The organism is Planktothrix tepida PCC 9214 (genome assembly GCF_900009145.1).
GTDB classification, from domain to species: domain Bacteria; phylum Cyanobacteriota; class Cyanobacteriia; order Cyanobacteriales; family Microcoleaceae; genus Planktothrix; species Planktothrix tepida.
Window position 1 is genome coordinate 1 of the sequence record NZ_LN889762.1, and the last position, 53,868, is coordinate 53,868.

76 protein-coding genes (1 of these 76 only partly in view) are annotated in these 53,868 nt (G+C 38.2%); 29 read left to right on the forward strand and 47 right to left on the reverse strand.

Annotated elements, in window-relative coordinates; genetic code table 11:
• Nucleotides 1-127: 127 nt before the first annotated feature.
• On the reverse strand, nt 128-853 hold the full coding sequence (locus tag PL9214_RS00735; RefSeq protein ID WP_072716944.1) for a hypothetical protein: 726 nt from the start codon (nt 851-853) through the stop codon (nt 128-130).
• Nucleotides 854-1,092: 239 nt separating this feature from the next.
• Between PL9214_RS00735 and PL9214_RS00740 the strand changes: the two genes are divergently transcribed.
• Nucleotides 1,093-1,380, forward strand: a complete 288-nt coding sequence (locus PL9214_RS00740; RefSeq protein WP_072716945.1) for a hypothetical protein — start codon at nt 1,093-1,095, stop codon at nt 1,378-1,380.
• A 189-nt stretch (nt 1,381-1,569) separates the two neighbouring features.
• Here PL9214_RS00740 and PL9214_RS00745 read toward each other — a convergent pair whose 3' ends face one another.
• Nucleotides 1,570-2,580 carry a hypothetical protein gene (locus PL9214_RS00745; protein WP_072716946.1) on the reverse strand — a complete coding sequence of 337 codons (1,011 nt, stop codon included), beginning with the start codon at nt 2,578-2,580 and terminating at the stop codon, nt 1,570-1,572.
• Between the two features lie 504 nt (nt 2,581-3,084).
• Nucleotides 3,085-3,453 (reverse strand): hypothetical protein, encoded by a 369-nt coding sequence (locus PL9214_RS00750; RefSeq protein ID WP_072716947.1) that lies wholly within the window; start codon nt 3,451-3,453, stop codon nt 3,085-3,087.
• Nucleotides 3,454-3,709: 256 nt separating this feature from the next.
• Here PL9214_RS00750 and PL9214_RS00755 point away from each other — a divergent pair, with 256 nt between their 5' ends.
• Nucleotides 3,710-4,288 (forward strand): class I SAM-dependent DNA methyltransferase, encoded by a 579-nt coding sequence (locus PL9214_RS00755; RefSeq protein WP_139294919.1) that lies wholly within the window; start codon nt 3,710-3,712, stop codon nt 4,286-4,288.
• A 122-nt stretch (nt 4,289-4,410) separates the two neighbouring features.
• Here the strand turns inward: PL9214_RS00755 and PL9214_RS00760 are convergent, their stop codons facing one another.
• From PL9214_RS00760 to PL9214_RS31925, 3 genes are all read right to left on the reverse strand, one after another.
• Nucleotides 4,411-4,836: a DUF6508 domain-containing protein gene (locus PL9214_RS00760; RefSeq protein WP_139294920.1), complete on the reverse strand. Its 426-nt coding sequence runs from the start codon at nt 4,834-4,836 to the stop codon at nt 4,411-4,413.
• A gap of 155 nt (nt 4,837-4,991) precedes the next feature.
• Entirely contained in the window at nt 4,992-5,294 is a 303-nt protein-coding gene (locus PL9214_RS00765) for a hypothetical protein (RefSeq protein ID WP_072716950.1), read from the reverse strand.
• Between the two features lie 46 nt (nt 5,295-5,340).
• Complete coding sequence (locus tag PL9214_RS31925; RefSeq protein ID WP_222425179.1) at nt 5,341-6,105, reverse strand: spermidine synthase family protein; 765 nt, start codon at nt 6,103-6,105, stop codon at nt 5,341-5,343.
• A gap of 22 nt (nt 6,106-6,127) precedes the next feature.
• On the opposite strand from PL9214_RS31925, the gene PL9214_RS00775 reads away from it, so the two are divergent.
• A complete protein-coding gene (locus PL9214_RS00775) occupies nt 6,128-6,352 on the forward strand; it encodes a ParB N-terminal domain-containing protein (protein WP_072716951.1) in 225 nt (74 codons plus the stop codon).
• 31 nt (nt 6,353-6,383) lie between these two features.
• On the opposite strand, the gene PL9214_RS00780 is transcribed toward PL9214_RS00775, so the two are convergent.
• Nucleotides 6,384-6,629, reverse strand: coding sequence for a hypothetical protein (locus tag PL9214_RS00780; protein ID WP_083579839.1), 246 nt, complete (start codon nt 6,627-6,629; stop codon nt 6,384-6,386).
• Between the two features lie 11 nt (nt 6,630-6,640).
• The gene (locus tag PL9214_RS00785) at nt 6,641-7,792 is read right to left on the reverse strand and encodes a DUF8808 domain-containing protein (protein ID WP_072716953.1); all 1,152 of its coding nucleotides are present in this window, start codon (nt 7,790-7,792) and stop codon (nt 6,641-6,643) included.
• Nucleotides 7,793-7,811: 19 nt separating this feature from the next.
• On the opposite strand from PL9214_RS00785, the gene PL9214_RS00790 reads away from it, so the two are divergent.
• The 11 genes from PL9214_RS00790 (at nt 7,812) to PL9214_RS00840 (ending at nt 14,181) form a co-directional block, all read left to right on the forward strand.
• A complete protein-coding gene (locus tag PL9214_RS00790) occupies nt 7,812-8,795 on the forward strand; it encodes an HNH endonuclease (RefSeq protein WP_083579840.1) in 984 nt (327 codons plus the stop codon).
• A gap of 58 nt (nt 8,796-8,853) precedes the next feature.
• On the forward strand, nt 8,854-9,144 hold the full coding sequence (locus PL9214_RS00795; RefSeq protein WP_072716955.1) for a hypothetical protein: 291 nt from the start codon (nt 8,854-8,856) through the stop codon (nt 9,142-9,144).
• A gap of 281 nt (nt 9,145-9,425) precedes the next feature.
• A complete protein-coding gene (locus PL9214_RS00800; protein ID WP_072716956.1) occupies nt 9,426-9,878 on the forward strand; it encodes a hypothetical protein in 453 nt (150 codons plus the stop codon).
• A gap of 16 nt (nt 9,879-9,894) precedes the next feature.
• Nucleotides 9,895-10,260, forward strand: coding sequence for a hypothetical protein (locus tag PL9214_RS00805; RefSeq protein ID WP_139294922.1), 366 nt, complete (start codon nt 9,895-9,897; stop codon nt 10,258-10,260).
• A gap of 154 nt (nt 10,261-10,414) precedes the next feature.
• Complete coding sequence (locus tag PL9214_RS00810; protein ID WP_072716958.1) at nt 10,415-11,137, forward strand: hypothetical protein; 723 nt, start codon at nt 10,415-10,417, stop codon at nt 11,135-11,137.
• A 67-nt stretch (nt 11,138-11,204) separates the two neighbouring features.
• Nucleotides 11,205-11,405, forward strand: a complete 201-nt coding sequence (locus PL9214_RS00815) for a hypothetical protein (protein WP_072716959.1) — start codon at nt 11,205-11,207, stop codon at nt 11,403-11,405.
• 8 nt (nt 11,406-11,413) lie between these two features.
• Nucleotides 11,414-11,779, forward strand: a complete 366-nt coding sequence (locus PL9214_RS00820; protein WP_072716960.1) for a hypothetical protein — start codon at nt 11,414-11,416, stop codon at nt 11,777-11,779.
• 42 nt (nt 11,780-11,821) lie between these two features.
• A complete protein-coding gene (locus PL9214_RS00825; protein ID WP_072716961.1) occupies nt 11,822-12,349 on the forward strand; it encodes a hypothetical protein in 528 nt (175 codons plus the stop codon).
• A 27-nt stretch (nt 12,350-12,376) separates the two neighbouring features.
• Complete coding sequence (locus PL9214_RS00830) at nt 12,377-12,808, forward strand: helix-turn-helix domain-containing protein (protein WP_072716962.1); 432 nt, start codon at nt 12,377-12,379, stop codon at nt 12,806-12,808.
• Between the two features lie 19 nt (nt 12,809-12,827).
• Nucleotides 12,828-13,301 (forward strand): hypothetical protein, encoded by a 474-nt coding sequence (locus tag PL9214_RS00835; protein ID WP_072716963.1) that lies wholly within the window; start codon nt 12,828-12,830, stop codon nt 13,299-13,301.
• Nucleotides 13,302-13,671: 370 nt separating this feature from the next.
• A complete protein-coding gene (locus PL9214_RS00840) occupies nt 13,672-14,181 on the forward strand; it encodes a hypothetical protein (RefSeq protein ID WP_072716964.1) in 510 nt (169 codons plus the stop codon).
• 116 nt (nt 14,182-14,297) lie between these two features.
• Here PL9214_RS00840 and PL9214_RS32980 read toward each other — a convergent pair whose 3' ends face one another.
• From PL9214_RS32980 to PL9214_RS00855, 3 genes are all read right to left on the reverse strand, one after another.
• Entirely contained in the window at nt 14,298-14,546 is a 249-nt protein-coding gene (locus PL9214_RS32980; protein WP_367400326.1) for a hypothetical protein, read from the reverse strand.
• 173 nt (nt 14,547-14,719) lie between these two features.
• Nucleotides 14,720-16,105 carry a group II intron reverse transcriptase gene (locus PL9214_RS00850; protein WP_437126759.1) on the reverse strand — a complete coding sequence of 462 codons (1,386 nt, stop codon included), beginning with the start codon at nt 16,103-16,105 and terminating at the stop codon, nt 14,720-14,722.
• 655 nt (nt 16,106-16,760) lie between these two features.
• Nucleotides 16,761-18,650 (reverse strand): alpha-amylase family glycosyl hydrolase, encoded by a 1,890-nt coding sequence (locus PL9214_RS00855; RefSeq protein ID WP_222425182.1) that lies wholly within the window; start codon nt 18,648-18,650, stop codon nt 16,761-16,763.
• A 671-nt stretch (nt 18,651-19,321) separates the two neighbouring features.
• On the opposite strand from PL9214_RS00855, the gene psb34 reads away from it, so the two are divergent.
• Together psb34 and PL9214_RS00860 are read left to right on the forward strand one after the other, a co-directional pair.
• Nucleotides 19,322-19,489 carry a photosystem II assembly protein Psb34 gene (psb34, locus tag PL9214_RS30355; RefSeq protein ID WP_139294923.1) on the forward strand — a complete coding sequence of 56 codons (168 nt, stop codon included), beginning with the start codon at nt 19,322-19,324 and terminating at the stop codon, nt 19,487-19,489.
• 304 nt (nt 19,490-19,793) lie between these two features.
• Complete coding sequence (locus PL9214_RS00860; protein ID WP_072716965.1) at nt 19,794-20,750, forward strand: tyrosine-type recombinase/integrase; 957 nt, start codon at nt 19,794-19,796, stop codon at nt 20,748-20,750.
• 49 nt (nt 20,751-20,799) lie between these two features.
• On the opposite strand, the gene PL9214_RS00865 is transcribed toward PL9214_RS00860, so the two are convergent.
• The 8 genes from PL9214_RS00865 to PL9214_RS00900 all read right to left on the reverse strand — a co-directional run bounded on the left by PL9214_RS00865 (nt 20,800) and on the right by PL9214_RS00900 (nt 25,063).
• The gene (locus PL9214_RS00865) at nt 20,800-21,402 is read right to left on the reverse strand and encodes a hypothetical protein (protein ID WP_139294924.1); all 603 of its coding nucleotides are present in this window, start codon (nt 21,400-21,402) and stop codon (nt 20,800-20,802) included.
• 76 nt (nt 21,403-21,478) lie between these two features.
• On the reverse strand, nt 21,479-21,886 hold the full coding sequence (locus tag PL9214_RS00870; protein WP_072716967.1) for a DUF6876 family protein: 408 nt from the start codon (nt 21,884-21,886) through the stop codon (nt 21,479-21,481).
• Nucleotides 21,887-21,941: 55 nt separating this feature from the next.
• Complete coding sequence (locus tag PL9214_RS00875; protein ID WP_072716968.1) at nt 21,942-22,223, reverse strand: hypothetical protein; 282 nt, start codon at nt 22,221-22,223, stop codon at nt 21,942-21,944.
• 95 nt (nt 22,224-22,318) lie between these two features.
• The gene (locus PL9214_RS00880) at nt 22,319-22,600 is read right to left on the reverse strand and encodes a hypothetical protein (protein ID WP_072716969.1); all 282 of its coding nucleotides are present in this window, start codon (nt 22,598-22,600) and stop codon (nt 22,319-22,321) included.
• A 47-nt stretch (nt 22,601-22,647) separates the two neighbouring features.
• Entirely contained in the window at nt 22,648-22,872 is a 225-nt protein-coding gene (locus PL9214_RS00885) for a hypothetical protein (protein WP_072716970.1), read from the reverse strand.
• 68 nt (nt 22,873-22,940) lie between these two features.
• Nucleotides 22,941-23,408 (reverse strand): ASCH domain-containing protein, encoded by a 468-nt coding sequence (locus PL9214_RS00890; RefSeq protein WP_072716971.1) that lies wholly within the window; start codon nt 23,406-23,408, stop codon nt 22,941-22,943.
• A gap of 325 nt (nt 23,409-23,733) precedes the next feature.
• Complete coding sequence (locus PL9214_RS00895; protein WP_072716972.1) at nt 23,734-24,573, reverse strand: hypothetical protein; 840 nt, start codon at nt 24,571-24,573, stop codon at nt 23,734-23,736.
• Between the two features lie 145 nt (nt 24,574-24,718).
• Nucleotides 24,719-25,063, reverse strand: a complete 345-nt coding sequence (locus PL9214_RS00900) for a hypothetical protein (protein WP_072716973.1) — start codon at nt 25,061-25,063, stop codon at nt 24,719-24,721.
• Between the two features lie 120 nt (nt 25,064-25,183).
• Here PL9214_RS00900 and PL9214_RS00905 point away from each other — a divergent pair, with 120 nt between their 5' ends.
• The 3 genes from PL9214_RS00905 to PL9214_RS00915 all read left to right on the forward strand — a co-directional run bounded on the left by PL9214_RS00905 (nt 25,184) and on the right by PL9214_RS00915 (nt 30,364).
• Nucleotides 25,184-26,179 (forward strand): hypothetical protein, encoded by a 996-nt coding sequence (locus PL9214_RS00905; protein ID WP_072716974.1) that lies wholly within the window; start codon nt 25,184-25,186, stop codon nt 26,177-26,179.
• 11 nt (nt 26,180-26,190) lie between these two features.
• On the forward strand, nt 26,191-26,685 hold the full coding sequence (locus PL9214_RS00910) for a hypothetical protein (RefSeq protein ID WP_072716975.1): 495 nt from the start codon (nt 26,191-26,193) through the stop codon (nt 26,683-26,685).
• A 214-nt stretch (nt 26,686-26,899) separates the two neighbouring features.
• Nucleotides 26,900-30,364 carry a plasmid replication protein, CyRepA1 family gene (locus tag PL9214_RS00915; protein WP_072716976.1) on the forward strand — a complete coding sequence of 1,155 codons (3,465 nt, stop codon included), beginning with the start codon at nt 26,900-26,902 and terminating at the stop codon, nt 30,362-30,364.
• On the opposite strand, the gene PL9214_RS32125 is transcribed toward PL9214_RS00915, so the two are convergent.
• From PL9214_RS32125 to PL9214_RS00930, 3 genes are all read right to left on the reverse strand, one after another.
• A complete protein-coding gene (locus PL9214_RS32125; protein WP_072716977.1) occupies nt 30,355-30,732 on the reverse strand; it encodes a hypothetical protein in 378 nt (125 codons plus the stop codon). The two genes, PL9214_RS00915 and PL9214_RS32125, sit on opposite strands and share 10 nt — an antisense overlap.
• The gene (locus PL9214_RS00925; RefSeq protein WP_072716978.1) at nt 30,729-31,379 is read right to left on the reverse strand and encodes an AAA family ATPase; all 651 of its coding nucleotides are present in this window, start codon (nt 31,377-31,379) and stop codon (nt 30,729-30,731) included. Before PL9214_RS00925 ends, PL9214_RS32125 begins: the two co-directional genes overlap by 4 nt.
• Nucleotides 31,380-31,755: 376 nt before the next feature.
• Nucleotides 31,756-32,277: a nuclease A inhibitor family protein gene (locus tag PL9214_RS00930; protein ID WP_072716979.1), complete on the reverse strand. Its 522-nt coding sequence runs from the start codon at nt 32,275-32,277 to the stop codon at nt 31,756-31,758.
• 86 nt (nt 32,278-32,363) lie between these two features.
• Between PL9214_RS00930 and PL9214_RS00935 the strand changes: the two genes are divergently transcribed.
• The gene (locus PL9214_RS00935) at nt 32,364-33,242 is read left to right on the forward strand and encodes a PAS domain-containing protein (protein WP_072717016.1); all 879 of its coding nucleotides are present in this window, start codon (nt 32,364-32,366) and stop codon (nt 33,240-33,242) included.
• A gap of 8 nt (nt 33,243-33,250) precedes the next feature.
• Here PL9214_RS00935 and PL9214_RS00940 read toward each other — a convergent pair whose 3' ends face one another.
• From PL9214_RS00940 to PL9214_RS01045, 23 genes are all read right to left on the reverse strand, one after another.
• Complete coding sequence (locus PL9214_RS00940) at nt 33,251-33,739, reverse strand: thermonuclease family protein (protein WP_072716980.1); 489 nt, start codon at nt 33,737-33,739, stop codon at nt 33,251-33,253.
• 71 nt (nt 33,740-33,810) lie between these two features.
• Nucleotides 33,811-34,383, reverse strand: a complete 573-nt coding sequence (locus tag PL9214_RS00945; RefSeq protein WP_072716981.1) for a hypothetical protein — start codon at nt 34,381-34,383, stop codon at nt 33,811-33,813.
• 258 nt (nt 34,384-34,641) lie between these two features.
• Nucleotides 34,642-35,007, reverse strand: a complete 366-nt coding sequence (locus PL9214_RS00950) for a hypothetical protein (protein ID WP_072716982.1) — start codon at nt 35,005-35,007, stop codon at nt 34,642-34,644.
• 75 nt (nt 35,008-35,082) lie between these two features.
• The gene (locus PL9214_RS00955) at nt 35,083-35,826 is read right to left on the reverse strand and encodes a hypothetical protein (protein ID WP_072716983.1); all 744 of its coding nucleotides are present in this window, start codon (nt 35,824-35,826) and stop codon (nt 35,083-35,085) included.
• Between the two features lie 176 nt (nt 35,827-36,002).
• Nucleotides 36,003-36,593: a restriction endonuclease subunit S domain-containing protein gene (locus PL9214_RS00960; RefSeq protein ID WP_072716984.1), complete on the reverse strand. Its 591-nt coding sequence runs from the start codon at nt 36,591-36,593 to the stop codon at nt 36,003-36,005.
• 109 nt (nt 36,594-36,702) lie between these two features.
• Nucleotides 36,703-36,987 carry a hypothetical protein gene (locus PL9214_RS00965; RefSeq protein WP_072716985.1) on the reverse strand — a complete coding sequence of 95 codons (285 nt, stop codon included), beginning with the start codon at nt 36,985-36,987 and terminating at the stop codon, nt 36,703-36,705.
• A 30-nt stretch (nt 36,988-37,017) separates the two neighbouring features.
• Nucleotides 37,018-37,368 (reverse strand): DUF6943 family protein, encoded by a 351-nt coding sequence (locus PL9214_RS00970; RefSeq protein WP_072716986.1) that lies wholly within the window; start codon nt 37,366-37,368, stop codon nt 37,018-37,020.
• A gap of 45 nt (nt 37,369-37,413) precedes the next feature.
• Complete coding sequence (locus PL9214_RS00975) at nt 37,414-37,923, reverse strand: SLOG family protein (RefSeq protein WP_072716987.1); 510 nt, start codon at nt 37,921-37,923, stop codon at nt 37,414-37,416.
• A gap of 88 nt (nt 37,924-38,011) precedes the next feature.
• Entirely contained in the window at nt 38,012-38,554 is a 543-nt protein-coding gene (locus PL9214_RS00980; RefSeq protein ID WP_072716988.1) for a 2OG-Fe(II) oxygenase family protein, read from the reverse strand.
• Between the two features lie 96 nt (nt 38,555-38,650).
• Nucleotides 38,651-39,187, reverse strand: coding sequence for a type IV pilin protein (locus tag PL9214_RS00985; protein WP_072716989.1), 537 nt, complete (start codon nt 39,185-39,187; stop codon nt 38,651-38,653).
• 120 nt (nt 39,188-39,307) lie between these two features.
• The gene (locus PL9214_RS31050; protein WP_186440274.1) at nt 39,308-39,475 is read right to left on the reverse strand and encodes a hypothetical protein; all 168 of its coding nucleotides are present in this window, start codon (nt 39,473-39,475) and stop codon (nt 39,308-39,310) included.
• An 84-nt stretch (nt 39,476-39,559) separates the two neighbouring features.
• A complete protein-coding gene (locus PL9214_RS00990) occupies nt 39,560-39,952 on the reverse strand; it encodes a hypothetical protein (protein WP_072716990.1) in 393 nt (130 codons plus the stop codon).
• A 120-nt stretch (nt 39,953-40,072) separates the two neighbouring features.
• Nucleotides 40,073-40,477 (reverse strand): hypothetical protein, encoded by a 405-nt coding sequence (locus PL9214_RS00995; RefSeq protein WP_222425183.1) that lies wholly within the window; start codon nt 40,475-40,477, stop codon nt 40,073-40,075.
• A gap of 117 nt (nt 40,478-40,594) precedes the next feature.
• Nucleotides 40,595-40,939, reverse strand: a complete 345-nt coding sequence (locus tag PL9214_RS01000; RefSeq protein ID WP_072716992.1) for a hypothetical protein — start codon at nt 40,937-40,939, stop codon at nt 40,595-40,597.
• 73 nt (nt 40,940-41,012) lie between these two features.
• Nucleotides 41,013-41,420 (reverse strand): DUF4326 domain-containing protein, encoded by a 408-nt coding sequence (locus tag PL9214_RS01005; protein WP_072716993.1) that lies wholly within the window; start codon nt 41,418-41,420, stop codon nt 41,013-41,015.
• A 76-nt stretch (nt 41,421-41,496) separates the two neighbouring features.
• Nucleotides 41,497-41,745, reverse strand: a complete 249-nt coding sequence (locus PL9214_RS01010) for a KGG domain-containing protein (protein ID WP_072716994.1) — start codon at nt 41,743-41,745, stop codon at nt 41,497-41,499.
• A gap of 208 nt (nt 41,746-41,953) precedes the next feature.
• A complete protein-coding gene (locus PL9214_RS01015) occupies nt 41,954-42,199 on the reverse strand; it encodes a hypothetical protein (RefSeq protein WP_072716995.1) in 246 nt (81 codons plus the stop codon).
• Between the two features lie 97 nt (nt 42,200-42,296).
• Complete coding sequence (locus tag PL9214_RS01020) at nt 42,297-42,656, reverse strand: hypothetical protein (RefSeq protein ID WP_072716996.1); 360 nt, start codon at nt 42,654-42,656, stop codon at nt 42,297-42,299.
• A 171-nt stretch (nt 42,657-42,827) separates the two neighbouring features.
• Nucleotides 42,828-43,157: a hypothetical protein gene (locus PL9214_RS01025; RefSeq protein ID WP_072716997.1), complete on the reverse strand. Its 330-nt coding sequence runs from the start codon at nt 43,155-43,157 to the stop codon at nt 42,828-42,830.
• An 89-nt stretch (nt 43,158-43,246) separates the two neighbouring features.
• Nucleotides 43,247-43,519 carry a hypothetical protein gene (locus PL9214_RS01030; protein ID WP_072716998.1) on the reverse strand — a complete coding sequence of 91 codons (273 nt, stop codon included), beginning with the start codon at nt 43,517-43,519 and terminating at the stop codon, nt 43,247-43,249.
• Nucleotides 43,520-43,611: 92 nt separating this feature from the next.
• Nucleotides 43,612-43,971 (reverse strand): hypothetical protein, encoded by a 360-nt coding sequence (locus PL9214_RS01035; RefSeq protein WP_072716999.1) that lies wholly within the window; start codon nt 43,969-43,971, stop codon nt 43,612-43,614.
• Nucleotides 43,972-44,060: 89 nt separating this feature from the next.
• Entirely contained in the window at nt 44,061-44,339 is a 279-nt protein-coding gene (locus PL9214_RS01040) for a hypothetical protein (RefSeq protein WP_072717017.1), read from the reverse strand.
• A 49-nt stretch (nt 44,340-44,388) separates the two neighbouring features.
• Complete coding sequence (locus PL9214_RS01045; RefSeq protein WP_186440275.1) at nt 44,389-45,087, reverse strand: hypothetical protein; 699 nt, start codon at nt 45,085-45,087, stop codon at nt 44,389-44,391.
• Nucleotides 45,088-45,286: 199 nt separating this feature from the next.
• Here PL9214_RS01045 and PL9214_RS01050 point away from each other — a divergent pair, with 199 nt between their 5' ends.
• From PL9214_RS01050 to PL9214_RS31060, 5 genes are all read left to right on the forward strand, one after another.
• A complete protein-coding gene (locus tag PL9214_RS01050) occupies nt 45,287-46,165 on the forward strand; it encodes a hypothetical protein (RefSeq protein ID WP_072717001.1) in 879 nt (292 codons plus the stop codon).
• Nucleotides 46,166-46,237: 72 nt separating this feature from the next.
• Nucleotides 46,238-47,581, forward strand: coding sequence for a hypothetical protein (locus PL9214_RS01055; protein ID WP_072717002.1), 1,344 nt, complete (start codon nt 46,238-46,240; stop codon nt 47,579-47,581).
• Between the two features lie 3 nt (nt 47,582-47,584).
• A complete protein-coding gene (locus PL9214_RS32130; RefSeq protein ID WP_072717003.1) occupies nt 47,585-50,212 on the forward strand; it encodes a hypothetical protein in 2,628 nt (875 codons plus the stop codon).
• 59 nt (nt 50,213-50,271) lie between these two features.
• Nucleotides 50,272-50,844: an HU family DNA-binding protein gene (locus PL9214_RS01065; protein ID WP_072717004.1), complete on the forward strand. Its 573-nt coding sequence runs from the start codon at nt 50,272-50,274 to the stop codon at nt 50,842-50,844.
• 43 nt (nt 50,845-50,887) lie between these two features.
• Nucleotides 50,888-51,055: a hypothetical protein gene (locus PL9214_RS31060; protein ID WP_186440276.1), complete on the forward strand. Its 168-nt coding sequence runs from the start codon at nt 50,888-50,890 to the stop codon at nt 51,053-51,055.
• A gap of 42 nt (nt 51,056-51,097) precedes the next feature.
• Here the strand turns inward: PL9214_RS31060 and PL9214_RS01075 are convergent, their stop codons facing one another.
• Together PL9214_RS01075 and PL9214_RS01080 are read right to left on the reverse strand one after the other, a co-directional pair.
• Nucleotides 51,098-51,460 (reverse strand): helix-turn-helix domain-containing protein, encoded by a 363-nt coding sequence (locus PL9214_RS01075; RefSeq protein ID WP_072717006.1) that lies wholly within the window; start codon nt 51,458-51,460, stop codon nt 51,098-51,100.
• A 66-nt stretch (nt 51,461-51,526) separates the two neighbouring features.
• Nucleotides 51,527-51,796 carry a hypothetical protein gene (locus PL9214_RS01080; RefSeq protein WP_139294926.1) on the reverse strand — a complete coding sequence of 90 codons (270 nt, stop codon included), beginning with the start codon at nt 51,794-51,796 and terminating at the stop codon, nt 51,527-51,529.
• An 11-nt stretch (nt 51,797-51,807) separates the two neighbouring features.
• Between PL9214_RS01080 and PL9214_RS01085 the strand changes: the two genes are divergently transcribed.
• The 4 genes from PL9214_RS01085 to PL9214_RS01100 form a co-directional block, all read left to right on the forward strand.
• Nucleotides 51,808-52,302 carry a hypothetical protein gene (locus tag PL9214_RS01085; protein ID WP_072717007.1) on the forward strand — a complete coding sequence of 165 codons (495 nt, stop codon included), beginning with the start codon at nt 51,808-51,810 and terminating at the stop codon, nt 52,300-52,302.
• Between the two features lie 54 nt (nt 52,303-52,356).
• A complete protein-coding gene (locus tag PL9214_RS01090; RefSeq protein ID WP_072717008.1) occupies nt 52,357-53,340 on the forward strand; it encodes an AcrVA2 family anti-CRISPR protein in 984 nt (327 codons plus the stop codon).
• A gap of 178 nt (nt 53,341-53,518) precedes the next feature.
• Nucleotides 53,519-53,800, forward strand: coding sequence for a CRISPR-associated protein Csx18 (gene csx18, locus PL9214_RS01095; RefSeq protein WP_072717009.1), 282 nt, complete (start codon nt 53,519-53,521; stop codon nt 53,798-53,800).
• A 3-nt stretch (nt 53,801-53,803) separates the two neighbouring features.
• Nucleotides 53,804-53,868 carry the 5' end (the start) of a CRISPR-associated endonuclease Cas1, Slr7092 subtype gene (locus PL9214_RS01100; RefSeq protein WP_072717010.1) on the forward strand. The gene runs 928 nt beyond the window's last position, so only the first 65 of its 993 coding nucleotides appear in the window; the start codon lies at nt 53,804-53,806; its stop codon lies beyond the right edge, outside the window.

The window sequence follows — 53,868 nt, forward strand, 5'->3', positions numbered from 1 at the left end:
AAAGCAGGCAAGCGGTTTTGACAACTTACGCCCTTTGCGGGTGAAAGAAAATAGGTATCGCTGAAATGCTTGAGAGATAAAGGTTTCAACCTTAGCGTACAATTTTCCCGTTTTGGCACGGTGATGCCTAATTAATAGAAGTTCTAATTTTTTTTAGAGCTAAACTTCCACCCAAAGCACCGAACATTAACAAGCTCAAAACCGAAGAAGATTCTGGAACAGAAGCTGTTTTACCAGGATTCACAAAGGTACGAAAATTTAGATCATTATCGTCATAAGAATCCCATTGAGTTAGCTCATTACTGAAAACTAGCTGTCCTCCAAGATATTCGTTACCCACTCTGCCGCTCCAAATACCTATTCCCTGTTGAGCGCCTGAAGGGGGAGCGCCAAAATAATTAACAATAATAGCGTATTGTTTGCCAATAACTTGAGGAATAGTTTGCGAAAAACTTATAAAATTGTTTAAAGAAGCACTACTTGAATTTAATATAGTTTCACCTAGAATATTACGGGTTGGTAATCCGGCTGATACTTCATGAATAGCTACACGCAATGGAAAATACTCGGTTATCTTACGCCCATTAAGATCATTAAAGCTATTTACATCAATATTAACTCCAGTCAGTGTACCTGTTAAGCCAGCCGTATATGTTTGACCAACGAAAATAAATCCTTCATTGATAAATGCACCTAAGTTAGTCGATCCAACAAATTCCTGATCGAGTACGGTTGTATCTAATAGAATGTTGTTCTCCGGTTGAGAAAGAGCAACTTTAACGGTTAAAAGAGAAACTGTTGAACTCAACAAAATTACTTCTAGTATTCGTTTTGAAAAGTTTAAAAAATTCATTGGTTTATTGTAGTTTAGAGATTTTATTCTGCCATCATTTATTGTTAATAAGTTATCACAAAATTAAATGAGGATAAGATAGCTATGGAACCTTCATCAACTCTTTACAAGCTGAATCTCTAATCTTCATACAAGTAGGGTTTATGTAAAGCTGCATCCACAAAAAGCTACATTTTGAAATAATAATAATAAAGAAACTAAGTTCTAGGGGACAATAGAAGAAGTATCTGAACTACACTATGCCCAGAATTAACGATTGTATTTCTTGTCGATACTACGCCTGGGACTCCTATCTCGTTTGTGCGCTGCATCCGGCTGGCCCCGATGGTAAAACTTGCAATGATTATCAATTCGATGCTGAACAGACGGGTAGGAAATTTATTGACTTTCTAGGACTGGGTGAACCTGCTGAAATTGATGGTGTGATTAACAATCCTTGGAGTGAAGAACCCACAGATAATTGGAGTCCGCCAGGGACAAAGTATATTAATGGGGAATTGGTATTGATTCGAGAATCTGAAGGTTAATTCAATTATTCACCCAATTCTTCTTCCAAAAATTTATGCGACAGTAGCTAAAATCTAATATGGCGAAAAATGAGTCATTTTACAAAACTTTACAAGGCTGCACCTGATGACACGAACCTTCAGCACCGGGGGATTTGAGTTTTTTGGGATGCGGTAAATTTGGAAACGGTTCTCACATCGGAACGGTTTTTAGGTGCTTGCTGAGTTATGCTGTTGCCATTTCCGACGAAGGGCTGGAGAAGCACCTAGAGCCCCAACAGCTACAAGACCTAAAACGAAGGATGGTTCGGGGATGTGGCACGGCTGGCAAACAGAGCATACATCAGCTTGAGCAGAGCTTAAGTTTCTTTGGTTTCCTGATTGTTGAGGGCTACAGTGTGTGACATCATATACTGGAGCTTGCATAAAAGTAACCACTTCAGGCCCCCCCGGAAGAGTTAAATCCTCTATTACTGTTGCTACTCCCAAAGTTCTGATTCTACCAAACTCATCTATCTGGTCATTTTTTACCCATCCATTGACAGAAAAAAGGGAGCCATTAGTCATTTTAAAACCAGGAGCATACGACATCGTAAATTTAGGGTTGTCAACATCCCCACTAAAATTCATAGTAAAGGGAGCAGTAGCAGGATTATCCCAACCAAAATTAATCCCTCCACCCGAACCTAAAATCTCAACCGAGAAGCCGAAGCTGTTAGTTTTATTCTCATCATCAATGATGTCAAATTTACCACTCCAGGGATGTATTTCATCTAGTACAAACCGAGCATTATCCTGTCTTGAAAACCGGAAGTCATAGGACGAATTGTATGGGTCGAACAGTTTACTAAGATCGTTTATTATTCCTGGCAAAAGAGATGCTTCACTACCTACATCTCCTGAATCTAAAATAAAGAAGCGCTCTGAAAAGTTGAATGCTGTAGGGGTAAGTGCATGATGATGCTGCCAGTTAGGTTCAGGAAGAGGATACGGATGCTGACGATCTACAGCGTGCTCAGACTGAATTCGCAACTCGGTTTCAATTTTATACTTACCCGTACTTACACCAGAAAAACCTGGAAGCATCTCTACTACATTCTTACCATGTTGCTGATCTGGGCCTGTTCTACCTGTGGTAAATGTTGCTGCTGATGTAACTGAAGTGGTAGTTAAAAAAAGTACCACTGTTATGGGTATAGCTTGATTTAGAGTTTTAGACATGACTTAACCTGTTTGCATGAAAGTCTTATAACTGAATACTCAAATTTAAATGTTATTCATCTTTTTTAATTAGATGAATTGTTAGTCTGGTCGCTTTCTTGTAAGTGATGATAACAGAAGCTCATCTAAATTATTCTCTTTTGCAGAACAGTTAGTCCTATAGAAGAAATATTCAATGAACTTAATGTTATCTGAGCCTAATGCCCACTGAAGAAGAATTTAGCTAAACTTTTAAAAACAATACTTTTTTTATGCACCTCTCTCTGCGCCTATATTATTGATTTATTTTTCTGAAAACAAGGGTGTTATGTAAAGTTCATTCATTTATTTATAAAGATTTAGTAAAGCTTATGAAAATTAGGACTAAATAGGTATAAATAAACAGAATGAGTATAAATTATCAAGAATTTGATTGTTTACATAAATTAATTTACAGCAATTAATTGTAATAATTGGCTCAATAACTAAAGAATTAATTCCTATAAAATCATTCACTCAATTCTTCTAACAGTTTTCATCAGGAACAAGCTGGTAAAGCCTGAGACTCGGATGCTGCGCTTCTAACTGCCATCTGACTCCTGCTTGAGTTGGTGATGGTGTCACTCCCAGTCTGTAAAGAAACATCGGTTCTTCCCTAAGAACAGCAGTTAAGGTCAAGTCTTGAATATTCTGATTGCCAACATCAAAGATCAAATGACCCCTGCCATGATAGCCTGCTTCTAAGAATCCTTCCGTGAGCCACTTAACGATATTATAGATTTCCTCCTCACTGAGTCCGCAGGAGTTTTGATAATAGGTTTCGATTTCGAGTTTGTTGGATTTGGGCTTCAATGTCGCTATCAGTCCCGATACCAGATTCTTTAATCCTTGCATCACATAACTGGAATAATGTTATTCATCTATTTTAACCTTGTAACCTGGCGTAAATCCAATGAGTCAAGTAGATTTTTAAATTCGATTTCCTGAAGAAAATGTTGATTTCAGTCGAGATCAAGAATACTTTTTTGTGATTCAAAATGGTGTAGAAACCAAATACATTTTACAAAACTATGTCCAGTTATATAGCCTTCCAAAATTGCACCAAGAAATTTCATTAAGGCTAAAAGTTCAATCCCCTCAGACAATTACGATGCAGTTAATCGCTCAGTTAATTAAATCAAAAACAGATATTGAATCTTTGGTGGTTTTAGATATTGCAGCCGGAAGTGGATTAGTTGGTAAACATCTTGCGAGTTTTGGTGTTAAATCAATTGTGGGAGTTGATATTATTCCAGAAGCTGCCCAAGCTGCTGAAAGGGAGTTTCCGGGTGTCTATGAAAAATATTATGTGGAAGATTTAACTAATATTTCTCCTACAGCAAAGCAAGAATTATCTAACCGAGGATTTAACTGTTTAGTTTGTTGTTCATCTCTAAGCTGTCATTTGCCCATACAAGTCTTTATCAATTCTTTCAATCTAATTTCTCAAGATGGATGGGTTGCTTTCAATGTTAGTACATATATCCTAGACAATCCCAATAATATAGATGCTTTTGAATCTAAAAAAGCTGTTAATTTCAGCCAACTCTATTATAAAATGGTTGAAGCAGGAATTTTAGAGATTAGCCATAAACATTATTATTTGCATCGGTATATGACGAATGGAAAAGCTGTTCATTATGTTAGTGTAGTAGCCAGAAAACGAGGCAATATACCCGAAAATTGGTAGGATTCGAGTTGATGGGATTTGGGTTTGAGAGAAACCATCATACCTAACAGAAGATTTTTCAGTCCTTGCATAGCATAACAACAATAACGCTATCCTTGGGAATAGCAAAACTTGATATTCTGCTATTGAGATGAGATCCCGTTATCATTTTTTACTGAAGCGTCATTAAGCTCGTCGTTACCTTTAGATGTCATTTCATCTAGCAGTGATGCTGCTCTTTGCAATATCGCTGTGAGTAAACCCGAATCAACTGCTCCTTCCAACGAACCCTCCCAAAAACGATCCTGTCGAATTAAGGTGGTTAGCAAGCAAGTTAAGTCATACTCTGATGCTTTCGCTAATGCAGTCGGCTCATCCCGTAATTTTTTAGCTTCATCAGTTTGCATCCACTGTCCCCAATTGATATTGCCGCTTACCCAGTTATTTGCATAGGCAGTATCTACGAACTGATTGAGACTAGACAAGCCTTTTCCCTCTTTAAATGCTGGTAAAAAAGTGGCGATCGCTGTTAATTTTTTCACTAATGACAATTCAGATTGACTATTCATAAATGGTATTAGAAAGAATTACCGATTGCTATAGCGTGCTTGCGGAAGTCCTGCTAAAAAACACTTGAATCTCTTACTTTTTTGGGAGTAAGCCCGGAGTTTATGGAACGCTCCCAAACCATTCCATGCGCCGAATAGCAAAACTTGATATTCTGCTATTGAGATGAGTTGTTATTGGGATCAGTGTTCCAGAACAGGTTTTCAATCAGTTGCAGATGTTCAGGAGTTGGGCGATACCCACAAGCTTGCTCCCAAGCATCAAGAAACGTTTGCCATTGCTCCGGTGTTTCTGGCTTTCGTTGAGCTAAAGTAATAAACAGAGTTTTGATTCGAGCTTCTGTTGGATCAAGTCCTTTCTTAACTAACTCTAATTCAAAGTTAGGATTAGCACTGTTTGTTAGAATATCAATGTATTCTGTATCTAAAAGATTAAGTTGTTCAAGCGGTGGATTATCCATGTTAAAATTAAATTAAAAGTTAACAATTTCTTGAATTTGTAGCTATTTAATTATATTCCATTGCTTGTGAAGTCGCTTGTAGACAATAACCAGGATAATTTGGATTTTGAGATTCAATTAAGGGAATTTCAATAGTTTTAATATACTCCTGATATTGTTTCAAAGTTGGGGGTGGTTCATAGCCTTCTTCAGACAGAAAACTAATAAAATCTAACTCTTGACCCCAAAGAGCAACTTGTTGAGATTGGACATGATTCTGTATTCGTTGACCATCAGAACGTAAATTCATATCCCCTAGTTTAGACCAGATATCCACGCTCAAAAAGTCCACAGGTTCATCCGGTTTCCAGTTCAGGGCATCGGCAATCACAATCTTTACCTTGTCCCATCCTGTCCAAGATTTCGGATTAGCAATCTGATAAAGCAGTTCCACTATTTCAGGGTCACGCTCCACAACCGTTACTTGCCTTACACTGTCTTTCTGGATAACGTTGTAGAGTAATAGCCCCATCCCTAAACCCATAATCACTGTATGACCACACGCTGCGATCGCATGATGGGCTTGGCTTTCTAATTCCATTGGTGTCAAACTCATCCAAACGGTTTCCCCTTTCCGAAGAACGTAGTTAGGACTGGCTGATTGCAAGAAAGTAAAATAACCTCGCATTAATATTCCGTCTTGACGTTCTAACACCCACTGACCATGCCGCCTTTCTTGATATTCAGGTATTTTTAGTAAAGGATAGGGAGAAATTTGAAGTTGTTGTAATTCTTCGGCTATTGCTATCAGTTCTCGTAACTTTTCTTCCATAGATTTAATTATAGAGGTATTAATGAAAATCGCAGTTCAAAGAATTGTTTATTTTTTCACAGGCACAAATTGGGAAGACCCTGATAAAACTGAAAAATACATCAATGCGCTCCAATCGGGTGACAAATTTCCGCCGATTTTAGTTGATGATAATGGAGATGGGACTTTTACTTGTTATGATGGTCATCATCGGCTCAAAGCTCACAAGGTTTTGAACATCCCTTATATTGATTGTCGATTTGAATAAACTTAGATTAATTACAAAAAAGCTGGATAATTTATTGAATAATATTACCATATTTATCTCGTTTAATTTCAACAATTTTAACATCAAAAGGTTCCCATTCCTGAACAGTAAATCCAAGTTCTGTTTCTTCAGGAAATCGAATCGCCATCTTTTCCCAAGCTTCTTCAATACCATGAGCTTTGATATAATATCCTTGCCGAGCAGAAATATCATTTTGTCCCAAGCAATTATGTTGATAAAGAGCGTTCCGCGTACACCGATAATCTTTGAGTTCCATAATTTTAAACGTTAAAAACGAGCTAAATTTCGAGAGGATGCAACAATTTCAATCAAGTTAACGACAGCCTTAGCCAGTGTTTTGGGAACCATAGCATCAGAAGTGGGAAAGCGAATTCTGATATCTTCTTGCAATGCGGTAGATAGCAAAGCAGAACTGCTATAGTGCTGATAAGCTAACTCGAAGTAAGGTTGAGCCGTTTGAAGGCGCATCAGAGAAGGCAGGCGATCGCGTTTCTTGTGAGAATTAAATTTAGGATCAGCAGGCAAAAGATTCCAGAGTTCATTAATGGGAATGACCGATACCGGAACCAAATGATCCAAATGATATTCTATGCCTGGAACAATGCGTTTTTCTGTCCAAGGGCAAATAAATTCTTTTCCTTCCATTAACAATAAATCTACTTGATTGCGTTCCCAAGTTAGGGGGCGGCGGTTATCAGGTCTATCGGTGAGGAGGGTATAAATCAACCCTCGCTCTGCCCGTTGCGGACTTTCTTGTTGGACTTTTTCACTAAACAAGCACCATTCGTGAATGCACAGCGCCTCGACCCATAATGACATTTCTTGAAAAGCTTGCCAAAGATTTGCTTCAACAATTAAACATTTATCTTCTAGTTGAGTTCCTGGTACAGCAATCACCGGATGATCAAGTAACTTAAGTTTGCAAGGTTTAGCAAAAACTTCCCAGTGTCCCAGTCCAGCATATTTAATCGGCATTTCTAAAGCTTTTTCAATAGATGCCACCGTCTCAGCATAAGCTTGGTGTAGGGATTGAGGATATTTGGTATATTTTCTAGGAACCCGCAACTCTCCAATTAGGAAAAATCCATCACTAGGACGAGATACACCTCCTAACACCTGCTCCCATTCCTGACGCAATGCCGTAAGCTGAGGGCGGAATGTCATGTCATTGCGGATTTCTCCCTTGAATAAACTGCGCTGTCCTTGAAAAATTGGTTGCTCGGATTGGACAAACGGCCAGTAATAAGCTATCCAAAACTGAGCCAGGAGTTTTAAGGGAATGGCAACGTCACGCTGATAGAGTTGTAAATCAGGAAAATTTAGCACAACATCATTAATCGCGCGTAACAACGCAATTTTGTAGCTGGTGATTTTGGCATCATGCTTGAGAATAGAACTAATAACATTTCTAGCTAACACTTGATAAATTATTCAACCTATGATTAAGGATATTAACTATTATTGTCTCAAGTTTTCGCCTCGCTCTCAGTTTAATAAAATTGGTTTAAATGTCAGCTTATCTGCGGGGTTTGCTCCTAATAAACCTGTGTTACTGTTATCGATTATTGAATTAATTGGGCGTGGGCAAATTCAATATAATCAAATTGAAGTTTCTCCTGAACTGATTGCAACGTTTCTTAAACTATGGCAAACCCTAGATATTCATCGTCGTGCAGATATGGGTTTACCATTCTTTCACCTGCGAAGTGATGGTTTCTGGCATTTCAAAGCTAAACCAGGATTTGAATTTATAGAATCTTCTCAGTCTAAAATTAAAGTCAGGAATATTACGTCACTCCGTCAAGCTGTTGATTATGCCTACCTAGATTCTGAACTGTTTACGCTGCTATTAAATCCTACTTCAAGAATTGAATTAACGGCGGTTCTGCTGAATTCTTGGTTTCCGAGTCAAACTGAGCAGTTAGAACAATCCCTAGAGTTTAATGCCTTTGAAGAATTGCAAAATCGGTTATTGCGGGAGGGAGGTCAAGTTTATCAGCCTGATGAAGTTGAGAGAGAAGATCAGGAAACTGCTATCGTGCGAGATGGAGCCTTTCGCCGCATTGTGACTTCAGTTTATGGCTATCGTTGTGCCTTCTGTGGTTTGCAGATTCTCAATCACCAGGAAAATATCGTTGATGGCTCTCATATCAAACCGTTCTCTAAATTCTATGATGACCGCATCAATAACGGCATTTCCCTCTGTAAAAACCACCATTGGGCGTTTGATCGCTTTTGGTTTACCATTAATGATGACTACACCATTGAAGTTGCCCAAACTCTTCATGAAGATGCTCCCCACACAACACCCATGAAGGAATTCCAAGGTCAACAAATCTGGCTACCCAATCGCGAAGAGTACCACCCTCGACCGGATGCTCTGTACTGGCATCGTCAAACATTTTGGGAACGAGTCAGTTAACGGTTGTATTTACTTCGTAAACGAAGTATGATAGAAGTAGAGATTATATAATTCTCGAATGCTGAAACAGCAAATTATAGAGTTCGCTGAAAAGTGGGGCTATATCTTGGTCTACCCCGAATACTCCCCTAAAGCTCAAACTAACCTCTGGACTGTTAAAGTCCCGACCACTCAATTCAAAAGTAAACCTAGCTTTACGAGAACTCGCAAAATTCTGGAGGATGAAAACTTAGAGCAATTGTTAGAGCAAATAAAGCAGTATTTTTCAAGTCATAAAAAACCGATTAAAGTTCTACTGCGAGAAACTAAGTTAAGCTTGGAAAATCAAGAACTGTTTACTATTAGTTAAAGTGTAATATGGAAATAAAACCCACTATTTTAAAGAAAAAATCTGGAGAAAATGTGGAATTTTATCTTGTTGGAAAAGAGTTTTTTTACTTGAATCAGTTAGTTTAATTGGTGCTTTTAGAGAGGCATTATTGATTGAGCCTGACTTAGATAAAACTAGCTGGATCGACGAAAAAAACAAAACTGTTCCAGTTTTATTCAAAATATAAGTTAAAATACAGAAATCCGATGGCTTACGTTAACTTTTGTTTTTTCTAATTATTCAATTTAGGGGTTAATACAATGAATCCAGAACACCAAAAAGTTCAAAATATCACATCTTTACTTCGAGTTGCCCGTGATTTACTTAACACTATTGAACCAGGTTCTTTAACGAAATTTGAATCTAACAACTTTATCGAACCTGCACTAACGGATTTGATTAAAACGTTTTCTTATATCAGAAACGGAGTAGATCTAGCTGAGGTGTCCTTAGATCCTGGAGAGCTAGAAAAAGTAAAGATTACTAGACGGTATTTTGAAGCTTTTCTACAAGAGGAAGATTTTAAGGGGGTGAAAGACAGTGTTTATGTTCGAGAAAAAGCAACATATATTGCTCTTGAAATTGGTAAAGCTAAGGCGGATCAAACGTTCATGAATATAGTTGATGACGAACTTGAAACATGGTATTTATATGATGAACTGTTAAGCGATTGGCTAGATTATGAAGCAAACAAATATCCAGTTCGGTACTAATTATAAGGAGAAGAACATGAATAAGGATGAATTACTTTACGGCTCTGGTTTAACCGAATTAACAGAAGAGTTTTTATCAAGTGTTGGTTATCCTCGTCATCATAAAAGCTGGAGTGAGTGGGAAGTATTAGCTAGAGAATATGGATTGACAGATGAATTAATTATTGAATTAGAGAAATTCCTTGAACAGAATCAACAGCTTACGGTTCCGATAAGATTTAATGGTCAACAATGGTGGCTAACCAAGCAAGAAATAAAGCACGTTAATCTTATAAAGAAATACTTCCCTAAAACCTGGGAATCTCACGTTGCTGAAATCATGAATAAATTAAGTTTAGGGGACATAGATAAAGATCATAAGTTAAACAGTAGGATGAAATAAGCAAGCAGATTCTCGAACAAGAGCAATCTAAGAACATTAATTCAACTCAAGTCGCAAAAACCGATTAAGGTTTTGCTGCGAGCAACCCAGTTAAGTTTAGAAAGTCATGAAATGTTTACTCTTTAGTAAAAATTAAAAATAAGAGAATTTTACTATGCCAGATAAAATTTTAAGCGAAATTATTGAAAATGTTTTGGCTCTCCTCAGAATTGCTCGTAATGAGTTAACCTCATCAAATTGGAAAGAATCTGACTTTGCAAACGCTCAAGACAGAAAAAATATCCAAAAAATCAAAACAGCAAGTAATATATTCCTTCAGGAACTCCGTTACATAGAAGAGTCTATTTATGCGCGGTACTACAAGAAAGTTTGTAACGCCAGATCCAAAGGAAATATTGATTTTAATTTGATAGAAGAGATGTCCTGGTTAGACTTGTATAAAGCAGTCTATGAAGAGAATAAAATACTTCAGAGAGAAAACGACCAACTCAAAAAAGAATTAAGGCAGTTAAAAGGGGAAGAACCGATTAGTCATCCTGTAGATGAGTTGTTAAAGGCTAAGACTCCAAACATAAGAATGCCATCAGCTAGACGGTATGAGCAATTGTGCCTCATCTATGATGAACTAGCCAGATATGGCGTTAAAATTCTGTCTGCCGAGCAATCTATAATAACGTACTTTCCTTTAGAAAAGAACGGAGATCATTCAGCCGCATTGTACCTTTATGACCAAGAACGGAAGATGGGGTACAAATCGGGTTGGGTGATTGAGCCATTAGATCCAGAGCAAAAGGAATTAACAGGAGAATGGGAAGGTTATACACTTGCACGGATAACGGGCATGATTAAATGGTCTCGCGAATTTAGTATTTTGTAATTACTCAATAACTCTCAAGTTATGCCAAATACAGAACGAATAAAAACCATTTATATTAGGAACTTCAATGACTTACATTATTGCCAAATCAGACAAACTAAAAACAGTATCCGGTGGTTGGGCTGTTGCCAGTAATCCTCACATTGCGATTTTTCCTGATTATGAAACTGCTAGAGAATATCACGATGGCGGAATGGAAACTATTTTTGAAGCTAAAGTTTTTAGTTTAGATAGTAAACCTGCCAATACATTTACCAGTGAATTCTAGTCAAAACCATGCTCAAACTTCAATCTCAGAGCCTTCATGTTCAACTCACCCACTGTTTAAATACTATTAGTCATCTGTCCAAACCCCTTGTACAGCAGCGCCCTGTTCCCGCCGAATTAGCCGCCGAGATTGGGAAACTGCAACTGCTACTCCAAAGCACACATGACCAAGCAACTCAGCTACCTACATCTCCAAAAAAATCAACTCTGATTAAATCTTTGTTGGAGCTTCCCATTGAACAAGCGATCGCACAAATTAATTCAATGGCAGCTTACTCCTCCTGTATGGAGACAGCTTTGTTTCATGATTTGATGGATATTCGCAATCTTCTAATTTCGGCTAAGAGAATGATTATAGAGTTTATCTCAATTTAGTACCCTTTGAAAATCATTATTAAAGAGTGAGGAATAAACGCAATGAGTACCAATGAAACAATGAGTTTCCCTGAAATAGCAAGCACTTATGAAATCCTTCGATGGTGTAACCAAGTTCTACAAGGACAGTTTCGTAAATATGGGTCAGTTATAAATCAGGTGGCAGTCTTTTGCGTTCGTGACGCCAATTCATTAGAAGAAGCTAAGGAGCGTTTTAAAGAAATTAATTTAGCCGTTGCTCGTATTTTATCAACTGGAGTACAAAAACATAGAATAGAGGATCTCGATGGAGATACGCCTGAAATCTTAGAGTATGCTGAAGAGTTAAATAACCACATAAATATTAGAGAAATCTGGATGAAATTAAAGATTTTGGCAGTGGAAAAATCAATTATTGCAATTAATCAAGAAACTGGAGAGGAAAAGACTGGAAAAATTATTAAAATTGATTCTACAATCAAGGTTGATTTTGGAAATGAAATTCAGTCATTTGCAATAAATAGTTGGAAAGAATATGGAAGTAAATCTGGACAAAAATCTGACTATTTTAGAATTAAAGAAGTATTTTAATCTAGTGAAAAATATGATTAGTCAATTATGGAGATTAAACACGAACTGTCTTTAACTGAAGAAGAACTTAAAATTGTCAAGCTTGGTTTACTGGGAAAGTTAAACAAAAATTCTCCCTATTGGAACAAAGCTCAAAGACTTGCTGATTCTATCCCGATTGAAGTTAAAACTCAAGAAGCTCCCAAAGCAGGTATTACAGAAACAATACTTTTAGCCATTGAGGCGCTAGAAACTGCAACATCTCAAGAAATCGTTGAACATCTGGGGTTAGATTATCCAAACTCTGTTTCTGCCTTGTGTTCTAAACTTTATCGTAACGGTAAGCTCGAACGATTCAAAACAGAAATTGACCCCTATGATCGCCAAACTCAAGGAGTTAGACCGATACACCGTTATAAATTAGCTAAGAAAACAATTTACGAACTGAAGGAAAAAAAACAATCTGGCAAACTCAGTTAATTTGGCATATTAAGGAATCATGTACTACGGTTATCGCTGTTACGATGAATTTGGCAATCCCTTGGGGTGGCTGTATACCCTGAAGGAAGATCATCAAATTGTATGGACGGAAAACCAAGAATGTCTCCATTGGTGTAAACGCTGGAAAACTGAACAAGGCGCAAAAAAACATCATCAATATTATAATCAGCTTTGGCAATCTCTATTTTTAGGAGGATATCTACAAGTGGAACCCATACCTGTACCGGATGAACAACCTTTAACTTCCCCACGCCAAAGTCAAGAAAAATGGGATGCTAATAATTCTGATATCATTAAAGAATCTAAAGCAAAATATGATAGTAATAATCCTATCTGGTCTGTACGCTTTAAAGCAGAACATCAAGATATTTTAGATTGGCTCAATGAAGAACGTTATGATGATGAAACTAATCAAGATTTGCTGATTCGGAAACTTAGAAAGCTGATGAAGATGGAAAATCAAGGTTATTAGTAAGTTGTAATATTTCATTATATTTTACGGGTAATAACATGGATAAAATCAAAATAATTTACGTTTGTCAATTTGGTGGTTGGTGGAGTTTCCCCCCTCAGAACTGGATATCGAACTGCAAATATGGTAAACTTAATAAATGATTGCAGAAGGCAGAGGTGTAAATCCTCAGTAAACGGTTGGCATCGCCGGAAGTACCACACATAGTTTAATAAGTTAACAGAACGTCTGCAATCACACCCGGCGTAGAAATAGCGAATATGAAGGGTAAGCTATTACAATAAAACCTTTACATCCCACTCTATTTAATATTCTGTGTTTACCAATTTAAGTTAAGGATACAATAGTTTTTAAATTAGGAAATCAAGCAATGACAGATTCAGCACTGTTAACGCTCAGAACAATGTTGCAAGAACGAGCCGATTTAATGAAAACGATTCATAGTAAAAATGAACACTGGAAATATAAAGGATTTGAAGAACTGGTGTTAAACTGTGGGAGAGAAATGGAAGCCATACCGTTACCTAAAAAGATAAAACTGGGTATCCCGAAGCAATGTTATTTTAATTGTATTGAACTGATTCAAAAACATCAAGATTTAACCTATGTAGAAGGCTATGCTTTAGATGCTGATATTTCTTTCCCTGTTGCCCATTCTTGGTTAATGAATCCTCAAGGAAAAGCGATTGACCCCACTTGGAAGTCTGCCGGACTTTGCTACATTGGTGTTCCCTTCTCAACTCAGTGGGTATTGGATTTTCTGGAAGCTCGGAAACAACGGGGCAGGGATGATTATTTGAGTTTATTTGAAAGCAATTATCTTGAGGAATTTTCGTTTTTGAAGGAGGGAGTTCCGCAGTTTGATAAGTCTGGGGTATAATTTTAAGTCAATCTTTATACAGAAATTCACCTTATACATTCATAGCCAATATTATCTAAACTGTCTTTATATTCAGACCCCTCCTCCCACCAAATCGTTAGTGTTCGGCAAAAGTTTTAGGTTGATAGCTGCTGAATGTTCATTCGTCGGATTAATCCATCTTCAAGCGTGTAAAGATGCTGAACAATCTGATCTACAATCAAATTTCCTTGCAAATCATGCACCACTTGATGAACATCGACTACGATGCACCCGTTGTCATCTAATTGAAATCTTTGTGGCTCAACATGAGGAGCAATGGAATTCCACTGCCGAGTCCAGTAATCTCGTACAGCTTTATGCCCGTAAACATACCCGCCATCCATACCATTTGCCCACTCTACATCGGGATGCAAGACTGCAAGAACGGCATCAATATCTGGATGCCTAAGCCAGGAAGTCACCCCCCTGACTCGGCTACAAAACCGTGCATGAAACGTTAATTTCACACGGCTCCTCAATGATTTGGTGCTTGTCACGCACACCTCTAAATTCAGAGTTAAAAGGGATTACAGTTGAGATAATCCTCATCTATCTCTTGAACTGAAACAGCAATTTTATCAGAGGAAGCTGTTTTAGCATCATGGCAATGTCCATGAAGTAATTGAAGGTTGTCGTAACTATCCTTACCACCTTTTGAACGGGGGATTTTATGGTCGATTTCCATCAAATCTTCATGATTGAAAAACAGCCCACAATGAGTACACTTTCCTTTCTGCATCTTCAAGAGTGTTGCCATTCTTTTTGAAGCTTCAGGATGTTTACCCATTCTCGAACTCCAGTATACCCAGTCACCATCAAACGGGCTACGGCTTCCTTGCACCTGTATGTGTCTCACAATGCGAGTTTCACGGTGCTTGAGTAAGCGAATTTTCTGGTTATGGGGTTTAAATACCCAATTATCAGACCCTACGGTTTGCCAATACTTTTGACAACTCCATCGGGAAGATTTATTAGGGTGACGATGTTCTGCCCATGCTTTTAGCTGACTGAATAATGTTGTATCAGCCTGGTTAAATATGCGTTTGCTGACGACACCTGAGTAGTAGTTTGTCCATCCACGGATGACGGGATTCAAATGAGCGATTAAATCAGATTGTGGTACTGACTTATGCCCATCAATCAATTTACCTATCTTCTGCGTGTGTGTCTTCAGCTTTGCTTTACTTGGGGTAATTAGAGTTTTGTAACCCAGTAATTTTCCGCTTGAGCTTTTACCACTGTGATATTTTCCAACAGGAAATTGTCGAACAGTGAAACCCAGAAAATCAAAACCCACCTTACCTTCATACATATTAAGTGTATGAGATATTCGGGTTTTACTTGGTTTCAATTCCAGTCCCAATTCGCTTAACCATTCACTAATAATCTGCTGACATCTTTGGATAACGGCAAGGTCTTTATGCAGAATGACGAAATCATCTGCAAATCGAATTAAACTTATTGCTGTATAGTTCGCCGCTAGAGAGCCGGGTAGACTTAAAGCAACTTGTTTAATTCTATTCTCCATACCGTGAAGGGCTATATTCGCTAATAACGGCGAAATCGTACCCCCTTGTGGAACACCCATTGATGTTGTTGTGTTGTCAGATTTCTCCCTCACAGCATATTCCGAGAAATCAATCACTCCCGCTTTTAACCATGCACAAATTTGTCGGCGGATGGTGGGGAATGTATTTAATTTTGACAGCAGAACATTATGATCAATTTTGTCAAAACATTTTGCAATATCGGCATCCAACACATATTTAGGTTTCAGCTTAATAGTGTTGAATATTGCCTTAATCGCATCATGGGCGCTTCTTCCTGGTCGGAAACCGAAGGAGTTTGGCTCGAAGCGAGCTTCCCATTCAGGTTCCAGAGCTAGTTTTACTAGCGATTGCAAGGCGCGGTCGTATAGAGTGGGTATAGAAAGGGGTCGTTTTCTTAACCGCAGCCACAAAAACTCGACAACCTCTCAAACTAGCTCAAGTTTAGTAACGAAACTCGGTAATTCAATCTAAGTCAACATACCCTATTGAGTAACGAGTATATTAACTCGTGTACTGGGGTTGAAAGGATGCTGATAGGCTATGCCCGAATTTCAACAGACGACCAAAATCTCAACCTGCAAAAGGGCGTAAATAGAAGGTTCGTGTCATCAGGTGCAGCCTGTGGCTATAACACTTGATATATATGGATTCTAGCCTCTTAATAACTTTCCTCTCTTAGCTTCCTTTTTGCCCCTGATTCATAATTTTTTTAAATATATCTTTTTTAAAACGTTTGGAGAGTATTCCGAGAAAATATCTTTGCCGAAAAGGGATGTTGGATAGTGAGAGATAGCATGGGTCAAGTCCTCATTTAGAAATTAACGTTTTTATAGGGTGTCTAGTGTTCACTGTACAGTTAACTAGACACCCGTTAGATTAGCGATTAGCTATAATACGCGCACAAAGGACACGATATAAAATTTTATTACAAATAATCGCTGCAACATTTACGCAGAAGGTTTTTTAGTGGCTAGTTTGTGGTTCATTACACGCTCGCTATTTATAAGCCTATTGCGATAAAATGAGGGCACTGTAGCGACCAATGCCTACATTTCCTCGGTAAGGCATATGGTCGGGGTCTCCTGCATCCGTTGGATAAGCTTCGGTGTGATAGCCTGGATGGTTTTCAAAATCAGGACTGTAACCGTTCCAGTCACTGTTAAAGCGTACCCACCACATTCCGTCTTGAGGAAAGCCAATGCTGTAGCTATCGTAAGCTTGATTGCTCAGATTAACAACCACAATGACATCATCTCCAGAACCACCATTTTCCCATCGGTGAAAAGCGATAACTTTGTTTTGGTCGTTAACATGATGAACGTGGACGTGCTGTCCGCGCAAACCTCGCGTATTGTTGTACCAGTTGCGTCTCAGATGAATCAGGTCTTTATACAAGTTATAAATACCTGGATATTTAGAAAGATTATTCCAATCCAGTGGCACATTATCTTTCCAAGCACCTTGTTCCAGGAATTCTTGACCTTGGAAAATCATTGGAATGCCGGGTGAAGTTAAGGTTAAAACAGCACCTAAAATAGAGCGTTTTCTGGCATAGAAGCTATCGGGTTGATTTTCATCAATGCTATTGGGTAAACGCTTTTTGTGATTAATCTCAGCAACTTCATCATGGTTTTCGCTATAGATGACTCGCTTTAAGGCATCTGTCTCGAAGCGATGCAGAATTGCATTTTGTACATTAACGATGTTACGAGAACTGTCCACCGGATTGACGAGAGCATCGTGAATAGGCCAGTAGAATGAACTCCCCCACTGAGAGTTAAACCCTGCGCCTCCTGCGCCCGTATCTTTAGTGATCCAGTCGTTGTTCTGCAAATCTTCAGCAATGGTGATTTTCCAGGGCTGCTTGTTATTTTTATCGTAGTTTATCCACTGCATTAACCCCCATCCTTCGGCAATATCGTTGCTGGGGTCGTTATTATTTCCTTTGGCGTTTCTAATGTTTACAGTGGAATCAAATCGCAAGCCATCCAGTTGATACTCTTCTAGCCACATTAAGGCATTATCTCGAATAAAGTGGCGTACCTCATCTCGACCAAAATCAGGGCGGGGGCCAAAAGACGTATTAGCACGCCAATCATTATAGAAGTAGATACCACCATAGTCTCCTTCATGCCAGCCATCAAAGAGCCAAAGACTTGGAAATTCTTGATCGTAAATACCCGAATCAAAATGGTTGTAGACCACATCTAAGATGATAGCAATGCCTCTATCGTGAGCCGCCATCACAAATTTTTTGAAGTCTTCGGGGGAACCATAGCTACTTTCAATATCAAAAGGTAGATTGGGGTTATATCCCAGAGATGTTTGAGTTGGAAAGTCAACAATTGGTAGGATTTCTATGGCATTGATTCCCAGATCTTTGAGGTAATCTAGTTTTTCAATGATGCTAGTAAAAGTCCCTAGCTGCTGAGTAGAATTTACAGAACTTCCATTAAAAGAACTGACGTGCAGTTCATAAATCACCAATTCATTCCAGGCTGGCATGGTGAAATGATGGTCACCCCAATCAAAGGGAGCTTTGATTTCCACTTTGCCTACATCAGGATCGTTTCTGTTATCGCGAGGATCGATGACGTGCTTGCCGTAGGGGTCTGCACGATGGAAAATTCCATTATTATGCAGTACATAGCGGTAGTAATCACCAGGTTTAGCGCCGGGAACATCTGCCGACCAATATCCATTACCTTCAGATGCTAGAGGTGTTGCTTCCTGAGACCAATTGTTAAAATCTCCTTCTACATAAACCAGCGATGCAAATTTTGCCCAAACTCTGAAGGTAGTTCCTCCATCATAAACAATAGCTCCCATTCCATTTCGGGTAGATGGTCGGTGAGAAGATGAAGTAATAACGTCTGGTTGAGTAATTGCAGTAACCATGATTGACTATGCTGAACAGTTCGCTTTCTCGAAAATAACTTGTAAAAGTTTCTCTGTCAAATAACTCTTGGTTATCTCTTTTAAATTTTATTGGTATGAAGTGCAAAGTAGCCATTAAACCCCCTACTGTATAAGGCTTTGGCGGTTTATCTTGCACAAAATTACACGAATCTCGGCTCAATGCCGTGGAGCTATGCCAATACAGCATAGAAAACGGAAACTTCTAAAGGTTACAAATAATTTAACTGATGATGCTAAAAATATGTTGCCATTTTGGCAGGTTTCGGCGTTTGAGTAGCAATCGTACACAAACTTACGCGCTTGGCTAAAACCCAATTACAGCATAGGTTTTAGAAGTTAACTTTTCTTAACAAATCTCTCAATCCGTTTTGTACCAATTCAACTAAGGTTTAACTGGTACAGTGAGTGAAAGCCAAATCCTTAACGGCACTTTCTGCACCGTTGCTACTCAAACGCCGGGAACGGGAAGATTTAGTAATTGATTTAATTGAACGTTTGGGTAGGGTTATTTAAGGAAAAACGATCCCTATGGGACTTTACTGAAAATTTCCCGGTGATTAACATCACTTTAAGTGTTGAGTCAAGTCACTGTTACAATCTTTAACATTACGTTACATTTATTTACATAAGCCCAGCAAAGGAAAACCACCATGTACACCACCAACGAAAACGGAATCCTCAATAATTACGCTACCGAACCCAAACTTTATTTTGCTGAGTACCCCTCACCCGAACAGCAAAGTCGCTATGCACTTCAAGGTGCGGCTGCTGTCCTCCTGGTCACTTCCTTGCTCATGATTGCTTTTGCTGCCTCTTAAACAACCATCAGTTATTGTCAACCTTAAAATCACAACTGCCTCATCAGGGGCGGTTTTTCCGTTTCTAAGGCAAATATCGAGGCTTCTCCTTATTTATATTGATCAACTGCTTTGTTCATTTTTTCAGGGTTTGGGAATTTATCAATTGACCTAACTCGTTACATTTGTTCACAATTCCCCTGGGACTTTCTCTACAGCCGAGTCTTTCCTTGACCCAATAGCGTAACGAATAGCATAACGAATAGCATAACGAATAGCAAAACAGGATAGCATAACGAATAGCAGGAATAGCAAATAAATCAATATGTCTGGACTCGTTGTTCACGGAAATAAGACTTTCCATCTGCTTTCAGAAGATATTGACATTTTGACAGAATTACTGGCCAATAAACGCAGTATCGAAACCCGTCAAGCTTACGCTAAGGATTTACGAGATTTCTTTAATGTCATTGCCCGTAGTGACCCGACACCGGAGTTAGTGGGAGAATTTTTGGCTTTAGAACAGTTTGATGCCTTGGCCCTGGTTCTCAGATACCGTCAACACCTAATTAACAAGGGACTGAAAGAATCCACCGTTAACCGTCGCCTTGCTGCCATTAAATCCTTAGTTAACTATGCCCGCACCATTGGCCGTTGTAACTTTACTCTGGCTGATATCAAAAACGAGAAAGTTCGCCGCTACACCGACACTTCTGGTATTCCCACCGACCAAATGAAAACGCTTCTGGAACTTTGCGATCGCACGACCCTCAAGGGCAAACGCGATTATGCTATTTTCCGCTTGTTGTGGTCAAATGCCCTGCGACGGGGTGAAATTTCCCGTACCAATATTAGTGATTTGGATGTTGAGAATTCTTGTCTCTGGATTCGGGGCAAGGGACAAACTGATAAGGAAAAGATTGAGTTAGGTTTGGCTACCCTAGAAGCAATTCAAGATTGGCTAACGGCTAGGGGACGGGTGAGGAAAAACTCTCCTTTATTCTGTACCCTCGATTACTGCACCAAAGGACACCGCCTGGGGGGATGTGGAATTTATCATCTAGTGCGGGAGTTCTCCAAAAAAGCCGGGATTTCTAAACCGATGTCACCCCACCGTGTCCGCCATAGTTCCATCACTGCTGCCCTCGATGCTACCCATGGGGATGTCCGCCGTGTCCAGAAACTAAGCCGCCACCAGGATGTGAATATCTTGATGGCCTATGACGATAACCGCAAGAATGCTCAGGGAGAAATTACGAATTTATTAGATGATTTGGTGTAAGGGGCGAGGGGCGAGGGGCGAGTTTGAGCTTAACCTTGTGTAAATAATTTCAGGAGGTTGTGAATAGTTTTTTGAAGAATATTTGGTAACTGACGATGAGAATGAATAAGAAAAATCCTACCATTAATAATATAGAAATTATCAAAATCATCCAATTATAGGGGCTTGATAAAGATTCAAATATAGTGATCATTAATGAAATAATAGCTACTAAGGAAAATAAAACCTGATAAATAATAGTTTGAAACCTGAGTTCTTTATCTTGATCAAAAGCTATAGAAGAATTTAAAATCTTCTTGAAAGATTGGCTTTGGTCTGGGTTACAATATTGATTGATTTTATATTCTGATTTAACAATACTGTGCTGAGACTTTATCTGCCGTTCAGTATCTAACCAGTAGGAATAGCCAATAATGATGCAAAGAAAAGGAATAATATACAATGAAAGGATAGTCAAAGCTTCATTAGATTTACCTCGCATACTTGCCAGAAAAGTTAGCAATAACCCAATTGAAGAAAATCCAAAAGTTAGAACAGTATGACGTGACTGTATTGCATTCAACCTTTCAGCATGAGCCGCTTTATATTCTTCCAAGAGGATCGGGATTAAGTCCATAGAGTTAAGCATTCCCTGAATTGATAATATAAACATTATCTTAAAATTACAGCTTAAATCGTAACGATTACGGAAACACCACCATTTTCAGATGATGTCTCCATAACTCAACTTAATATTCAGAAGGCAGCATTAACACACCACCACTAACATAAAGTTTGACTTCAATCAGGGGAAATTTCGTGTACTCAATCTGTTGAATGACAGCAGGTTTTAGACCTTCTTTTGGTGTATCCGGCCAGCACGTTAGCACCGCTTGATAGTTATCTTCAGGCAGAAGAAATGGATAATCTCGTTCTCCTTCTCCAGCAACAGATAGCACCCAAACTTGGAACTCAGCTAGGTATTCATCCCGCTTCAGTTGATGTTGATAAGAAGCAATGGCATCAATTAACCAATACGCTTCAGCTTGTTCTGCTAAATACTGAATACCATCGGTGTAAAGCAATCCGGTAAAGTGGCGATACCAAGTTTCAGTTCCTGTGAATTGAGAGAGATCTGATAAAGTGATAGTGTTCATAATTTTAACCTAAAAAACTCTCTCCCAAAAGCGGTAGCCCATTTAATTATTGTTGCTAAATTTCGTCTTCTTCAGGAGATAAAGAAGGTAAAATTGGAGTAGCAGAAGGCGGATATGGTAATTGAATTGTTTCAGCAGTTGTGTCATTGACAACAACTTTTAAGAAATAAGCTTCTGCATCGTTACAATAAAATTCAGGATGTTGTTCTTCTCCAGAAACTAAGGCAGATAATAAAGTGTAAATTAGAGCGATCGCACCTTCTTTATTACAAATTATTTGTGCCGCATCTCTGGCTTGAGTTTGAGGGTACAGATGTAGAATAGGTTCAGTTTCCATTGTTAAAATTGAGGGGAAGCGTTTCAATTCTCAACCAAGTTAAAACTCGATTGTTAGGGTTAAATTTCTGGGGGAGCGACCCCCCAACAACGCAATTACTGTTGAACTTTTGCAGACTGAATCATGCGCTGAATCGTAGGATGGCTAAACTGCTGATTCAGGTTTTCTGCTGCCTTGAATAAACCTTGATAAGCTTGTTCGACAGTTTGCTGAATTTGTTGATAACAAGCGGCATTACGATTCACAGAGGTTGCACTAGATTCTTGAAAATGGCTATAAGAATCATTGAGAAGTTTTTGCATTTCTTGACATTTCTCCAAGGCTTGTAACATCTGATTCATTGCCATGTTCATTTCAGCTAAAGCTTTCTCGTTCATTGGTTTTTCTCCTAGAAAAGAACTAAAATTATTAAGCGGTAGCCTTATTAAGAATTGTGAGTTTGTTGCAGTTGCGTAATCAATGATTCTAAAATGGATAAATGACACGGTTGGAATCGAATCACAAATCCATTGCCACCATTCGGAACACCAGGACAAACCAAATGTGTTGTACCGTCTTCTGAACTGCTAACTACATAAAGCCAAGTTTCTTGAGTCAGTGAATACGTTGTATCCGTCCAAGTTGTGAGTTTGGATTCTGTGTTTGACATGGAGTTAATTCCTAATAGAACCAACCCCAAGAAGCGGTAGCGATTTAAGGGACGATTTTACCTTAGCTCTAATTTTTCTGTTGCCCTTTCATGCCCAATTGCTGACTAATTTGCTGTTGAATCTCATCAGAAACATCCCATAATCCAGGTAGACCCCGAACAGGAATCGGTTGTTGTAAAGGTTTAATATCGGTGAATTCCCAAGCAAATCGTCCGGGTTCCCAATAACCGCACACCTGCTCAAGATGTGATTGTTTATTAATCAGTTCCCTCGTCATCAAATGAATATCTTTCAATCTGGCAATGGCAATAATTTTACCGAAGGTTGAATTGAAATAAGGTTCATTAAAATCGATTGAATCGTTTCTCAGTTCCCAAAGAATATCATAATAATCTTCTAAGGGACTCAGAGGTTCTTTTCCGGCATGAATGGCTATTAATCCTCGATACATCCGTTGCCAATCACGGGTTTCAAACTGTTTCTTTTTCCAGACTAAGAGACTAGCCCAAGGTTGATGAATGGTTAAGCCTTTCATTGGTTTAATAGTGGGAGCGACCCACCCTGACGCTATTTAATAACTATTCTGATTGGGGAGACTTGTATGTTACCAGAAATCAATCGTGATCCTGATACGTCCATCTCTACTTAACCTCATTCATTAGAAAACCAACATAATCAAGCGGTAGCCAAAAGTTCTAAATTTATTTCTAATTCGGTTATCATTAGATTACCCTCATCTACATCATCCACTCCATCCACTCCATCCCGTAGCGATTTAATCACCGGATTAATCCCTACGGGATAACAATTTTTGCTATCTGTTACGCTATTTGTTATTCTTGCTATTCTTGCTATTCTTGCTATCCGCTATTCTTGTGACGGGAGTTGCGTTGTTTTTGAAGGGGGACAAGTTTAGGAGAGGGATCATTCGCTGTTTCTGAAGTAGATTTTTGTTGAGATTCTAAGCGAGTAATGGTTTCGTTAGCGTCTTTAAGTTGACTTTGCAAAGTAGAGAGTTGAGATTCTAAAACCTGCTTTTCACCAACGGCTGAATTCAGTTTAACTAATAAATCATTCCGTTCTTGATGCAGTGAATCCAACTGTTGACGGAATTGTTCGGAATCTGCTAACTGTTGTTTATTGAGATTGATATAGGCTTCTTTAAGCTCTGACCGTTGCCGTTCATATTCAGACTTGTAGAAATTTAACTCAAGCTGCAACCGAGGAAAATCTTTGAGTTGTTGTTGAAGTAAATCATTGTCTGAAGTTAAGACTTTCATTCGTTCTCCACTCACAGACGTATCGGCTTTTTGGTAAGCTAGTCGATAGGAAGCGATCGCCATTTGTCGAGTTGCCATCAAATATTCTTCGGGAATATCCAACTCATCTAACAATCCATCATCCGTTGCATCCAAAATCACTGAAACAATATCTTTTTCTCCTCTTCCAGCTTTCAACAAGAGCAGATGATCGTTTCTCCACTCTCGGAGCAGACCGCAGACGGTATCGGAACTTCCCCCAATCCCATAGATGAATTTGAGAGCCGCCTGAACCGAACGGATCACTACACCAATTCTATTCTTCTGGAGCACAGCGCAAGCGGTATCGACCATCTCACGGGTGACGGCACTGTACTGCTTTTCTTCTATCTGAAATCCTGATAAATCCAAGCTCTGAAACGTTGTTGGTAACTTCGCCATTGTTGTCTTGATTTACTCTTCATATCTTTAATTATACTCCTGAATCTTCCATTGTTGTAAAATTTAACCGAGAGTTTGGGCAGAAAAAGAAAGGCACAATGTTGCTAATCGATTCAAAGTCTATGACAAATTCAGGACAAGAGGGCTAGAGAAAGTCTAAGTAATCCGCCAGAATACGGAGAATTTTAGAGATTTGGCTTGGAGATAATATCGGGGCTTGATTTTGGACTTGCTCTAACAGACGCTCAAAGGGATCTGGCAAGTCTCCAGGATTTTCCAGGTGACTGACAAATTCTGAAATGGTTTCCCCTCGCAAAATGGCGATTTTCTCCATGTTCTTTTTTTCAGGATACACGGAGCTTTCAGGATTTTCCCAGGCTCTAATAATGGCATGGGACAGTCCCAGAATTTTGGCAAATTCCCTTGTGCTCCTATTCCCTCTGAGTTGTCTGACAGCTTCAGCAAACTTCTTTCTTTCACTGGGTTTCACTGAAGTACCTAAATGTAAATATCAATATCTTCCTGATCATCTCTTATATTTCTTCAATTTGCCAATTTTGGTAAATTAAAGGGTAAATTTTTCACTGTTGGAAAATCAAAGGGTCATGAGATGAGCAATCCTGAATTATTATTTGTCAAGATTCGAGATGATGTTGTTGATTGGGTGATGCAGCATGGTTTGAGCAAAACCGAATCTAAGCTATTTTTCTACCTCCTCAAACTTGACCGCTTTGGTGATCGTCCCGCTCAGGTAAAAGTCGCAGAAATTCTTCTGAAAACTGGAATTAGTAAAACTTCCTATCACGCTGCTATTGCTAAGTTCCAAGGTCTGGGATGGTTCGATTTTTGTCATTCTGATGTCAAGGTCAGTAACCTGTGCTGTATTCCGAAATCTCGAACTGATAGTCCAAAATCTCGAACTGATAGTCCGAAATTCCGAACTGATAGTCCGAAATCTCGAACCGAAATACCGAAATTCCGAACCGAAATTCCGAAATCTCGAACTGAATCTCATGCCCAACCCTTACCAAAAGCCAGTTCTAGCTTCTCTCAGACTATTCAGACTTATTCAGACTTTATTCAGACTCTCTCAGACAACGAGAGAACGAGATTTATTAATTTTTGTGAAGCTAAAACGATTCATTTCAACCCGCCATTGGTGAAGCTGCAAACTTGGTTAGGGTCAATCGATAAAGTCACGGGACTGCCCAACTACATTGAACTTTATGATAAATTTCAGCGTTCTCCGCAAGAAGTCCAGATTAGGAACCTGATTCAGCAACAAGCCCAGACGGAACGATGGGAAAGTGACGGCCGTTTATCTGATTGGTTATGGGAATGGAGTTGGTTTAGGAACTACGGTCTGACTTCTGAATGGATTAATTTGGCGGCTTCAGAATCCGAACATCAGGAACGCACCGAGTTTGCCAGTTGGGCAGAAATTCATGGGATTGGACGGTCGGAAACCCAACGAGAAGAAATGCCACCCAGTTTGATTGAAGCTATGTCACTTTCACCTCATGAACAGCAGAAGATACAAACCTTTACTCAGCAGAAAAAACAGATGAAATCTCGGTTACAGTCCACAGTCACCAGTCCACAGTAATCAGTCCCGCTATGGTTGATTTATCCTCTATTCCCAAACTGCAACGGCTCCGGCATCCGAAGGTTGTCCAACAGGAACAACAGATTTATCAACCGTCGTGGCATTGTCACTGTTGCCGAGATTCGGGCTTGGTTATTGGGCCTGGAAAAGTCATTGAAGGATATCAAGAAATGGAAGATTTACCTGTCCTCTGTAACCGCCCCGGTTGTTCCGCAGCTTCTCAGTGGCGACAGATGGGACTCGATGAACGGGTTAGTCCAGAAATCTGTCAACTGCTTCATGATTTTAGTGTGGAAGATTGGAAAGTTACCGTTAAACTTCAGTGGAGTCGTGCTAAACAAATTGCTGAACAAATCGCTATCCTCAGTCAGAAGAAGTCTCTCCGACCCCAGGGATGCGAACGCACTGACAACGATGAACGAGAAATTCAGATTCGTAAAGAAAATGTCCAAGCCCAATTAGATACTTATGGAGAGAATTCAACCGAGAAGTTAATTAAATCCTGATTGTCTAATGCTTTGGGCTTTAAATCCAAGCCTTTCTCACACACCGAGATGGAGTTTCTCAAGTCGTAGAGATTTGTTAAATGTTACCGAGATTGATTGATTTTTCAACGAATTTAGGCTTAAATGATTATCACCCACAGGAATCTTTGCGAGGCTTCTGCGGGTGATTAATGTCCATTCAACCAGGGTTTTGTGGAAACCCTTTCATAAACTTATGGATATATTAGCACAAACAGGGTGCTGTGCAAGTGTTTCTTTAAAATTCAGACCAGATTTTATCAAGGAGTCCCATTTCAGCGAATGGCGGGCATCTGGAGTCCATCAAGATCTCATTGGGTTGAACGTTGTTAGTTTAGAAGGATATCAACCCGCCGAGTATTTACTTTATTCGCCACAGCTAAAGCGACTCAACACTGGAAGACTCAATAGTTCTACCCTCCACAACTATCAACACTTGGAAGCTGGGGGCTGGTATTGCCAAGGTCTGGACAATTGGGGCTGTTTCAAACCCGATCAACCTCGACAAGCTACCGATCTGAAAACGGGCAAAACCAAAGTCATTAAATACGAACATCCCCCCAAAGTTCCGACTAGCATCTTTCAACTGTCCGTTTCCTGGCGCATTGGTCTGAAAATTGCCCTCAAGAATGAGGGGCGAGGGGCGAGGGACGAGGGGCAAACAGAAAACTCTCAAGTCTATTTAAAACGTCTGCAACATCATTGGCAGCTTCCCTTCAATATTTCCCCGGCGCATTTGCTCAACGGATACGATAGTTTACTAGACTCCCTGCTGTCTGAAGAAGATATCGACTTTTGGGACTGGGTTGAATCTGTTAATTTACCGATTATTCTCTGTGAAGGGGCGAAAAAAGCGGGGGCATTGTTGACTGCTGGATATGTGGCGATCGCCTTACCTGGAATTACGGGAGGAGTACGAGTTCAGCGAGATAGCAATGGGGTGAAAATTAATAGTTTCCTGCTTCCTGAACTGGAACGGTTTGCTAATGGACGATTGATTTATATTTGTTTTGACCATGACCAGAAGCGCACCGCCCGAATAGCGGTTAATCGAGAAATTCAGAAACTTGGTCAGTGTTTTCAGGGACAAGGGGCGAGGGGCGAGGGGCGAGGGGACAATGATTTTCCTCCCTCATCGGTTTGGGTCATCAGTTTACCGGGGCCAGATAAAGGTGTTGATGATTTTATTGTTAATTGTGGTGAACATCAATTTGATGAACTATTTGCTGAAGCAACGGATTTAGACTATTGGATTTATCGCAAAGATTATGAAATTACTTATCCTGCCACTAAACTGAATAGTCGTTATCTGAAGCTGAATTTTCCAGAACAAGGATTAGTTTGTATTAAATCAGGAAAAGGTACAGGCAAAACTGAGAATTTAATTCCGTTAATTCAAGAATCGATGGACATTGGGCGGAAAGTTTTAGTGATTACCCATCGGATTCAATTGGGGCGCTCGATTTGTAATCGCTTAGGGTTAGTGTGGGTAGAAGATCGGCAGGAACATCAAGAAGATTCTATCTTTGGGTTTGGATTATGTATTGATAGTTTACATCCTCTGAGTCAAGCTAAATTTAATCCATCTGAATGGGAAGATGCTATCATTATTTTAGATGAAACTGAACAAATTATTTGGCATTTACTCAATAGCTCAACCTGTATCGATAAACGAGCCATCTTATGTCGAATGTTTACGGAATTAGTACAAACTGTTTTAAGTTCTGGTGGATTAATTATTGCTCAAGATGCAGATTTATCTGATTATGCCATTGATTATTTAATAGATTGTGCTGGATTTAGAATTAATCCCCAAGTTTATGTTAATGAATATAAGCACAGTCAGCAACGGAAAGTTATTGTTTATAATCAATCAAATCCGTCTCATCTAATCACTCAACTCTATGAATCAGTCGGGAAAGCTCCGATTTTATTGGTCTTAGATAGTCAGAAAGTGAAAGGAAAGTTTTCTTGTATTAATCTGGAAAGTCAACTGCAAGAATCTTTTCCTGAATTGAAGATTATCAGAATAGATTCGGAAACCGTTGCTGATGAAACTCATGCAGCTTTTGGTTGTATGGAAGATATTAATAACCGAATTAAAGATTATGATATTATTATTACATCTCCAACAATTGGCACGGGAGTTAGTATTGATTTAGTGAATCATTTTCAAGCGATATTTGCTATTTTCCAAGGTGCAATTAATGTTAAAGATGCTTGTCAATTTTTAGCACGGGTTCGAGATTTGAATGTTCCTTGTCATGTCTGGGCATCAAGTTACGGTTGTGGTCAAATTGGCAATCGCTCAACTTATTGGAAACCATTGTTAGCAACTCAGACTAAAGTTTTCAAGCGTAATCTTCAGATTTTACAACAAATTGATTTAAACTTATCCATTGACTTTGATGAGCAACTGACTCCAGAACATACTAAAGTTTGGGCTAAGTTTGCAGCACGAGTGAATGCAGGTCTATGGCAATTCAGGAAAACTTTAATTCGGGAATTAGAAGCGGAAGGTCATAAGATTGAAGTTTCAGAAATTGAGAAAACGTTTTTAGAATGTGAACAGTTATTAGCTGATGTTTTTACGTTAGATCCCCTTGCTCAAGTTCCAGAAGTTTCTGAACAATTGAAAGGAACGGTTGAGAAGCTGCATCACTTAGAACAATCTGCTAAAACTTATTTAGAGCAAGCAACGAAAACTCGGAATGCTAATCAATATAATTATGCTTTGTTTATTGCCAGTCAGCTTTTATTGACTCAGGAACAATACGAAGAACTGAAAAGTAAACGCCAGAAAACTAAAGATGAGTTAGCCCAACAGCGCTATTATGAAATTTACTCTCGGTATGGTGTAGAAGTTACGCCGGAATTAGTGTTAATGGATATGGACGGGTATTATCCGAAGCTGCGGTTACATTATTATTTACTGCATCCTGAACTGGTTCACCAACGGGATAAACGCTATTTAGAACGACAGTTAGAGACAGGTGAAGGTAAAGTTTGTTTACAAGATCTTAAATTATTATCGGCACAAGTCCAAGTCTTGAAACTATTGGGAGTTGATAGTTTACTGGAGTTAGATAGAGAATTCACTTTGGAGTCTGAAGAAATTCTGGACTTTGCAGATAAGGTCGTAAGCTTCAGCCGAGATGTGGGGGATTATCTAGGGATTAGTCCTAATACTAAAGCGTCTCCGATTCGGATTGTTCAAGATGTCCTCCGCAATAAAATCGGTTTACCTCTCAAGTGTGTTCGGCAGATTAAGTTACCCGACGGTACTCGACAACGAGTTTATGCCTTTGATTGTCCCACCTGGCGTTATTCTATCTTTGACCAATGGTACATGAGGGACGAGGAACGAGGGGCGAGGGAGGGAACACCGCAGTCAATAATAAATAATGTAGAAGCTGTTGTGAGTGATGTTCCTGAGCACAAACCCGCCGGAGAACCACCGGAATTGCTGAAACGATTTTGGACACAGTTTTGGAATCTGTTGACTCATGCTGACTGGAAACCTCGACTGATTAAGCTATTGAAAATACCCCCGGCATTGCAATGGGTCGCGGAGGAGTTGCAAACTCAGCCTATTCTGGAGGATATTCTCAGGACAATTGAAGATTGGTTGAGGACAGATGAAAAGTTAGATTATTCCTGAACATCCTTGAGGGCATCTTCCAACAGCAGTCTGACAATTTCCGCTTTCGTTCGTCCTGTCCTGGCGGCTAACATCGACAACTTTCTATGGGTGGATTCAGCTAAATCAACAGTGAACCGCTTTGTCCCTTCCTTGGGTTGAAATTGTAGTTTGTCCATCATTGTTAATTGCTGTTGTGGTGTTGGTTGTGGTGTAGGCTCTGGTGTTGATTCGGGTTCTGAAGCTTCAACGGTTGCTATCGGTTCAGGAGTTACCGCCGGAGTTATGGAAACTTTCTCGTCCCTTGCCCCTTGCCCCTCGTCCCTCCCATACACAAATTCTTTAGCAAGCGCATCAGTCAAGGGTTTGCGGGATTGTTTTCTGTTCATGCTCCCTCCAACTGCTTGAGAATCGCTTTGAATAATCGCTCGTATTCTGTCGCAGCTTCATTCGCCGCTTGTCCGGGTAAGTCCCACACCGTTAAGGATTGACCGGAAGTGTCTGCTACGGCTTGTTTCTGGTGAATGATGGGCTTTAGAAATTTAGCATCGGGAATCTGAGATAAAAGGGCGATCGCTTCATCTTTGAGTTTGGTGTTTTTGACCGCCCGACTTAGAAACACTAAACCTTTGGGTAATCCCCCTCGAACTGACTGGGCCTGTTTCAGCAATCGCATGGCATCGGAAGCAGACCGTAAATCAACACCCGTCGGCTGTACCGGAATTACGGCTAAATCACATCGGAATAAAATGGCTCTGGTTTCTTCTGCTAAACTTGCGGGGCCGTCAACAATCAGGTAATCGTAATCTTTCACCAACTCTGGAATCTGCTCCAGGAGGTCATCTGGTGATTGAATCACCTGACAGGGGATCGGGTTCTCCATTCCCTCAACCCACTGTGAACTAGATTTCTGAGCATCAGCATCGATGAGCAACACCCGATAGTTCTGCTTGAACTGAAGCCAATACGCTAAATGAACCGAGGAGGTAGACTTGCCACACCCTCCCTTCTGATTGATTAACGCGATAACTGCCACCCTCTACCTCACTTACTTATTTACTGACTGCAATACTTAATCATTTACTGATTTACTTACTGATTGCATTAAATACTTACTGATATACTTAAGTATATCAGTAAAACAGCCAACAAAACCTTAATGCAGTAAGCCATTACTGAAGTACGGCAATAAAGCATTAATGCAGTAAGAGATTACTGAAGTACGGCAATAAAGCATTACTGAAGTATTTCAGCAAACGTTGCAGTCAATAAGTCTTTAAGCCAGTCAAGCATTACTGAAGGACAGCAGTAGAACAAGCATTAAGGCATTACATCATCATTTACTGAATAAATTACTTACTTACTGCATCACTTACTGCATCACTTACTGCATCACTGAAGTAAATAAACATTTAAGTCTGCACAATCCGAGTAGACAGGGCAACCCAGTTGCCGAGTTGGAGATTGGCGGCGTTAGTGTCAGGGTCATGCTGAATCAGAACGTGACGACCGATGAGATGCAAATCCGATTCAACCCCATTGAGAATGCAGTGCCAGAGCGCCACATGGATTAAGTGATCGAAAACCAAGCCATGCAGAGTCCGCCACAGTTCCACCGGATGCTCAGGAGGTTGGACAGAATAGGAACCGTCAGAATAGCGGATCAAGAGTTGCGGGAGGTTGCCGAAGAATGTTTTTGTCCAATAGACCAGAGTGCGTTTTAAGATTCTCTGAGGGGGAGTGAGTTGCTGTTGAGTGTACAGATGTCGAGCCACTTCTGAAATCGTTAACTTATCTCCAATATCCGCAGCACTGAGAGTTTTAATTGTGATGGGATAATCCGACTCACTGGGATAGAGAAGTGACTGTGTTGTTGTTGTTAATGCCTGAATTAGTTGAGGCTCTGTTAGTGTTTTTGGGTGTAAAGTTATCATCAACAAGTTTTGCTAATAAATTATTTAATAAGTATAATTTAATTTTGGACTTTACTAAACCAGAATACTACCCAATTAACCCCCCAATGTTGAACCCATCTTTTAGCAATTTAAGAGAACAAATTAATGCTTTTCTCTATTCAAGCCCTGGAGTAGCTTGTTATATTGACTATTCTCTAAATTATATCTCAGTTAATGAATCTTTTGCAGAATTCTTTGGCTTAGAAACTAAGAACTTTATTGAAAAGCCTGTCGGTTGGCTCAATGAAAGCAATCAGCTTAAAAGAAATTTAGAATCCTTTTGCAAAACGGCTACTGTACAAGCCAATTGGGAAGTAGAGATTTCAAGCCAAGATAAACAATTCTATTTCTTAATTTTAGCTAAAAAATGTACAGAGGGCATTGCAATCTTTGGTTTTGATATTACAGAAAAGAAAGAATTAGAATCTGCCTTAAGAGCCTCTGAGGAAAGACATACAGCATTAATTAAAGCATTACCTCAAGTGCTAAAGTCCTCCTCTCTCCGTCGCTCAACAGAATCTTTTGAAGCCTTAATCGAAAAACTAACGGATGATCCGGTATTTTCAGATTCAGGAATTCGGGAACTGTCCACCTCTCAGATTGAAAAACTGGTAAAATTAGAAGTAGAGGTTAGGGAAAACTCAACTCGACTCCGACAAGTTGAATGCTCTTTATTTACTAACCCTAATAGTTTAAATAATCGCTTGAAAGGATTAGAAATTCACCAAGATAAGGATGAAGAAAATTGGAAATCACTGGAATCCGATTTATTCCCCTTTCGCACTTTTGGCAGAATTGTTAAAGGTACACCAGGTGGATTAAAAACTTGGTTTATTATGATTATATTTTCTGTCTTAATTTCTATTTTTATGGTAGATATTTTTATCAGAATTTATGATATTAGACCGAAAGATTTACTCAATCAAATCGAGAAAACTGATTAAATATTTTATCAAATCATTTTCCTATATTCACTCGGTATCATAAATTGTGCATCTGACCAGACTCCTTTTTGAGATTGAATGGCATAATATTGATGTTGTAAAATGCGAGTAGCTAAAATAATATCAAGTTTTGTTAAATTTCGACTTTCATAAACGATTCTAGGTTCTAAAAAAGCCACGGCTAAACCGACTCGTAACAGTTGCAGTTGAAGATTAGAGCGTCCTAAGTACCAATCTGATAAAATCCGATTATAAGGATCTGTTTCATGGATGATAACCGTCAGTTGTTTACCTTGAATTAAATGATCAAGATAACGCCGTGACAGTTCCCCCCACTTCCATTGATTCAAATCCGTTTCTGTAGAAATTTTACCAAGCTTTTGAATTTCAGGGGCATCAATCCATCTAGCTCTAAATTTAGTAGCTGCGCCATTATATTCAGCAATAAAGGTATCACCATCAATAATAAAGTTGGGAGTCAGAATTAGTTTTTGCATCTTTATTAAATAAAAAACCCCCATTGGGGGGAAAGGCAAACATGGAAGAGTACGATTCAGATTGATCAGAGCTAATTATTCAAATTCTCTCCTAACAAAGTTTGACAAATAATTGAAGAATCTGTACCTGTTGCTACCTCTTTAAATTCACCACAAATCACCATAATTTTCCCCTCTTCAACAAATCCTAAATCGCCTGTCACTTCATAAATGCGAGGATTATTGAGCTTACTAAAAATCACTCCTAATTGCATAATCTGTTCAAGTTGCTGCACGGCTTCTAAATTTGATAACGTATTCGTGATATTGGGAGGATTTTCAAATTGTAGAGTCTTAACTTGAGCGTGTGACTGTTGAGCTAATGTTTGAAACGTAGTTTTAGCATCTAAAGTTGTGACTTGTTTATTAGGCAGTTCTTTGACAGTTCCCATACCCATATCTTCTGCAATCCCACGCCACAGGGTTTCTGCACGCTTGAGAGCGAGTTCGGGAGTGAGGACAGTTCGAGAGGTTTTAACTTCAATTTCTCCTGATAAATTAGGCATTCCAGGCATCACAAAAAGTTCATAATCCTTCAGAACTGACCGAATCAGAGATGCGACTTGAGAGGGTTTAGTTAATCCGGCTAAATCGATTGCTAACATTACGAGAGTTCCAATTTGAGCATCCCTAATTATAGAAGAAAATGGGACAAATTTGATTAATAAAAATGCAATTGTAACTGTTAATTTAATTATAGACTATTGCTGCATAAATTAACTAATATTCAACAAATATATGGTTTAATATTTCAATAAAATAAAGCCTCCATAGTATCAGATTGTGATACAATGAAAGCTAAGGATTTACTGATTCAAAAACTTAAAGATTATCAGTTATCGAGATTTTGTCTGGATTGGTGCTTAAGGATTGGCTGTTTCCGAGAATAGTGACAGTTGACCATTCCTTTCTCGTTTCAGATACTTTTTCAGATTCAATTGTTTAAGGTCATAGGTGCAATGGCAAACGCTACACCAAGCTTTAAGGTTAGAGCGATCGCAATCCATTGGTGTATGATTCAGGTGAGCTACAGTGAGGGTGAAGCGCTGCGGTTTATCATCGAACTCGATTTGATGCCAAACCGCAATCCGATTCCTAAACTCTCGCTTACTCTCTCCCTGGCGGCGACATGGGCGATGGCAGTTCTCACAAATCCAGTTAGCGGCTTCTTTGACTTCGAGTGCGATCACTTTCCAATTCGGAGGATAGTCTTTGGGATTCATGGGCATAATTTTGTCCTCACAGGTAAATAAAAAAGCCAGGGTTTCCCCCAGCTTTCGGTTAATCAATGAGAATTACTAGATCTATTTACTAGCTTTGGTTTTAGCTGGAATTTGAGCAACAGCCGCACCATTTCCCGCAGGTAAGGCATTAGGAGCCGCAGCCGGAGGAAGAACAGCACCAACATTATTGAGATGATTTTCTTCAAGACGAGAATCTGTACAAGCCGTGGGATAAAGTTCACAAACTTCTTTAGCTGCCAACAAAGCCGCTTTATCAAGTTCAGAATTCGGCTCACGAGTTTCAACTTTCACCCAATGATAGTTACCATGAGGAGAAGTTTCAGAGATGAACTCAAAGCGGAAAATCTTACTAAATCGCAGTTCAGTCGCCTTATGAAAAGCATATTCGTTAGCATCACCTTTCATGCCTTCATTTACCCAAGCCATAAACGCTTCTTTGGCAAAAGTATCCACTAAGCCAATCATTTTATCTTTGCTCCGGCGATGCAATAGAAATGTTACCAGTTGAGACGCTTTTTCGGGCAGTTCATTCTTCATTTCTCCAGCCACAGGAAAGCCCCAAATTTCGAGAAACGGTTCAGCTTGATAGTGAGGTTCAAAGGTTAAGATTTTCTCACTGATTTGACAAACCGCCAGTTCAACAAAATTACCACGAGTTAAACCCGCTTTTTCTGCTTTAGAATGGGTTAAATTTTTGGTGTCTCCGGTGACGAAACAGCCCCATTCACCATTACAATTGGCTCGATAACGATTCGCTAATTCAGACACTCGAAAAGCAAATCCTTCTTTGACGATAATGTTCATGATTTTAGTGATCCTTGAGTAAAAGTTTAAGGTTCAGTTTCAGTTTTAGTTTCAGATTAATTTCCAGAAACCAACTCAAAAAAGCGGTAGCCCATTCAAAAAAGAAGCCGATATAATTAATTTTAATAACTACAACGACTTCTTTAATTTTAGTATTGATTGATTAGAAAGTCAGCTTACTTTTTGATATGAACACTGAGGTAAGCTTGTTTGTAAGCAGAATCTTGAATTGCAGAAAAGAGATGGAACTTTAAACGATTCAACTGTTTATTTGTCATGAGTTTATCTCGTTGTTCTTCAAGTTGTTTAATTTGATTCTCTAATTCCTGAATCTGAGCATCAATCTGATTGAGTTTAGCTGCCATTTTCTTCTGCTGTGCCTGTTCAGCAAGTTGAATCTCATCTTCTAATCGAGCAATCTTGGTATTATCCTTAGCAGATTCATACTTCTGACGAAAGCCAATAACAACTTTTGCTATGTCCGAATCAAAGATAACGTTATTCTTGTTGTTATCCTGATTCTGAGACAAGATATTAAGAGCTTCATTAATCGCTTCGAGTTCCAGAGATTCAAGTTTAGCCTCGGTTTCCTTCAGTTCAATTTTAGTTTCAACAAAGCGTTGCAAAGGAGAAGATTGAATGTTAGAATTAGATTCAGCAATTTGTTCAGTTTCAGAAGCAATAGAAAGTTCCAGGGGGAGAAATTCTAACTCTTCTTCTTCTGTAGATAATTGTAGTTGTTGGAATTGCATTTTGTTGGGAATCATGATATAATTTCCTTATTGAAGTGAATAGAAAGCCAAAAACAGATGCAGGAAAATCCCACATCTGCTCATAACTATGAATTGAGTTCGTGATTCTTTTTCACCGCAGAAGTTAGAGAGTAGCGAACTCTTTTAGTTCAGATTCATCCTGAAAGTCAGGTTCATGATCTAAAGGTTCAGGAAGATGGTTTTTAAACTGTTTAGTGCAGTGATTCCGAATCCACCATTCCGGTTCTTCATTCATCGATTCAACAATGGAGTCAAACCAATGAATCAGAGCTTGTTTAACTAGACTGGGAGGGATGCGATCGCAATTCAGAACGCCATCAGCTTGTAACCGTTCAACAATCAAATTTAAATCAAGGTTTGCGTTACATTTAGTTGTCAGTTGTTGCATAATGAGTGTTAAGTAAGAAAACTACAAACATCAAGCGGTAGCAAGTTGAGGAGGTGTTAAAACAATCAATTTTCCTTCAGGACTAATGATGTAACTTCCAGGTCTGAAGAATTCTCGAACATCAGTAATTCGTAAATGCTGAAGATTCAAACATCCGTAAGCGTAAGCATCCCAAAACTGATTACTCCACAGATAGTCACACAGATAAAAGGCATATTTTGGGTAATAACATTGCGGTGCTAACAGTCCGAAACAACCTTTCTGATATTCTTGAACTGGTTTACCTAACATTTCCTGAGAATGACGACTAATTAACCAGAAATCTGCACCAGGAAAAGCCGAGTGAATTGTCCAAAGAATAGGATGGCGTTCGTAATACATTTCTTGACTCCAGAAAAACAACTGAAGCCAAGAAGCGGTAGCGAATTAGCCGAATAAATTTAACTGTTTTGGCGGTTCTTCTACGCTAATTTCAAATGTTTTAGGATTGAAAATAATCAACGGTAACTTTGCTTTCTTTGCCATTTGAACTGTTAGATATGTTCCTCCGGTTTCTCGTCCATTCCAAACAGCGAGACACAAATCAGAATTTTTAACCAACCAAGCATCACGACCTTGCATAACACCTTGTTCGTATTGAGGATATAAAACCTTAACTTCAGTTGCTTTAGTTAATAGCTGGCGATAAAGAATCTGTTGTTTGTAAGTCCATAAGTTGGATTGATCTGAACAAGGTAAAATCGCTTTCCAAGTTAGATAACGTTCAGCCCAAATCATGGCGGCTAAAGCATCAGTTCCCAGAGCCATTCCCGTTAAAAAAGTTGTGATTCCTCGCTCAATCGCTAAGTTAGTAAGTTGATTAATTCCTTGACGAAGACTAGGATAATAGAAGGGATAGTCAAAAGTTCTGTGTCCGGTAATAAATGCAGTGTTCATTATGCTATATTAGAAACAACAAAAACTTGTGGCGGTAGCAATAAAAAAAGCCCCTAGATTTCTCTAAAGGACTTAAACTTGATTAAACCTAATACAAACTTTTAAAACCTTTCGCTTTATTTAATTTCCAAAACACCAAACTAAATCTTTCTTCAGTTAGGATTTCTTTAACCGCATGAAGAATTTTACAATTAAATTCAATAATGTCACCATCCTGAAGAAGATAATCAGTTTGTTCTGGTTCACCGTAACTAAAGATTGCTTCACCTAAATTAACACTAACTGCTTTAGGATTTGCATAGCTATGATCTCGATGTAAACCAATTCTGCCATCACTGACTTGATTATTATCTAATTGTCCACCGAAAGTTAACAAACCAATATCACAACCCGGATAAACCCGTTGACTAAAGTTATAGATTCTGTCATCAAAATAGCCTTTACTAAGTTTACCATTTCTGAAGTCAACATCATGAAAAATCCATAACCGATATCTGCCTTTCGCATAGTTACTAGGGTCTGCAACTAATTGAGATTTCAGAGATTGACACCAATTTCTCAAGGCTTCTGGATTTTCAACAGTAGTTAACTTTCTAAGTTCAGTTGCAAAATTTAATTTAGTTTTGTTCATGTTAATTTACCCAAAAACTTCATCAACTCTTAGCGATAGCTTCCTAATTAGTTGAGGTTCAATAAAAGAACCCTAGCGTTTGCTAAGGTTATCAATTTATTTCTGACAATCTTTACCTTTACGGATATCAATATTAGTTTCATATCCCAGATTATCAACATTCTTCAGAGTTTGAAATAAACACATTGTATTGCGATTGGTCAGAGGTTCATTGGCTGTTCTTGTCGTGAAAGTTATTCGTCCTAATTGACCACCGTTAGTGTTACCAGAGAAAGATATTTTGTAGAAATCATTGCCTTTGCCAGAAATACTACCAGCTTTATTAGAAAATGTTGAATTAGTAACATCTAAACTGACTCCAGAAGGTAAGGATTTGATGGATTTATTGTGACAATTTCCATCTGTTGTTGAGGTGATTTGACCTTCAAGAATACAAACTGTTTTGATACCAGAATCAGTGAGGGCATCATATCGAGATTGAGTTGTATATTGTTTAACTTGATGAATTGTTGCGACTAATCGACTTAACTTGAGATAATTCAAAAACATTGGTAAACTAATTGAACTTAAAATACCAATAATTACAATAACAACTAAAAGTTCAGTCAGAGATTTGCCAGATTCAGATTTCATAATAATTACAAAAAACAACTACTTTCTCTGCGCGATAGCGTCCTATTCCAAAAACTCTAAAAAAAAATCCCCAGACTTGTGCTGAGGAACGAAGTATTGCTCCAGGGATGAAATCATTAGTTAAAATTCGTCATAATCAATTGATGTTTGAGATTGAGAATTAGTGTTATAATCAGGTTTAGATTCTTCTAATTCATCTTCATCCCAAAGATAATCATAAGATGGTGAATTATCAGGACAGAAATAGGGAATGCCGCCAACTTCGATCCATTGACCGTTATCTAACATGATGATTAATCCAAAAACAACTACCATCTGTTAGCGGTAGCGCCTAATAAAAAAGCCTCTGGAAAACCAGAGACGGAATTAAATTTATTGAATTAAAACAACTCTCATGCGATTACCTAACTGTTCAATATTTCGTTTAGTTCCACGACTACGACCATCCCAAATTGCTAAACCAAACTTACAATATCGGTGCATACTTCTATCTCTATCTGTATAATTTCCAGAAACTTCAACAGTATGCCAATTGCCAATATTATTCCGAGGTTTGTTGCCAATATGCCAAACTTGAACAGAAGGATAATTAACAGAATGGAGATAAGATTGAACTAAAGTGTCAATACCCGGAGCATCACCCATCCGAATTTGGTAATTGAGTTCAATGATTTTGTTGATTCTAGCAATACATTCTGAATTTAAAGATTTGATTGAACGTGAACCTGAAATTGCAACAGAGACAGGGAGTTGAATAGAGTTCATGATTTTACCTTACACTTCATTAACTAATTGCGTTAGCTTCTGATAAAAAAAGACCGTACAGACGTGCCATGGCACGTCTCTACTAGATTAGGGATCTAATTAGCTAGGCTGAGATTTGAACTATTTAACGAGATTTAGCTTAATGCCAAGTGATTGCAAATATTCGTAATATTCGTCAGGAGACATTGGTTTCTCGCTATCTTCGCCGCCATAGTTAACATAATTAAGCGGATTTAAACTATCCAAATAAGCTATAAATGAAGCTGCCCGAATAATGACATCAGCAAGAGATTTATCAGCAACACAAAGGATCATCTGGGGATTGGCTGCTAAACCTTTCAATACTTTGAGATTGTGGCTTGCTGGAGAGACTCGCATTACCTTAATATCTTCCCAAAACAATTGTCGCATTTGTTCAGCCGTTGGCATAGTTGCACCGAATCTAAAATCATTTAGGGTAATTTTCGGTTTGGTTGAAGATTTCTGAACACGGATCGGTAGGATGGGAAAGTTAGGTTGCATCATTAAAACCAAAAAACAACACTACCTTTTGGCGTTAGCCGTCCAAACCATTAACTTTAAATAAAAAAAAGCCCCAATCTCACAAAGAGACTGAAGCTTTTAGTTAACAGAAACTAGAAACTAGAATGCAGGTTGGTCTGTAGAGGAATTAGATTCTGTGTATTGGCTACCATTCCCATTGTTGTAGGAAGATTTACGAGAATAGTAGTCTTCACGGATTTCTTGAATTTCATCTTCAGAATAGCCAAGAGACTTAACAAGCTTCTGAACTTTGGGTAAATCCATTTTGTGAATCTCGTGATTTTCCCACTCTTTAGAGAAGACTTCATAAAGTTTAAGACCTTCAAGCTTTTTCTGACCTTCAGCAGGCTTATATTCAGCTTTATAGGCTTGCCAAGCGAGGATTCGCAAACCGTCAACGAGGAGAGAGCATTGTTTTTCAGATTTAGTAGGAATAGAAAGCATGGTAAATAAACTCCAAAAAATTAACTACCCTCCTTTGGCGATAGCCACCCTCACCGATTACTTGCGATTACGTCTATATCCAATTCTCCATAAACCAATCCTGAGTTTTCAGCCACCCGATGGCAGCTACAATTACATCACCATGACAAGGCAGCGGTGAACAGTAGCAAACTAACATTAATTCTGTGTGAGTCTCAGCTAAATCTTTTTCCACTCTGGCAATATTAATGAGTTCTATCATAATCCGGTCAAGCGGTAATCCATCTCTCATGGCTTTTATTGAATTCCACAGGTGTTGTTTATAAAGTGCGATGGCTTCTAGCCGGGCGTAGCCCATCGCTAAATTGCGGTTAACGGTTTTCGTGATTGGATAAGGATTATATAAAGGACTTTCCTTTAAGTTATAGTATCTGTTATATCTTCCAATATAGATTTTATTAGAGCCAATGAATCCATCAATTTTACCGTTGATTACCTTCATTCTAAATTACCTCTAATCAAAGGTTCAAAATCAGGCAGTTATTAAACCGCCCGATTAAGATTCAATTAAGATTCAATTAGGATTCATTAACATCATTAGAGTTAGTATTTTTATGGCTATTTTTACCGCCTTTGCGTCCAATAGTAGCCATGTGTTCCCGATTCTGACTTACGGCTTTACCGCCTTTGCGCCCTGCTTCTCTAGCTGTTTCCGATGTCCATTTATGAGCAGTTCCTTTCTCATGAGCCGTCTTTCCACCCTTACTAGCAATTTCACGTTGTTGCTCTTTGTCCATTGAAGCAAATCCTCGTTTTTTGATAGTCATAAACCGATTAATTAACTCAACATTCTGAATCTAATTTTAGCACAATAATACCCTTACTTTAAGTCTAAAAAATCTTAATAAAGGTTGTTTTCTCATGGTTATTCATGATATGATTAATAACGATGAATAGATTGGAAAGATAAGGTTAACTAGAATTAAATCTACAGTACAGACGTGCCATGGCACGTCTCTACAATTAACCTTTAATTTAGGTTTTATCTAATTCCCAAATAGAATATAATAAAATTAAGGGAACTTTTCGAGCTAAGAATCTCCCCGGAAATCTAACCCAAATTCCATTATCAGCGATTGAAAAGATGATTCCAAATCTTCCCCTCAAGTTATATTCTCCACTGGAATCAAAGCCAGTAATTTTAACTTTCTGTCCTCTCTTGAGTTTAGGATATAATGGCAATTCCAATTGAACATAGTTGCTGTTGATTTTACTTTTCATAATTTATTGATGGGTAGAAAAAATAAACCAACAACATTAAGCTTGTGCCGAGGAACGAACTAATGCTGCTGATTTATTAAATCTTGATTTATTGACTCTAAGGATTAAATTTTTCGTAAAGAATGCGATAGGCTTTTTGAATTAATTCGCTGCTATTTGCTATAAATTCAGCATGAGGAACTTTGGCAACCCGGTAAATCTTAATCATTGCCCATCTTTCATCAGAATCTATTTCAGGGCCACATTCACCGCAACTTTCGATAATTTCAACTGAAACATTCTTTGCCCATATCGTAAATGCAACATGGTATCGGTTAAAATCATCGTTATCAGGCATTATAAACTTAGAAAATCGAATATAAGGGATCAGTTTACCTTCTGGTGATTCCCAAGTGTCACTTTCCTCCTGCCATTCTTTACTAAGGCATTCAATCACTTTATCTCTTATGCTGTTCATCACTTGTTTCTAACTAAACTTCATTTTCATTAAGCGTTAGCTTCGATAGCAAATATCAATAAGTTACTCAAGAGAACATAGTTGTTGATTTGATGTTTCGTAATTTATTGGTGGGTAAAAAAAATAAACCAACAACTTATGCTGCTGGTTTATTATGTCTTATTGAGTTTATTAGGGAATAAAATGCTTATACAAATACTGATGTGCAGATTCAATTAATTCATCGCTTCTCTCAAGAAAATCAGCAAAAGTAACTTGGGCAATTCTCCGCATTGTATTAAGATCATCACAAGTTGAAGAGTATTCTTGAATATCCGTAGTTACACTTTTACCCCAAACTGTAACCGCCACGCAATAACGGAAATCTTTATTATTTTGTGGCATTATGGGATTAGAGAAACGAACATAAGGAATGATTTTATCAGTTTTCCATTCTTCATCTTCCCTGTCCCATCCTTTGGAACTGAGACATTCAATCACTTTATCTCTTATGCTGTTCATGTTTCAATTTCCTCAATCAAGAAATGTTACTAAAATTCATCAATAACGCTACTCAAGGGAATAACGCTATTGATTTTGTTATTTGCTATCTATCGTTCATACCAAGAAACTGAATTATAATTGTCTGCAAGAAACTCAACAATTGGAACCAGCGACTGATCAATTTTAGCTACTTTTTCCTTTAATTCATCAGAAGCAATTTTTTGTCCTGAAGCCAATAAGAAACCAATGTAAGGATACCAATCTCTGCACCATTCATCATTTTGAACTTCTCCTAAATGTTGACAAATCTTTCGATTTATTTCTACAAACGGTTCAGGTTGATTAGTTGAACGTGAAATTAGTTGAAAACAATTGGGCATCTTCTTTACCTGATAATTAATCAACAATCTTTAGCGGTAGCTATAATCAATAACGCTACTCAAGAGAATAACGCTATTGATTTTGTTATTTGTTACTGAAGTTCGTTAAGCAACTGGACAAGTGATTCAGGCGAGAGTTTTCTGACTTTAAACTCAAGAGGAAAATGTTTGTTACGTTTAGAATCTCGGAAATCGTCAATCTGACCGCCATAGAATTGAATTTGATCTGAAATAGCCGATAATTCAGGTTTAGAACAACCAATATAAGTGATGAAGGAAACAAAACCAGATTGTTGTTCAGGGTTCTCTTCCCACTGGAATTTATTATTAATCGCGCCCACGATTACAATGCGTTTACTGAGTTGAACTGTCAAGTAACTTCCATGAGGTGAAATCGATAAAACTTTACCTTGAATTCCCGCAAAAGTGATGTTAGAATTAATTCGTAACATAATGATTACTCCAAAAAACAACTAAAACTTAAAAGCGGTAGCTAGGAATTTTCCGTTACACCTAATTACCGCTTAATTTATTTGAAAGTCTAAATCTGGGCTAAGATTTCTCCAATTTTGTTATAATCATCATCCCTGCCATTCTCATAATTTCCATAACCTGCGCCTGTGTAGTAGAAAGTGTTGTCAGTCGGCATGAAGATAATGCAAGTGTGACGGTATAAAGGAAATAAATCTTTTAAATGGGGTTGAATATTTTCTCGTTCCCATTTGAGCTTTGCATTAAGCTTATCAAAAATGCTACCTTGGGATTGATCAGGTTCAGGAGGAGGAAGTTTAGAACCGAATTTAGGTGGGATTCTAATCATTGTAAAATTCCATTGGAAATAAAACCAACAGCTTAAAGCGGTAGCATCTTTAAACAAACCTTGAAAACACTGGATGCCTTAGAGAATATTTAGAAGTCACACCCAAATAAATCACTTCTACCTGACGATTTAAGAACCGAGTTTGATTATTCCAAATTTCCAACCTTTCAGCATCAGTAAATCCAGTGCCAACTTTAGCAGTAACTTTAACAGAGTTAACATCTCCTTCAATTAATATTTTACCTAAACTTCCTGAATATTTACCTGTTCCTTTAGAAAATCCTACAACAGTAAACACAGATTTCTCAAAATTCTTCACCTTTAATAAATGATGACTTCTGCCTTGGAAATAAGCAATATCCTGATGCCTAAGCATGGTTCCTTCTAAGGAAAAGCTATTATCTCTATTAAATTGATTCTGAGCTTGAATAGCAATCGGATTATTCTCAATAAAAACATAAGGCACTGGCACAATAATAGATTGATGAGCAGGTAAAATAGCAGGAATTGCATTAACCATTTCATCTGTATCTTGCCAAGCCGTTGTAGCGCTCCATAAAGCAAAGACATGAAATTGAACTTTTTGTTTTAAAGCCAGATCATAATTTTTCCGATCTCTAACGATTCCTGAGATTATATCAAATCTTTCACCAGGAATATAAAGCTCACCATCAATGATATTGAATCCGCCATTAATTTGATTGCAGATATTTTCTATATGTTCTAATCCAACAAACTTTGTCTTCAATGTTCGACTCAATAATCCTTGACCGGGAAGGAATAAACAGCGAATTCCATCCAATTTAGGACTTGACCACCAGCCCTTACCTTCATAGTTTTTAGTTGGGTTATAAGTTGTCGCAAGCTGACAGGAGAACATCATTTTATTGATACCAAAATCTGATTTTATGATAAACTAGATTCGATTAAATTAGAGAGGCAAAACGATGACCGCCGGAAAATTAAGTTTTACTGCTAGTGAATATAAAGTTAATGAAAAAGGAGAATGGCAAGGATTAAAGCCTGCTGTTGAACGAGTAGAAGGAACAGTTGGACAAGTCTCAATTCGAGTGAGTAATACCTCCAGTTCTGCTTTAGGTAGAGGAACCCGAAATGAAGATTATTTAGTACCCGGAACAGGAGAGATTTTGACCTGGGCAGATGGAGAATCGGGAATTAAATATATTGAATTTGCTGTAAAAGATGATTTTTTAGTAGAAGATAAAGAATCAGTTCCTCTAAGTTTGAGTTCAATTCAAGGGGCTGAATATGGAAGTATTAAAAATAGTAAAGTTGTGATTATTGATGATGATTGGTTTATTCCCCGTCATCAGTGGCAAGGAACCGCACTACAATTTCAACAAGCAGATGGAACTTGGGGAGAATCGGTTGAATTAAAAGGAGAAAAAGGTGATACTGGAGCGGGTTTAGTTTGGAAAGGAAATTGGGCTTACGGTCATTACGAAGTTGGGGATTTAGTTAATTATTTTGATGCTGTAGATTTATCAGTTTACATCTGCGTAGCGAAACCCGTTATCAACTACCCGATTGGACTAACGGATTATTCTGGCTATGAAGATTCCACTATCTACCCAAATGCCTCTCCCTATTGGCAATTATTTTGCAAGGGAACGAGAGGAAATGACGGTCGAGACTACATCATCACTTACAAAGGTGAATGGAGCTCTACAACCCTCTACATTCAACGAGATGCGGTGCTTTATCAGGGAAGTTCCTACCTTTGTATTAAAGAAAATGGGAGGGGACGAAACCCTGTCTCTGAACCTACTTTCTGGGCTTTAATTGCTAAAGGATTCCCTGGTTAATCACTCATTGCGAGCACAATCCTTCCAGGTGATCGTAAAAGATTCCCTTTTTTAGTAAATGGAGTTTAAATTATGAGCTTGATTTATGATTACTTAAAATCTAAAATTGTCAATATCAATGGTACAAATCGTTGGTTAGGTAAAGATGTTCTCGAAATTGCTGAAGATTTGATTAATCTCGTTAATGGAGGTGTAAATAATTTTCCCCCGACTCAAATTCTGACAGGATTAACTGAACCTATATTAGATCCTATTAAGAATATTGCAGAACAACTTTTAACCTTACCTGATATTTCGATTTCTAGTGCTTTACTAACATTAGAAACTTGCTATGGAATTAATAAAGCTTTTAATACGAAACTTCGGAAGAATCAAGATTTAATATCTTATGGAAATAGTTTACTAAATTCAATTCCATCATCCGATGATCAATATTATTATTCTATGGGAGTTGAAGCTTGGAATGAATCTTTAAATATTCCTCTCCTGAATTCTGAACTGAATAACCTTCAATCTAAAATTGGTTCAATACAATCTAATGTTAATTCTAAAATTAATGAATTTGAAAATAAATTTGGATTAGATTATATTCAATCTACAATTCAATCTCTGGAAGCTTTAGGAGAATCGGCTACAGAGACAATAAAGAATCAATTATATCGATTAAAAGCTTTTGTTAAAAAATTAACTAATCAATCTTCTAATAATCAACAAAGTTTAAATGCAATACAAATTAATTATAATTCATTGGTAATTAGTCCAATAAAACCTGTAAGAATACCAAATTTAACCGATGTTGTCGGAGTAATTCATCAACTAGCAGGATGGTTTTTATCAATCTTTTCTATATCAGGACAAGCATTAACAGCATTAGCTCATACCGTAACATCAGTTGTCTGTAAAGCTATTGGTTCAGTTGGAGCAAATGCCTCTCGATATTTAGCCGCAGGAGTTCTTAAATCCTTACCTCAATTAGTTCCAAAAGTGGGTTCAGCAACAGGAACTTTATTTGGTGGAGCTTGGGCATTTTTGATGGCTTATGCTCCTTATATTGCGTTAGTTGCAGGATTAATTTTAATTGCTATAAAATGGAGTAAGAAGACTAAATTAGGTGAATTTATTTATCTGATTGGAACTACAAATAACGGTAATCCTGATTTGGGATTTGCTAGAGTTGCCCAGATGAATGAAGCTCAAATTAGAAGTTACATTATAGATTTTGCTAATCGAATGATTAATGAATCTCTAAAAACTTATCAAAACTTTTATGGATTTATATTAAACAACAGTCAGGAAATTACACTTTGTCTCAATTTTAATAATTTAACTTTACCTCAAACGATTAATGATGAAGCAACTAAAACCAGTTTATGGGAAAGCTTTAAACCTTTCTTAGATGAATTTAGTGAGGATTAATTGATGCCAACTGTCTTTGAAAATATTAGACTAAATGAAGCCGGAACGGAAGGACAAATTAAAACGATTTCTACCTTCAGTATTTGGAAATGTAAGGAAAAACGATGGTCAATGGGGCCGTCTGTTGTGTTGCGGAATACCATGTTAGGCGCTTTACATCCGTATAAAGAATTTTGTATTGGAGAAATTAGTAAAACCGATACGAATGCTGCCTTATTAAATCCCTTTAAACCGAAAGATTTTCAAGATGCGTTTTTCTTAGATTTAGCATCAAATAGTCGGACACATGGACGGTTTACATTTACTGCTCAGAAAACTATCGGTAAAGATTATTTTGGAGAAGATTGGAAACGAATTATTTATGGTTCAATTCTACACACGGGCTGTAATCGAATGTTTTATCGTCAGATGAAATACATTATTGTAGATGATGAACGTCGCAATCCGAATGATGGTTCTCCTCAAGATGATCCTACAAATAACACCCATTGGGATACCGGAGATTGTCATGCTAAAGCGAGTAGCAGTTTAATGGCATTATTAGAAGCCTATTCAAGAAATTTAGATCCGTTAAACCCTATTGATGAAGAACAACCGATTGGATTACAATTTAGAGCGGCTTTAAGAAATGAATGGGTTGCTAAAGGAACTGTTGCCTGGAATCCCGCATTAGATAATACTGAATTTGATTTAGTGATTCCTTTGAGTTCTTTGAAAGGAAATAAACCAGCATTAGGCAATTATGAAGGTAAGATTTTAGTTGGTGTTGTTCATGAAGCTGAAGAACGAAGGGCAAAACCGGGATGGATGTTATGGCAATGGTTTGATTTTGAAACCTTAGAAGAAGATGGCATTATCACGAGACTAGAGGAGAAGTGTCAGAATTTAGCGGGTGCATTTAATTCAATTCAAAACCTGGCTGAGATTATGCGAGTAGACTTGCAGGAAGCTGAAGAAGAATTAGCAGACCTAGATGATAATCCTGATGCGGAAGCTGAGTATGCTAATATTGCTGCTCGTGTGATTCAAGCTGATAGAAATGGTTTACTTTTGTTACATCCTTATATTGTGAAGAAAGTTAAAGAAAGATGTCGAGAAATGTGGAAGAATTTAGCTAAAGCAGCAGGTGTAAGATTCTATTCTGTGATGTGTATGCCTGATCAATATTTTGAACGATATCAGGTGAAGTTACCCGATGGTAAAATGCAATATAGTCCTAAAGCTTTCTGTTCTAAATCATTTAATCAAGGTGAATATATTGTGTTTTGTAATCCCATGAGACATTGGGGCGATGTGCAGTTATGGCAAAATAAACATGAAGGAATGTTTGTAAATGACCCTGGAGTTTTAGCCGCCACTCGTGAATTATTGTTAGAATTAGGACGAGATACTGATGGTGATTTTGTACAATTAATTAAGAGTAATGCTTATCCGAATGTTAGGAATGCGATCGCTAACTTTAATTCTTCTCCATCTGTTAAGAAATTTCCCAAAGTTCCATTAACAGGTAGTTTTCAGCAGATTGCCATTAATTCAATGAATGATCTAACAGGAGTTGTTGCATCCTTATTAGGTAGAGCCAGAGCAGTCAGAGCCGAGGATAAAGTTCTTAATATTCCCGGTGAAGGGGAGATGCGGATTATTGATTTCCTTTCCCAAGAATTACAAATTGCTGTTGATAGTTTAAAATCGGCTCATCCTAATAATACAGAAGGATTAGATGTTGTTAAAAAGTTCTTAGATGCAGTAGATGGTGATGTTAAATGGTTAGGAGATTTAAAATCCGATGATTGTTATTTAACCCGTCCCTGTCAAGTCAATCCCAATTTAACTGATACCGTAACTCGGATTATTCAGTTAGTAAATAGTTATTGGCGTTCTCCCGATTTAAAAGAAGATAGCAGTCCCCAAGCTTATCAAAATGTTCTGTTTTCTCAGGTAGAAGTTGACCCTTATCAAATGCAGTTAGCTACTGAACATCGGGATAGTTACCGAGAAGAGATGGGTAAAGCCATTGCTCATAGAGAACAAAATGATGGTGATGATAGATTAATTAAAGCCGTTGCTGAGAATGCTCGACTCAGACGAGATGAACTGCTTAAACTTCCGAAACGAGATGGTAGTTTCTATTCGGGAGAATCTTGGGCGGCGGCTTATTGGAGAGTTTCTCATACTGCTCATACTGGAACTGCTGGGTTAGTGTTTCTGGTGTTTGCTGATGAAATTATTGCTGAATTAAATAACACCAAATTAGAAGAAGCAAAAGTTTTAACCGTTTATGCGATTCAATATGGCAAATGGGCAACTCCCCGTCGCGCACCCTGGAGAGGTCAAGAAGTTGATGTGAGAGCCTATATGACTGAATCTCAAGGGAAAAAATATTTGGCTTTAGAGATGAAATGGGATGGCGCTCAAACTCAGATCGGATTCCATCACTTAGGAATGATTGGCGATAAATCTCATGCTTATATTTTACCAGGATGGACAAAACGAATGAAAATCTATGGTGTTGCTTATGAAAATGATAAATATCCAAGAAAACGCACGGCTGAAGATAAAACCACACGAGTTTATTTATTTGACCTGTCTCTGAGTGAAGAACAAATTCGAGACTTTTTAGAGTTTAAATAGTTGATTATTTGAGAGAAATCTATTACAATCGAAATTGAATTAAGACTTTTGAATGAACAATGGATACAACTTACATTGAACAAACAACTGGATTTTCTGAACAGACCGTTAAAGGAGTAATTGACGGTTTCATTAAGTTTATTCAGTTGGAATTACGCTCTGGGAACGAAGTCAAAATCAGCGACTTTGGCGTATTTTATCCGAAAGAACTGGGTGAACGACAAGCTCGGAATCCACGCACCGGGGAAGTGATTATGGCAAAACCCCGAACTAAACCTCGATTCAAGTTCTATGACAGCTTCGAGAAAATGATTCAGGATAGTCCCGAAGCACAGAAATCTGTATCTGCATCAAATACTGCATTAAATACTGCATCAAATACTGCATCATCTGCGCCACCCCCACCACCCCAGGAGTTAATCACGTCGCCATCGCCAGTACCACCGCCGCCACCTGCCGAGATGGTTAGCCGAACCTGGCACATTAGTTTGAGTGGAGAGAAAGTTGAGCCTGTGGCTGAAAATCAGTTAATTACCAAAGGTGTAACGTCTGCTACTCCAATTTGGTCTGAGGGAACCGGATGGAAACGGGCGGGTGAAATTCCAGAACTGAAATATTTGTTTGCTGCTTAGGAGGAGAAGATGAGGGTCATTAACACAAGGGGTGAGTGCTGAAGTGCTTGCCCTTTTGATTTTGGGTAAAGCCATGAAAGAAAAAGAAATTGTAGCGGGCGCGATCGCCATTCTGAGTTTAGGATTCAATCTCGGTTTGATGGGAGTGCCGCAGGTTTTGATGTTGTTGATTGTAGGTGTGGCGTTTATTGCTTGGAGTTATTGGGTTTAACTAGACTATCAATTTCTAAAGAAGTGGCAGTTTCATAGATGCTTAATCCTCCAGTTCTTTGATTAATTCCATCAACTTGGCTTTAATATCAACGGATTTTCTAGCAAGTTTTCTAGGTCTACCTGTTTCCGCAAAAGCTGTTTTATCAGTTAATGCTAATGGATAGCCACCTGCAACTAAAGCATTTAATTTTTGAGTAACGGTTGTCGGATGAATATCAAGCTCAGTTGCAATTTCTTCAAAGGTTAATGGTCTATCGCTAATTAAGTCCAGTAGTTCCAGAGTATTTCTAACTCCTTTAGACAATAAAGGGAATAACCATTCTCTTTCCTTTTGTTCCAATTCCTGAAATTTAGCAATTAATTTAGCTTGCTCTGTTAACTTTTTTCTAAAGCTATCTTCCATCTTAATATTAAATCAAAAACACAAAATTTAAAAGTGGTAGCAGGTAAATTATAATAGACTTTTAATTTAACGTTGTTCACCTTCACAACCAATGCCATCTTTATCAGAATCAAAGTTATGGGGGTCAGGGTCAAGAACTACGAATTGACGATAAGTGATATCTTTGCAGTCTAAATCTGGGGGCGGTGAGGGAATGCAGATTTTATTTCCAGCTAAGTCTGTGGGATAGGCAGGGTCACAGTTTTGGGTGGGTTGTTGAGTGGGTTGTTGAGCGACTGTTACAGTTCCGCCTACAATCAATAACAGGGAAGTCATTACACCCAATAATATCGCCATCAGTTCTCTCCATGAAATCTCAACTATCTAAGATTTTGCCAGCTTTGGTTGCCTTGGGAATCTTAAGTTTTGCAGCCCTCTTTCTTTGGCAGTCCAGACAAACGAAAGATAAAGTGATCATGGCACAGCCCCAGAAACTTCTATTAACGGAAATATGGCAAGTGAAATCCGTTGATAGTCCTACTCAGTTTACAATTAAGAAAGGTTGGTTCAATACTAGAGAAATCCGAGTTTGTGGTGTAGCGGTTTCTGAGCAGAATTCTAAAGTTGCAATTAATGATCTCAATAAGCTTATCAAAGAATCTGAAGGAGAAGTTGGTGTTATTTTCTTGGCAAAAGATGGCAATCAATGGATTACTGAAGTTTATGCCAATCTGGGTAAATTACCAGAGGATATGATTGGAGAACAATTAATTACTAAAGGATTCGCTACTCTCACTGATGAAGTTTATAGCTGCCCTAATGGTGAAAGTTTAAGATTGGCTCAAAAAAGCCTCTCGAAATAAAACTCAGGTTTAGGTTATAATTAGAATTATTTAGCTATTTCTTTATTTAATAAAATGTCGTCCTCCGATTATAAAAAACAGCAACGAGATTTACTAAAGCATATAAAAAAAGAAACACTTTATTATGAACAATTAACTAAAGATTTTCCTAAAATTAAAGGATATCCTAATTATGAAAAAGCGGTCACTTCTCGATTAGCTTGTTTACTTTATGGATTTACTAACTTAGTACCCTCTGAGCAATTAGAAAAAGATCATACTTTAGAACAAGGTTGTCTAACTGCTTCATTAATGGCATCTATAGAAGTTCCGATTTATTGGTTAAAAAAAGATTTATTAACAGCATTTCTAAGAACAGATTTACCAGAATTAATTTATGGTATGAAGCGAGTCATTCGACATGGATTATTAATGTTACCGAATCAGCAGGAATTAATCAGTCCCGATGGTGAAGTTGTAGAGTGGGTACAGTTCTCTCATTTTTTAGCAGAAGATTTTGAGGATACTATTGAGATTTCTTCTAAGATTCAATTAGATAGTAAAGAAAAAGTTGATAAACTCAGATGGGTAACAATGTTATCCTCTGGAATCCTTTATAGCAATGTGATTGGATTAGAACCAGGGGAAGATAATAAACCAATTTCTGGATATTTGACAGTCAATGATATATTTAAAGTGACAGAACAAAATACAGATGTGGAAACTGAAACTCAATTTATTCAGAAAGTTGATAATCTAATTTTACAAACATTATTATTTTTGCAAACTAGACCTGATGATGTTGTTGCAGAAATGCCAGAATCTAAAGGATTTGGTCAATCTCCCAAAGGAAAACAGAAACTAGCACCGATTTGGATCGGATATCGTTATCAAATTCAAAAAGAGCGCTCGCCATCGCATGAAAGTCTACAACAGAGACAACGACAAAGTGCTGGATGGTGGCGACGAGGACATTGGCGGCGGGTTCCGATTGGGAAACGGGAAGAAAATCTACGGGATTGGCGTTGGATTGAACCGACTTGGTGTGAACCAAATTGATTTTTACGCCTATTTGGATGCCTAAGCCAAAGTCTAAATAAATCCGTAATTTCACTGATGCAAAATCTTTAAGTTTGTGTATTTTGATTTTATAAAGAATTTTCTCTAACTTTGCGTAATTCCCAATGAAGGCTTTGTTAAATTCATTAGAACATTAAAAACCATTAAGGATTGTACCATGTATATTTCTAACCGTGCCATTGTAGTTCGGAATTTTGCTATTGCCATTGTCAACGGAGCGATTACTTTAATTATTTTATTAATTGCACCTTTGGGATTAATGGCCGTAATCAGTAATACCTTTTTAGTTACCGTTGCCAGTTTCTTTACTGCTACTATAGCCGATGGAGTCATCCGTTTTCTGCAAGCTTCTCGTTCTGGGGGGGAGATGCCTTTACACACTGATGCTCCCTATTCCAGCAAACTTGATGCACGTTCTTCCCATGAGATTGATCGCTAAGTTATGTTAACACTTTATGTGTCTCAACAGGGATGTTATCTAACTTTAAAAGCCGAAAGTTTGTTAAT

Excerpts from the sequence above, each read along its gene's own strand:
- PL9214_RS00735 (WP_072716944.1), bottom strand. The coding sequence starts at position 853 with ATGAATTTTTTAAACTTTTCAAAACGAATACTAGAAGTAATTTTGTTG.
- PL9214_RS00740 (WP_072716945.1), top strand. The coding sequence starts at position 1,093 with ATGCCCAGAATTAACGATTGTATTTCTTGTCGATACTACGCCTGGGAC.
- PL9214_RS00745 (WP_072716946.1), bottom strand. The coding sequence starts at position 2,580 with ATGTCTAAAACTCTAAATCAAGCTATACCCATAACAGTGGTACTTTTT.
- PL9214_RS00750 (WP_072716947.1), bottom strand. The coding sequence starts at position 3,453 with ATGCAAGGATTAAAGAATCTGGTATCGGGACTGATAGCGACATTGAAG.
- PL9214_RS00755 (WP_139294919.1), top strand. The coding sequence starts at position 3,710 with ATGCAGTTAATCGCTCAGTTAATTAAATCAAAAACAGATATTGAATCT.
- PL9214_RS00760 (WP_139294920.1), bottom strand. The coding sequence starts at position 4,836 with ATGAATAGTCAATCTGAATTGTCATTAGTGAAAAAATTAACAGCGATC.
- PL9214_RS00765 (WP_072716950.1), bottom strand. The coding sequence starts at position 5,294 with ATGGATAATCCACCGCTTGAACAACTTAATCTTTTAGATACAGAATAC.
- PL9214_RS31925 (WP_222425179.1), bottom strand. The coding sequence starts at position 6,105 with ATGGAAGAAAAGTTACGAGAACTGATAGCAATAGCCGAAGAATTACAA.
- PL9214_RS00775 (WP_072716951.1), top strand. The coding sequence starts at position 6,128 with ATGAAAATCGCAGTTCAAAGAATTGTTTATTTTTTCACAGGCACAAAT.
- PL9214_RS00780 (WP_083579839.1), bottom strand. The coding sequence starts at position 6,629 with ATGGAACTCAAAGATTATCGGTGTACGCGGAACGCTCTTTATCAACAT.
- PL9214_RS00790 (WP_083579840.1), top strand. The coding sequence starts at position 7,812 with ATGATTAAGGATATTAACTATTATTGTCTCAAGTTTTCGCCTCGCTCT.
- PL9214_RS00795 (WP_072716955.1), top strand. The coding sequence starts at position 8,854 with ATGCTGAAACAGCAAATTATAGAGTTCGCTGAAAAGTGGGGCTATATC.
- PL9214_RS00800 (WP_072716956.1), top strand. The coding sequence starts at position 9,426 with ATGAATCCAGAACACCAAAAAGTTCAAAATATCACATCTTTACTTCGA.
- PL9214_RS00805 (WP_139294922.1), top strand. The coding sequence starts at position 9,895 with ATGAATAAGGATGAATTACTTTACGGCTCTGGTTTAACCGAATTAACA.
- PL9214_RS00810 (WP_072716958.1), top strand. The coding sequence starts at position 10,415 with ATGCCAGATAAAATTTTAAGCGAAATTATTGAAAATGTTTTGGCTCTC.
- PL9214_RS00815 (WP_072716959.1), top strand. The coding sequence starts at position 11,205 with ATGACTTACATTATTGCCAAATCAGACAAACTAAAAACAGTATCCGGT.
- PL9214_RS00820 (WP_072716960.1), top strand. The coding sequence starts at position 11,414 with ATGCTCAAACTTCAATCTCAGAGCCTTCATGTTCAACTCACCCACTGT.
- PL9214_RS00825 (WP_072716961.1), top strand. The coding sequence starts at position 11,822 with ATGAGTACCAATGAAACAATGAGTTTCCCTGAAATAGCAAGCACTTAT.
- PL9214_RS00830 (WP_072716962.1), top strand. The coding sequence starts at position 12,377 with ATGGAGATTAAACACGAACTGTCTTTAACTGAAGAAGAACTTAAAATT.
- PL9214_RS00835 (WP_072716963.1), top strand. The coding sequence starts at position 12,828 with ATGTACTACGGTTATCGCTGTTACGATGAATTTGGCAATCCCTTGGGG.
- PL9214_RS00840 (WP_072716964.1), top strand. The coding sequence starts at position 13,672 with ATGACAGATTCAGCACTGTTAACGCTCAGAACAATGTTGCAAGAACGA.
- PL9214_RS32980 (WP_367400326.1), bottom strand. The coding sequence starts at position 14,546 with ATGGATGGCGGGTATGTTTACGGGCATAAAGCTGTACGAGATTACTGG.
- PL9214_RS00855 (WP_222425182.1), bottom strand. The coding sequence starts at position 18,650 with ATGGTTACTGCAATTACTCAACCAGACGTTATTACTTCATCTTCTCAC.
- psb34 (WP_139294923.1), top strand. The coding sequence starts at position 19,322 with ATGTACACCACCAACGAAAACGGAATCCTCAATAATTACGCTACCGAA.
- PL9214_RS00860 (WP_072716965.1), top strand. The coding sequence starts at position 19,794 with ATGTCTGGACTCGTTGTTCACGGAAATAAGACTTTCCATCTGCTTTCA.
- PL9214_RS00865 (WP_139294924.1), bottom strand. The coding sequence starts at position 21,402 with ATGTTTATATTATCAATTCAGGGAATGCTTAACTCTATGGACTTAATC.
- PL9214_RS00870 (WP_072716967.1), bottom strand. The coding sequence starts at position 21,886 with ATGAACACTATCACTTTATCAGATCTCTCTCAATTCACAGGAACTGAA.
- PL9214_RS00875 (WP_072716968.1), bottom strand. The coding sequence starts at position 22,223 with ATGGAAACTGAACCTATTCTACATCTGTACCCTCAAACTCAAGCCAGA.
- PL9214_RS00880 (WP_072716969.1), bottom strand. The coding sequence starts at position 22,600 with ATGAACGAGAAAGCTTTAGCTGAAATGAACATGGCAATGAATCAGATG.
- PL9214_RS00885 (WP_072716970.1), bottom strand. The coding sequence starts at position 22,872 with ATGTCAAACACAGAATCCAAACTCACAACTTGGACGGATACAACGTAT.
- PL9214_RS00890 (WP_072716971.1), bottom strand. The coding sequence starts at position 23,408 with ATGAAAGGCTTAACCATTCATCAACCTTGGGCTAGTCTCTTAGTCTGG.
- PL9214_RS00895 (WP_072716972.1), bottom strand. The coding sequence starts at position 24,573 with ATGGCGAAGTTACCAACAACGTTTCAGAGCTTGGATTTATCAGGATTT.
- PL9214_RS00905 (WP_072716974.1), top strand. The coding sequence starts at position 25,184 with ATGAGCAATCCTGAATTATTATTTGTCAAGATTCGAGATGATGTTGTT.
- PL9214_RS00910 (WP_072716975.1), top strand. The coding sequence starts at position 26,191 with ATGGTTGATTTATCCTCTATTCCCAAACTGCAACGGCTCCGGCATCCG.
- PL9214_RS00915 (WP_072716976.1), top strand. The coding sequence starts at position 26,900 with ATGGATATATTAGCACAAACAGGGTGCTGTGCAAGTGTTTCTTTAAAA.
- PL9214_RS32125 (WP_072716977.1), bottom strand. The coding sequence starts at position 30,732 with ATGAACAGAAAACAATCCCGCAAACCCTTGACTGATGCGCTTGCTAAA.
- PL9214_RS00930 (WP_072716979.1), bottom strand. The coding sequence starts at position 32,277 with ATGATAACTTTACACCCAAAAACACTAACAGAGCCTCAACTAATTCAG.
- PL9214_RS00935 (WP_072717016.1), top strand. The coding sequence starts at position 32,364 with ATGTTGAACCCATCTTTTAGCAATTTAAGAGAACAAATTAATGCTTTT.
- PL9214_RS00940 (WP_072716980.1), bottom strand. The coding sequence starts at position 33,739 with ATGCAAAAACTAATTCTGACTCCCAACTTTATTATTGATGGTGATACC.
- PL9214_RS00945 (WP_072716981.1), bottom strand. The coding sequence starts at position 34,383 with ATGTTAGCAATCGATTTAGCCGGATTAACTAAACCCTCTCAAGTCGCA.
- PL9214_RS00950 (WP_072716982.1), bottom strand. The coding sequence starts at position 35,007 with ATGCCCATGAATCCCAAAGACTATCCTCCGAATTGGAAAGTGATCGCA.
- PL9214_RS00955 (WP_072716983.1), bottom strand. The coding sequence starts at position 35,826 with ATGAACATTATCGTCAAAGAAGGATTTGCTTTTCGAGTGTCTGAATTA.
- PL9214_RS00960 (WP_072716984.1), bottom strand. The coding sequence starts at position 36,593 with ATGATTCCCAACAAAATGCAATTCCAACAACTACAATTATCTACAGAA.
- PL9214_RS00965 (WP_072716985.1), bottom strand. The coding sequence starts at position 36,987 with ATGCAACAACTGACAACTAAATGTAACGCAAACCTTGATTTAAATTTG.
- PL9214_RS00970 (WP_072716986.1), bottom strand. The coding sequence starts at position 37,368 with ATGTATTACGAACGCCATCCTATTCTTTGGACAATTCACTCGGCTTTT.
- PL9214_RS00975 (WP_072716987.1), bottom strand. The coding sequence starts at position 37,923 with ATGAACACTGCATTTATTACCGGACACAGAACTTTTGACTATCCCTTC.
- PL9214_RS00980 (WP_072716988.1), bottom strand. The coding sequence starts at position 38,554 with ATGAACAAAACTAAATTAAATTTTGCAACTGAACTTAGAAAGTTAACT.
- PL9214_RS00985 (WP_072716989.1), bottom strand. The coding sequence starts at position 39,187 with ATGAAATCTGAATCTGGCAAATCTCTGACTGAACTTTTAGTTGTTATT.
- PL9214_RS31050 (WP_186440274.1), bottom strand. The coding sequence starts at position 39,475 with ATGTTAGATAACGGTCAATGGATCGAAGTTGGCGGCATTCCCTATTTC.
- PL9214_RS00990 (WP_072716990.1), bottom strand. The coding sequence starts at position 39,952 with ATGAACTCTATTCAACTCCCTGTCTCTGTTGCAATTTCAGGTTCACGT.
- PL9214_RS00995 (WP_222425183.1), bottom strand. The coding sequence starts at position 40,477 with ATGATGCAACCTAACTTTCCCATCCTACCGATCCGTGTTCAGAAATCT.
- PL9214_RS01000 (WP_072716992.1), bottom strand. The coding sequence starts at position 40,939 with ATGCTTTCTATTCCTACTAAATCTGAAAAACAATGCTCTCTCCTCGTT.
- PL9214_RS01005 (WP_072716993.1), bottom strand. The coding sequence starts at position 41,420 with ATGAAGGTAATCAACGGTAAAATTGATGGATTCATTGGCTCTAATAAA.
- PL9214_RS01010 (WP_072716994.1), bottom strand. The coding sequence starts at position 41,745 with ATGACTATCAAAAAACGAGGATTTGCTTCAATGGACAAAGAGCAACAA.
- PL9214_RS01015 (WP_072716995.1), bottom strand. The coding sequence starts at position 42,199 with ATGAAAAGTAAAATCAACAGCAACTATGTTCAATTGGAATTGCCATTA.
- PL9214_RS01020 (WP_072716996.1), bottom strand. The coding sequence starts at position 42,656 with ATGAACAGCATAAGAGATAAAGTGATTGAATGCCTTAGTAAAGAATGG.
- PL9214_RS01025 (WP_072716997.1), bottom strand. The coding sequence starts at position 43,157 with ATGAACAGCATAAGAGATAAAGTGATTGAATGTCTCAGTTCCAAAGGA.
- PL9214_RS01030 (WP_072716998.1), bottom strand. The coding sequence starts at position 43,519 with ATGCCCAATTGTTTTCAACTAATTTCACGTTCAACTAATCAACCTGAA.
- PL9214_RS01035 (WP_072716999.1), bottom strand. The coding sequence starts at position 43,971 with ATGTTACGAATTAATTCTAACATCACTTTTGCGGGAATTCAAGGTAAA.
- PL9214_RS01040 (WP_072717017.1), bottom strand. The coding sequence starts at position 44,339 with ATGATTAGAATCCCACCTAAATTCGGTTCTAAACTTCCTCCTCCTGAA.
- PL9214_RS01050 (WP_072717001.1), top strand. The coding sequence starts at position 45,287 with ATGACCGCCGGAAAATTAAGTTTTACTGCTAGTGAATATAAAGTTAAT.
- PL9214_RS01055 (WP_072717002.1), top strand. The coding sequence starts at position 46,238 with ATGAGCTTGATTTATGATTACTTAAAATCTAAAATTGTCAATATCAAT.
- PL9214_RS32130 (WP_072717003.1), top strand. The coding sequence starts at position 47,585 with ATGCCAACTGTCTTTGAAAATATTAGACTAAATGAAGCCGGAACGGAA.
- PL9214_RS01065 (WP_072717004.1), top strand. The coding sequence starts at position 50,272 with ATGGATACAACTTACATTGAACAAACAACTGGATTTTCTGAACAGACC.
- PL9214_RS01075 (WP_072717006.1), bottom strand. The coding sequence starts at position 51,460 with ATGGAAGATAGCTTTAGAAAAAAGTTAACAGAGCAAGCTAAATTAATT.
- PL9214_RS01080 (WP_139294926.1), bottom strand. The coding sequence starts at position 51,796 with ATGGCGATATTATTGGGTGTAATGACTTCCCTGTTATTGATTGTAGGC.
- PL9214_RS01085 (WP_072717007.1), top strand. The coding sequence starts at position 51,808 with ATGAAATCTCAACTATCTAAGATTTTGCCAGCTTTGGTTGCCTTGGGA.
- PL9214_RS01090 (WP_072717008.1), top strand. The coding sequence starts at position 52,357 with ATGTCGTCCTCCGATTATAAAAAACAGCAACGAGATTTACTAAAGCAT.
- csx18 (WP_072717009.1), top strand. The coding sequence starts at position 53,519 with ATGTATATTTCTAACCGTGCCATTGTAGTTCGGAATTTTGCTATTGCC.